The 56177-nt window shown below is 72.7% G+C and carries 50 protein-coding genes, 4 tRNA genes and 1 pseudogene (1 of these 55 running past the window's edge); 14 read left to right on the top strand and 41 right to left on the bottom strand.

Annotation, left to right across the window (positions count from 1 at the left end):
• The 11 genes from rpoB to ACFWA9_RS01900 form a co-directional block, all read right to left on the bottom strand.
• Positions 1-3152, bottom strand: partial view of a DNA-directed RNA polymerase subunit beta gene (gene rpoB, locus ACFWA9_RS01950; protein ID WP_329488165.1) — the 5' portion only. Its footprint begins 325 nt before the window's first position; 3152 of the gene's 3477 nt are visible here — the first part of the coding sequence; it begins with the start codon at positions 3150-3152; the stop codon falls past the left edge of the window.
• 815 nt (positions 3153-3967) lie between these two features.
• Positions 3968-4348, bottom strand: coding sequence for a 50S ribosomal protein L7/L12 (gene rplL, locus ACFWA9_RS01945; RefSeq protein ID WP_329488166.1), 381 nt, complete (start codon positions 4346-4348; stop codon positions 3968-3970).
• Between the two features lie 90 nt (positions 4349-4438).
• Positions 4439-5002 (bottom strand): 50S ribosomal protein L10, encoded by a 564-nt coding sequence (gene rplJ, locus ACFWA9_RS01940; protein ID WP_359803449.1) that lies wholly within the window; start codon positions 5000-5002, stop codon positions 4439-4441.
• Between the two features lie 339 nt (positions 5003-5341).
• On the bottom strand, positions 5342-6202 hold the full coding sequence (locus ACFWA9_RS01935; RefSeq protein ID WP_380382367.1) for a hypothetical protein: 861 nt from the start codon (positions 6200-6202) through the stop codon (positions 5342-5344).
• Positions 6203-6372: 170 nt separating this feature from the next.
• Entirely contained in the window at positions 6373-7197 is an 825-nt protein-coding gene (locus tag ACFWA9_RS01930) for a hypothetical protein (RefSeq protein WP_380382365.1), read from the bottom strand.
• Between the two features lie 92 nt (positions 7198-7289).
• On the bottom strand, positions 7290-8114 hold the full coding sequence (locus ACFWA9_RS01925; RefSeq protein WP_380382363.1) for a hypothetical protein: 825 nt from the start codon (positions 8112-8114) through the stop codon (positions 7290-7292).
• Between the two features lie 168 nt (positions 8115-8282).
• Positions 8283-9005 carry a 50S ribosomal protein L1 gene (rplA, locus tag ACFWA9_RS01920; RefSeq protein WP_329488172.1) on the bottom strand — a complete coding sequence of 241 codons (723 nt, stop codon included), beginning with the start codon at positions 9003-9005 and terminating at the stop codon, positions 8283-8285.
• A 76-nt stretch (positions 9006-9081) separates the two neighbouring features.
• The gene (gene rplK, locus ACFWA9_RS01915) at positions 9082-9516 is read right to left on the bottom strand and encodes a 50S ribosomal protein L11 (protein ID WP_148644356.1); all 435 of its coding nucleotides are present in this window, start codon (positions 9514-9516) and stop codon (positions 9082-9084) included.
• Between the two features lie 180 nt (positions 9517-9696).
• A complete protein-coding gene (nusG, locus tag ACFWA9_RS01910) occupies positions 9697-10629 on the bottom strand; it encodes a transcription termination/antitermination protein NusG (RefSeq protein WP_380382360.1) in 933 nt (310 codons plus the stop codon).
• A 210-nt stretch (positions 10630-10839) separates the two neighbouring features.
• Positions 10840-11196, bottom strand: a complete 357-nt coding sequence (gene secE / locus ACFWA9_RS01905; protein ID WP_329488174.1) for a preprotein translocase subunit SecE — start codon at positions 11194-11196, stop codon at positions 10840-10842.
• Between the two features lie 149 nt (positions 11197-11345).
• Positions 11346-11418: transfer RNA gene (locus ACFWA9_RS01900), tRNA-Trp, on the bottom strand.
• A 274-nt stretch (positions 11419-11692) separates the two neighbouring features.
• Between ACFWA9_RS01900 and ACFWA9_RS01895 the strand changes: the two genes are divergently transcribed.
• Both ACFWA9_RS01895 and ACFWA9_RS01890 read left to right on the top strand, forming a co-directional pair.
• Entirely contained in the window at positions 11693-12940 is a 1248-nt protein-coding gene (locus tag ACFWA9_RS01895; protein ID WP_352286320.1) for a pyridoxal phosphate-dependent aminotransferase, read from the top strand.
• Between the two features lie 106 nt (positions 12941-13046).
• Entirely contained in the window at positions 13047-14144 is a 1098-nt protein-coding gene (locus ACFWA9_RS01890) for an adenosine deaminase (RefSeq protein WP_352286318.1), read from the top strand.
• On the opposite strand, the gene ACFWA9_RS01885 is transcribed toward ACFWA9_RS01890, so the two are convergent.
• The 6 genes from ACFWA9_RS01885 to ACFWA9_RS01860 form a co-directional block, all read right to left on the bottom strand.
• Entirely contained in the window at positions 14141-15187 is a 1047-nt protein-coding gene (locus ACFWA9_RS01885) for a UDP-N-acetylmuramate dehydrogenase (RefSeq protein WP_380382430.1), read from the bottom strand. The genes ACFWA9_RS01890 and ACFWA9_RS01885 overlap by 4 nt on opposite strands.
• A gap of 81 nt (positions 15188-15268) precedes the next feature.
• Positions 15269-15691 (bottom strand): MaoC family dehydratase, encoded by a 423-nt coding sequence (locus ACFWA9_RS01880; protein ID WP_329488178.1) that lies wholly within the window; start codon positions 15689-15691, stop codon positions 15269-15271.
• Between the two features lie 4 nt (positions 15692-15695).
• Positions 15696-16154: a MaoC family dehydratase N-terminal domain-containing protein gene (locus tag ACFWA9_RS01875; protein WP_329488179.1), complete on the bottom strand. Its 459-nt coding sequence runs from the start codon at positions 16152-16154 to the stop codon at positions 15696-15698.
• A gap of 115 nt (positions 16155-16269) precedes the next feature.
• A complete protein-coding gene (rpmG, locus tag ACFWA9_RS01870) occupies positions 16270-16434 on the bottom strand; it encodes a 50S ribosomal protein L33 (protein WP_006604855.1) in 165 nt (54 codons plus the stop codon).
• 83 nt (positions 16435-16517) lie between these two features.
• Positions 16518-16590, bottom strand: a tRNA-Met gene (locus tag ACFWA9_RS01865).
• A gap of 43 nt (positions 16591-16633) precedes the next feature.
• Positions 16634-16706 (bottom strand) — tRNA-Thr (locus ACFWA9_RS01860).
• A gap of 254 nt (positions 16707-16960) precedes the next feature.
• Here ACFWA9_RS01860 and ACFWA9_RS01855 point away from each other — a divergent pair.
• The gene (locus ACFWA9_RS01855) at positions 16961-18232 is read left to right on the top strand and encodes a hydrolase (RefSeq protein WP_352286314.1); all 1272 of its coding nucleotides are present in this window, start codon (positions 16961-16963) and stop codon (positions 18230-18232) included.
• A 303-nt stretch (positions 18233-18535) separates the two neighbouring features.
• Here the strand turns inward: ACFWA9_RS01855 and ACFWA9_RS01850 are convergent, their stop codons facing one another.
• From ACFWA9_RS01850 to ACFWA9_RS01820, 7 genes are all read right to left on the bottom strand, one after another.
• Positions 18536-19210: a response regulator gene (locus ACFWA9_RS01850; protein ID WP_352286313.1), complete on the bottom strand. Its 675-nt coding sequence runs from the start codon at positions 19208-19210 to the stop codon at positions 18536-18538.
• Positions 19207-21756 carry an ATP-binding protein gene (locus ACFWA9_RS01845; RefSeq protein WP_380382357.1) on the bottom strand — a complete coding sequence of 850 codons (2550 nt, stop codon included), beginning with the start codon at positions 21754-21756 and terminating at the stop codon, positions 19207-19209. Before ACFWA9_RS01845 ends, ACFWA9_RS01850 begins: the two co-directional genes overlap by 4 nt.
• A 179-nt stretch (positions 21757-21935) precedes the next feature.
• Positions 21936-22565, bottom strand: coding sequence for a potassium-transporting ATPase subunit KdpC (kdpC, locus tag ACFWA9_RS01840; RefSeq protein WP_380382355.1), 630 nt, complete (start codon positions 22563-22565; stop codon positions 21936-21938).
• Between the two features lie 15 nt (positions 22566-22580).
• On the bottom strand, positions 22581-24698 hold the full coding sequence (kdpB, locus tag ACFWA9_RS01835; RefSeq protein WP_380382353.1) for a potassium-transporting ATPase subunit KdpB: 2118 nt from the start codon (positions 24696-24698) through the stop codon (positions 22581-22583).
• Positions 24698-26359 carry a potassium-transporting ATPase subunit KdpA gene (gene kdpA / locus ACFWA9_RS01830; RefSeq protein ID WP_352286306.1) on the bottom strand — a complete coding sequence of 554 codons (1662 nt, stop codon included), beginning with the start codon at positions 26357-26359 and terminating at the stop codon, positions 24698-24700. The genes kdpB and kdpA overlap by 1 nt, the downstream gene beginning before the upstream one ends.
• A 1-nt stretch (position 26360) precedes the next feature.
• Positions 26361-26450, bottom strand: a complete 90-nt coding sequence (kdpF, locus tag ACFWA9_RS01825) for a K(+)-transporting ATPase subunit F (protein ID WP_238863773.1) — start codon at positions 26448-26450, stop codon at positions 26361-26363.
• Between the two features lie 369 nt (positions 26451-26819).
• Positions 26820-28898: an APC family permease gene (locus tag ACFWA9_RS01820; protein WP_380382351.1), complete on the bottom strand. Its 2079-nt coding sequence runs from the start codon at positions 28896-28898 to the stop codon at positions 26820-26822.
• A gap of 526 nt (positions 28899-29424) precedes the next feature.
• Here ACFWA9_RS01820 and ACFWA9_RS01815 point away from each other — a divergent pair.
• Together ACFWA9_RS01815 and ACFWA9_RS01810 are read left to right on the top strand one after the other, a co-directional pair.
• Complete coding sequence (locus tag ACFWA9_RS01815; RefSeq protein ID WP_380382349.1) at positions 29425-30099, top strand: HAD family hydrolase; 675 nt, start codon at positions 29425-29427, stop codon at positions 30097-30099.
• A 49-nt stretch (positions 30100-30148) separates the two neighbouring features.
• Entirely contained in the window at positions 30149-30370 is a 222-nt protein-coding gene (locus ACFWA9_RS01810) for a hypothetical protein (protein ID WP_329488197.1), read from the top strand.
• 110 nt (positions 30371-30480) lie between these two features.
• Here ACFWA9_RS01810 and ACFWA9_RS01805 read toward each other — a convergent pair.
• Positions 30481-30561 (bottom strand) — tRNA-Tyr (locus tag ACFWA9_RS01805).
• 216 nt (positions 30562-30777) lie between these two features.
• Between ACFWA9_RS01805 and ACFWA9_RS01800 the strand changes: the two genes are divergently transcribed.
• Complete coding sequence (locus ACFWA9_RS01800) at positions 30778-31266, top strand: YajQ family cyclic di-GMP-binding protein (RefSeq protein ID WP_329488198.1); 489 nt, start codon at positions 30778-30780, stop codon at positions 31264-31266.
• Between the two features lie 76 nt (positions 31267-31342).
• Here the strand turns inward: ACFWA9_RS01800 and ACFWA9_RS01795 are convergent, their stop codons facing one another.
• Complete coding sequence (locus ACFWA9_RS01795) at positions 31343-32026, bottom strand: hypothetical protein (RefSeq protein ID WP_352286301.1); 684 nt, start codon at positions 32024-32026, stop codon at positions 31343-31345.
• A 96-nt stretch (positions 32027-32122) separates the two neighbouring features.
• The gene (locus tag ACFWA9_RS01790; protein WP_352286299.1) at positions 32123-32623 is read right to left on the bottom strand and encodes a hypothetical protein; all 501 of its coding nucleotides are present in this window, start codon (positions 32621-32623) and stop codon (positions 32123-32125) included.
• A gap of 453 nt (positions 32624-33076) precedes the next feature.
• Between ACFWA9_RS01790 and ACFWA9_RS01785 the strand changes: the two genes are divergently transcribed.
• The 6 genes from ACFWA9_RS01785 (at position 33077) to mug (ending at position 39622) form a co-directional block, all read left to right on the top strand.
• Positions 33077-34609: an APC family permease gene (locus ACFWA9_RS01785; protein ID WP_380382346.1), complete on the top strand. Its 1533-nt coding sequence runs from the start codon at positions 33077-33079 to the stop codon at positions 34607-34609.
• On the top strand, positions 34606-35043 hold the full coding sequence (locus ACFWA9_RS01780) for a hypothetical protein (RefSeq protein ID WP_352286297.1): 438 nt from the start codon (positions 34606-34608) through the stop codon (positions 35041-35043). The genes ACFWA9_RS01785 and ACFWA9_RS01780 overlap by 4 nt, the downstream gene beginning before the upstream one ends.
• A 43-nt stretch (positions 35044-35086) precedes the next feature.
• Positions 35087-36439, top strand: coding sequence for a dipeptidase (locus ACFWA9_RS01775; RefSeq protein WP_380382344.1), 1353 nt, complete (start codon positions 35087-35089; stop codon positions 36437-36439).
• A gap of 229 nt (positions 36440-36668) precedes the next feature.
• Positions 36669-37787, top strand: a complete 1119-nt coding sequence (locus ACFWA9_RS01770; protein ID WP_380382342.1) for an aminopeptidase P family protein — start codon at positions 36669-36671, stop codon at positions 37785-37787.
• Positions 37788-37988: 201 nt separating this feature from the next.
• Positions 37989-38993 carry a phosphatase PAP2 family protein gene (locus tag ACFWA9_RS01765; RefSeq protein ID WP_380382341.1) on the top strand — a complete coding sequence of 335 codons (1005 nt, stop codon included), beginning with the start codon at positions 37989-37991 and terminating at the stop codon, positions 38991-38993.
• 74 nt (positions 38994-39067) lie between these two features.
• Positions 39068-39622, top strand: coding sequence for a G/U mismatch-specific DNA glycosylase (gene mug / locus ACFWA9_RS01760; protein ID WP_329488205.1), 555 nt, complete (start codon positions 39068-39070; stop codon positions 39620-39622).
• Positions 39623-39670: 48 nt separating this feature from the next.
• Here the strand turns inward: mug and ACFWA9_RS01755 are convergent, their stop codons facing one another.
• The 4 genes from ACFWA9_RS01755 to ctaD form a co-directional block, all read right to left on the bottom strand.
• Entirely contained in the window at positions 39671-40072 is a 402-nt protein-coding gene (locus ACFWA9_RS01755) for a YccF domain-containing protein (RefSeq protein WP_329488206.1), read from the bottom strand.
• Between the two features lie 185 nt (positions 40073-40257).
• On the bottom strand, positions 40258-41268 hold the full coding sequence (locus ACFWA9_RS01750; RefSeq protein ID WP_352286290.1) for a M56 family metallopeptidase: 1011 nt from the start codon (positions 41266-41268) through the stop codon (positions 40258-40260).
• 3 nt (positions 41269-41271) lie between these two features.
• Positions 41272-41697 carry a BlaI/MecI/CopY family transcriptional regulator gene (locus ACFWA9_RS01745; protein WP_329488209.1) on the bottom strand — a complete coding sequence of 142 codons (426 nt, stop codon included), beginning with the start codon at positions 41695-41697 and terminating at the stop codon, positions 41272-41274.
• 96 nt (positions 41698-41793) lie between these two features.
• Complete coding sequence (ctaD, locus tag ACFWA9_RS01740; RefSeq protein WP_329492142.1) at positions 41794-43452, bottom strand: cytochrome c oxidase subunit I; 1659 nt, start codon at positions 43450-43452, stop codon at positions 41794-41796.
• Positions 43453-43779: 327 nt separating this feature from the next.
• Between ctaD and ACFWA9_RS01735 the strand changes: the two genes are divergently transcribed.
• Positions 43780-44250, top strand: coding sequence for a hypothetical protein (locus ACFWA9_RS01735; protein WP_352286288.1), 471 nt, complete (start codon positions 43780-43782; stop codon positions 44248-44250).
• Positions 44251-44309: 59 nt separating this feature from the next.
• Here the strand turns inward: ACFWA9_RS01735 and ACFWA9_RS01730 are convergent, their stop codons facing one another.
• Positions 44310-45236 (bottom strand): DMT family transporter, encoded by a 927-nt coding sequence (locus ACFWA9_RS01730; protein WP_380382337.1) that lies wholly within the window; start codon positions 45234-45236, stop codon positions 44310-44312.
• On the opposite strand from ACFWA9_RS01730, the gene ACFWA9_RS01725 reads away from it, so the two are divergent.
• Entirely contained in the window at positions 45235-46704 is a 1470-nt protein-coding gene (locus ACFWA9_RS01725; RefSeq protein WP_380382336.1) for a PLP-dependent aminotransferase family protein, read from the top strand. The two genes, ACFWA9_RS01730 and ACFWA9_RS01725, sit on opposite strands and share 2 nt — an antisense overlap.
• Positions 46705-46757: 53 nt before the next feature.
• Here the strand turns inward: ACFWA9_RS01725 and htpX are convergent, their stop codons facing one another.
• The 9 genes and pseudogenes from htpX to ACFWA9_RS01680 all read right to left on the bottom strand — a co-directional run.
• Positions 46758-47621: a zinc metalloprotease HtpX gene (gene htpX / locus ACFWA9_RS01720; RefSeq protein ID WP_329488213.1), complete on the bottom strand. Its 864-nt coding sequence runs from the start codon at positions 47619-47621 to the stop codon at positions 46758-46760.
• A gap of 140 nt (positions 47622-47761) precedes the next feature.
• A complete protein-coding gene (locus ACFWA9_RS01715) occupies positions 47762-49363 on the bottom strand; it encodes an NADH-quinone oxidoreductase subunit N (protein ID WP_380382334.1) in 1602 nt (533 codons plus the stop codon).
• Between the two features lies 1 nt (position 49364).
• The gene (locus ACFWA9_RS01710) at positions 49365-50921 is read right to left on the bottom strand and encodes an NADH-quinone oxidoreductase subunit M (protein WP_329488215.1); all 1557 of its coding nucleotides are present in this window, start codon (positions 50919-50921) and stop codon (positions 49365-49367) included.
• A gap of 66 nt (positions 50922-50987) precedes the next feature.
• On the bottom strand, positions 50988-53030 hold the full coding sequence (locus ACFWA9_RS01705; RefSeq protein ID WP_380382332.1) for an NADH-quinone oxidoreductase subunit L: 2043 nt from the start codon (positions 53028-53030) through the stop codon (positions 50988-50990).
• The gene (gene nuoK / locus ACFWA9_RS01700; RefSeq protein WP_352286278.1) at positions 53027-53395 is read right to left on the bottom strand and encodes an NADH-quinone oxidoreductase subunit NuoK; all 369 of its coding nucleotides are present in this window, start codon (positions 53393-53395) and stop codon (positions 53027-53029) included. The genes ACFWA9_RS01705 and nuoK overlap by 4 nt, the downstream gene beginning before the upstream one ends.
• Entirely contained in the window at positions 53395-54093 is a 699-nt protein-coding gene (locus ACFWA9_RS01695) for an NADH-quinone oxidoreductase subunit J (protein ID WP_329488218.1), read from the bottom strand. Before ACFWA9_RS01695 ends, nuoK begins: the two co-directional genes overlap by 1 nt.
• Entirely contained in the window at positions 54090-54644 is a 555-nt protein-coding gene (locus tag ACFWA9_RS01690) for an NADH-quinone oxidoreductase subunit I (protein WP_329488219.1), read from the bottom strand. Before ACFWA9_RS01690 ends, ACFWA9_RS01695 begins: the two co-directional genes overlap by 4 nt.
• A 73-nt stretch (positions 54645-54717) precedes the next feature.
• Entirely contained in the window at positions 54718-55671 is a 954-nt protein-coding gene (gene nuoH / locus ACFWA9_RS01685) for an NADH-quinone oxidoreductase subunit NuoH (protein ID WP_359803663.1), read from the bottom strand.
• A gap of 2 nt (positions 55672-55673) precedes the next feature.
• Positions 55674-56177 (bottom strand): annotated as a pseudogene (locus ACFWA9_RS01680) (NADH-quinone oxidoreductase subunit C); the annotation flags it as partial.

Below are 56177 nucleotides of genomic sequence, written 5' to 3'. Positions count from 1 at the left end.
CCGAAGCGCTGACCACCGAACTGCGCCTTACCACCCAGCGGCTGCTGGGTGATCATCGAGTACGGGCCGGTCGAACGGGCGTGCAGCTTGTCGTCGACCAGGTGGTGCAGCTTGAGGATGTACATGTAGCCGACCGAGACCGGCATCGGGAACGGCTCGCCGGAGCGGCCGTCGAACAGCCGGGCCTTACCGGTGGAGTTCACCAGGCGCTCACCGTCACGGGTGAGGGTGGTGTTGTCCAGCAGGCCGGTGATCTCGTCCTCGCGGGCGCCGTCGAAGACCGGGGTGGCGAGGTTGGTGCCGCCCTGGACGGTGTCGGCGCCGATCGCCTGGAGGCGCTGGGCCCACTCGTCGGCGAGGCCGGAGACGTCCCAGCCCTGCTTGGCGAGCCACCCGAGGTGGATCTCCAGGACCTGTCCCGGGTTCATTCGGGACGGGACACCCAGCGGGTTGAGGATGATGTCGACCGGGGTGCCGTCCTCCAGGAACGGCATGTCCTCGACCGGCAGGATCTTCGAGATGACGCCCTTGTTGCCGTGACGGCCGGCGAGCTTGTCACCGTTGGTGATCTTGCGCTTCTGGGCCACGTAGACGCGGACCAGCTGGTTGACGCCCGGGGGCAGCTCGTCGCCCTCTTCGCGGTCGAAGACGCGGACGCCGATGACCTTGCCGGACTCACCGTGCGGCACCTTCAGCGAGGTGTCGCGGACCTCGCGGGCCTTCTCACCGAAGATCGCGCGGAGCAGGCGCTCCTCCGGGGTCAGCTCGGTCTCGCCCTTGGGCGTGACCTTGCCGACCAGGATGTCACCGGTGACGACGTCGGCGCCGATCCGGATGATGCCGCGCTCGTCGAGGTCGGCGAGGACCTCCTCGGAGACGTTCGGGATGTCCCGGGTGATCTCCTCGGGGCCGAGCTTGGTGTCACGGGCGTCGACCTCGTGCTCCTCGATGTGGATCGAGGAGAGGACGTCGTCCTGCACGAGGCGCTGCGACAGGATGATCGCGTCCTCGTAGTTGTGACCCTCCCACGACATGAACGCCACGAGCAGGTTCTTGCCGAGGGCCATCTCGCCCTCGTCGGTGCACGGGCCGTCGGCCAGCACCTGGTTGACCTCGACCCGGGCGCCCTCGTCCACGAGCACCTTCTGGTTGAAGGCGGTGCCCTGGTTGGAGCGGGTGAACTTGGCGGCGCGGTACGTGGTGTACGTGCCGTCGTCGTTGGCCACGGTGACGTAGTCGGCCGAGACCTCCTGGACGACACCGGCCTTCTCGGCGGTGATGACGTCCGCGGCGTCGACGGCGCAGCGGTACTCCATGCCGGTGCCGACCAGCGGAGCCTCGCTCTTCAGCAGCGGCACCGCCTGGCGCATCATGTTCGAGCCCATGAGCGCGCGGTTGGCGTCGTCGTGCTCGAGGAACGGGATCATGGCGGTCGCGACCGACACCATCTGGCGCGGCGAGACGTCCATGTAGTCGATCTCGGTGCCCGGGATGTAGTCGATCTCGCCGCCACGGCGGCGGACCAGGACACGCGGCTCGGCGAAGGTCAGCTCCGCCGTCAGCGGGGCGTTGGCCTGCGCGATGACGTAGCGGTCCTCCTCGTCGGCCGTGAGGTAGTCGACCTGCTCGGTGACGACACCCTCGATGACCTTGCGGTACGGGGTCTCGATGAAGCCGAACGCGTTGACCCGGCCGTACGAGGCCAGCGACCCGATCAGACCGATGTTCGGGCCTTCCGGGGTCTCGATCGGACACATGCGCCCGTAGTGCGAGGGGTGCACGTCACGGACCTCGAAGCCGGCGCGCTCACGGGAGAGACCACCGGGGCCGAGGGCGGACAGACGGCGCTTGTGGGTCAGGCCCGACAGCGGGTTCGTCTGGTCCATGAACTGCGACAGCTGGCTGGTGCCGAAGAACTCCTTGATGGAGGCGACGACCGGCCGGATGTTGATCAGGGTCTGCGGCGTGATCGCCTCGACGTCCTGGGTGGTCATGCGCTCGCGCACGACGCGCTCCATACGGGCGAGACCCGTACGGACCTGGTTCTGGATGAGCTCGCCGACGTTGCGCAGACGACGGTTGCCGAAGTGGTCGATGTCGTCGACCTCGACCACGATGTCGCGGCCCTCGGTGTCACGCCACTCGGTCTCGCCCGCGTGCAGCTTCACCAGGTACTTGATCGCACCGATGATGTCGGGCTCGGTGAGCACGCCGGAGTCCAGCGACTCGGCGTTGCCCAGCTTGCGGTTGACCTTGTAACGGCCGACCTTGGCGAGGTCGTAGCGCTTCGGGTTGAAGTAGAGGTTCTCCAGAAGCGTCTGCGCGGCCTCGCGGGTGGGCGGCTCGCCCGGGCGCAGCTTGCGGTAGATGTCGAGCAGCGCGTCGTCCTGGCCCTGGGTGTGGTCCTTCTCCAGGGTGGCGCGCATCGACTCGTACTCGCCGAACTCCTCGAGAATCATCTCGTTGGTCCAGCCGAGGGCCTTGAGCAGCACGGTGACGGACTGCTTGCGCTTGCGGTCGATGCGGACGCCGACCATGTCGCGCTTGTCGATCTCCATCTCCAGCCAGGCACCACGCGAGGGGATGACCTTGCAGGAGTAGATGTCCTTGTCGGACACCTTGTCCAGGGTGGAGTCGAAGTACACACCCGGGGAGCGGACGAGCTGCGAGACGACGACACGCTCGGTGCCGTTGATCACGAACGTGCCCTTGTGGGTCATGAGCGGGAAGTCGCCCATGAAGACCGTCTGAGACTTGATCTCACCGGTCTCGTTGTTGGTGAACTCGGCCGTGACGAAGAGCGGGGCCGCGAACGTGAAGTCGCGGTCCTTGCACTCGTCAATGGAGTTCTTCGGCGGCTCGAAACGGTGGTCGCGGAAGGTCAGCGACATCGACCCACTGAAGTCCTCGATCGGCGAGATCTCTTCGAAGATCTCCTCCAGACCGGACTTGGTGGGGACGTCCTGACCACTCTCCAGGGCCGCCTCGACCCGGGCCTTCCAGGCCGCGTTGCCGAGCAGCCAGTCAAAGCTCTCGGTCTGCAGGGCCAGGAGGTTCGGGACCTCGAGGGGCTCCTTGATCTTCGCGAACGAGACGCGGAGCGGGGCGGTGGATGCGGCGGAATTGTTCGAGGCGTTGCGCGGCGCGGCCAAGAGGGGGGTCCTTCCGAGGGCTCGGAGCTCACTGCGCGCGTACCGGCCGGGCCTGGAAAGGCTTGGTCCCACCTCCCTCGCCACTGGCCTCTGCCGGGTCGTGAAACCCGAGGTCAGAGCCGTTTTGCGGAGGCGGTGCCAGACCCCTTCAGGGCAACGCAAACTCCGGGCGACGAGTCACGGAGCAGCTAACAGGCAGCGCAAAGGGACAGTGTAGCCAAACGGCACACTGCTGTCCAGCTCTGATTCGGAAACCGAATCGGAGACTCCTCCCGGTAGCCGGCGGACGCGAACGCCCACCGGGTACTGCACTGGCCCGGACACCGCCGGGCCGCCTCGACTCACGTGGAGTCACTTCCCTCCGGAGCCGCTGGTTATGCATCCACCAGCGAACCAACCGGGGCGGACTCGCGCCACGAGAATCGCGCGCCGCGCCCGGTTCGTCAAGGGCCCGCCTCCGGCACGGACCTCGACCCGTCCATCGCCCTGGACCCGCCCGGCGTTACAGAAGCCGTGGTGGGGGCCACTCTCGATGACAGCGATCACCATACCCGCCCGCACCGACGGTGCCGAGTGCGCTCTCGGCCACTCCGGTGCCGCCTGGTCGCGGGGGCCGCCGCGGGGCCGCCGCGACCCGCTCCGGACGCCTCTGCCCGGCCCCCCGGCGCCGGCGCCCGGTCCGGACCCTCCCGGGGCCCGGGAACGCGAAAAAGGCCGGGCCGACCACCCGCGAGGGTGATCGGCCCGGCCCGTGGCATCCTCCGCCCTCAGTGAGGGCGTGCGGCTGCCTCCCGGCCCTCAGGGCCGGGGAGGAGTCACTTGACGGTGACCTTGGCGCCAGCGGCCTCGAGGGCAGCCTTGGCCTTCTCGGCAACGTCCTTGGCAACCTTCTCCAGGACCTTGGCACCAGCGGTGTCAACGAGGTCCTTGGCCTCCTTCAGGCCGAGGGAGGTCAGGGTGCGCACCTCCTTGATGACCTGGATCTTCTTGTCGCCGGCACCGTCGAGGATGACGTCGAACTCGTCCTGCTCCTCAACAGCCTCGACCGGGGCAGCGCCACCGGCGGCGGCAACGGCGACCGGAGCGGCAGCGGTGACGTCGAACTTCTCCTCGAACGCCTTCACGAAGGCGGCGAGCTCGATGAGGGTGAGCTCCTCGAACTGCGCGAGCAGCTCGTCCTGGGTCAGCTTCGCCATGATTGGCGTCCTTCCACTAATTCGGCAGGTGGTGCCGTATGTACGGGTTGGCGGGCGTACGGGCCCGCAGCGAGGCGTGAGCCTGCGGAATTACTCCGCGGCCTCGTCCTCGGCGGCGGGAGCCGGCGTACCGGCACCGCCCTGCTCGACCTTGTCGCGCAGCGCGTCCACAGTGCGGACGAGCTTCGACGGCAGGGCCTGGAAGAGCGCGGCAGCCTGGGACTGCTTGCCCTTCAGCGCGCCGGCCAGCTTGGCGAGCAGCACCTCGCGGGACTCGAGGTCCGCGAGCTTCTTGATCTCATCGGCGGTCAGCGCCTTACCGTCAAGGACACCGCCCTTGATGATGAGAGCGGGGTTCTCCTTGGCGAAGTCACGCAGAGCCTTCGCCGACTCCACCGGGTCACCGGTGACGAAGGCGACAGCCGTCGGACCGGCGAACAGGTCGTCGAGCTCCGTGATCCCGGCCTCATTGGCCGCAATCTTGGTCAGCGTGTTCTTCACCACGGCGTACTGGGCGTTGTCACCCAGCGAGCGACGCAGGGTCTTAACCTGCTTCACCGTCAGACCGCGGTACTCGGTCAGCACGGCCGCGTTCGAGGCACGGAACTGCTCCGTGATCTCGGCGACGGCGGCAGCCTTGTCGGGCCTAGCCATAGGCTTACGCCTCCTTCCGTGATGTCGAAGTCAGGCCGACCGCGAAAGTCGACCATTCGAACCTCGGACCACCGGACGGAAGGAAAGCTCCTGCGGAAAAGCAGATGAGCCCCGGTGCGCAGGCGCACGGGGCTCAGTTCGACCTCGACGGTTCCACGTGCGAACACGCGGGTCCCGGAAGTCCAAGCTCCAAACAATCCTGCGCGGGCTGCCTGCGACGAATCGCAGATCCTTCGGTCCCCGCGCCCCTTGCGAGTGCACGGCGACAACCAGCGGTCTTTGGCTTCGGTAACACTAGCCGGACTCGGCCGTCCGGGGCAAATCGCCCACCCGGGGCCCTCAGCGGGCCAGCGGGGAGACGCTTCGGGTGCCCACGTCCACGGTGTCCGCCTCGGCCGGGGCCTGCACCGAGAGGGTGCCGGCGAAGTCGCTGTAGAGCACCGCGTCGTCCGCCCGGCCGCTCGCCCCGGTGCCCGTGCGCTGCAGCCGGACCAGCTGGTCCTTGTCGTTCAGCCACAGGTCCAGGGTCAGCGAGACCGAGCCGCCGGGGGCCAGCGCGGCCCGCAGGCCGTCCCGGCGGGCCTGGCCCAGCTGGACCTGGGCGGCCGCGTAGCGCTCGGCGTCGGTGGTGACCCGGAAGTGCTCGACCGCCGAGTCCTCGAACCTCTCCTCGCCGAGGTACTGCGCCTCGATCCCGTCGGCGGTCGCGGCGGCCAGCGCCTCGACCGGGTTCAGCAGGTCGATCAGCCCGGCGTAGGGGATCTCCCGGTGGCCGTCCGCGGTCGGCGCCACGGAGAACCGCTCCCAGTGCCGGCCGGCCTGCCGGGCCGCGGTGGCCGCGTCACCGCCCTGGTACGCCACGGTGTCCACGACGATCAGCTGCTCGGCCTCGGCCGACGTGGAACGTTTGACCTGGAGCGCGGTCTTCGGCTGCCAGAACAGCGGGCCGGAGCCGGCGTCCGCCCCCAGCCGGTAGCTGACCTTGGCCCGGCGGGCGGTCTGCATGGTGAGCTGGGCGGAGAGCAGGACGCCGTGCGGCGACCGGTCGGTGGGCTTGGCCGGCCCGGTCGCGGCGACGGTGCTCGGCGACGGGGTGCCGGACGGCACCGGCGAGGCGCCCCCGCCGCTGCCGCACGCGGTGAGACCGCTCGCCAGGAGCACCGCGGCCGTGATGGCCGCCAGTCGCTGCCGCACCGCCATGCCCCCTCTCCTTCCGTCCGGTCACCACTGCGGCGGTCCCGCTGCGGGCCGCCCCGTCCCCGGCCGCCGTGGACCGGCCGTGCTGTTCCAGCCACCTTGCCACCAGGGACCGGACCGACCCGCGGCGACCCCCTCGGCCCGCCGGGCGGTGTCGCCGGCGCCCGGTGGGGTCAGCTGCGGAAGAGCTTGGCGAAGTCGGCCCCCTTGCCGACGTCGCCCGCGGCCGGCGCCTCGATCTTGGGCGCGGCGCCGAGGCCCGAGTAGGTGACGGTGACGGCCGAGGACTCGCCGCCCTTGTCGCCGTACTCCCGGAGCTGGACGAGCTCCTGCTTGTCGTTGATCCAGAAGTCCACGGTCAGCGTGCTGCCGCCGGTGTCGAGCGTCTGGCGGACGGCCGCGCGCTGGTCGCCGCCGAGCGCGCTCAGGGTGTCGGCCAGCTTGGCGACCTCCTCGACGGCGCGGTAGTGGGTGGTCTGGACCCCGCCGACCGCCTCCGCGCCGACCTTGGTGAGCTTGCCGCCCTGGGCCGCCGCCGACAACTGGAGGACCGGGTTCGTCAGTTGCGCGACGGTCAGGAACATCACCGACATCGAGCCGACGACCGGGTCCTTCGGCTCGATCCTGGCCCAGTGCTTCCCGCCCAGCACGGCCGTGGTCTGCAGACCGCCGCCGAGGTAGACCTCGTCACCGATGATCCTCGCCCTGGTGCCCGACTCGGTCTTGGCCGCGACGTCGACGACGGTCCGCTGCTGCCATTCGGCGGTACCGGCCATCGGGCCGGCCTCCGCGGTCAGCGCGAGCGAGCCGTTGCCGGCCCGCTGCATCACCACGGCCGAGGCGGCCAGCGCCGCGCGCGGGTCGAGTCCCGCCGCGGCGCCGGCGACGGCGTCACCGGCCGCCTTGGTGCCGGTCGTACCGTCGCTGCCGCAGGCCGCCAGCCCGGCGGCCAGGACGGTCGCCGCGACCGTGACGCACGCATGGCGCAGAACGCGCATAAGGAGCCCCCCAAAGACCTGATCATCAGAAAATACCCAGCGGACTCTAATGGATCACCGGGCGCCTTCCCCACCGCGTGCGGTGGCGCCGCCTAGCCCGCGGGGGCCGGGCTCTCGGTGCCCGTCCCGAGCTCGGAGACGTCCGTCGTGGTGACCACGGTTCCGGCGCTGCCCACAGCGGTGGCGCGCAGCCGCAGCAGGCGGTCGCCGGGCGCGATCCAGGCGTCGTACCCGATGGCGGTCACGCCGTGCTCCCGGTAGTAGCCGAGGACCACCGCGAGCCGCTCGGGGGTGAGGCCCTGGTCCGCGGCGAAGTACTCGGCCACCGGCGCGCTCCCCTGGTAGTGCGCCACGGTGGTGCCGGCGAGCTCCTCCCCGCCGAGCGAGGTGAGCCGGCCGGCCAGTGCCATGGTGTGCGCCGAGTCGCCCGGGTTGGATATCAGCCCGGTCATCCAGCCGCCCGCGTAGCCGCCAACGCCCGGGGCGGCCCGCGGGTCGAGCGACTCGGCCTCGGCCCGCTCGGCCCGCAGCGGCGCCGCCCCCTCGTACCCGAGGTCGACCGTGCCGTCCTGGCTGCGCAGCCGGCCGGTGCCCCGCTCGTCGGTGACGGTCAGCTCGGCCGCGTCCCGGGGGCCCCAGACCACGGTGCCGGCGGCGGTGCGCCGCCCGGCCGGGCCCTCCTCGACCGTCCGCACCCGCGCGCCGCCGGTGTCGTCCAGCGTCTGGGTGGCCGAGAGCAGCACCTGCTTGGGCGGGCGGACCGTCGCGGGTGTGCCCAGCGGCGTGCGGTCCCCCGAGACCGCCAGCAGGCTGCACGCCGTCAGACCGCTGGCGAGCACCAGGAGGGCCGCCCCCCAGGCGGCGGGGCGAAGGGCGGGCGGCACGGCACACTCCGGCGGTCGGCTTCGGTCGGGCATCGATCAGATGATCGGACCGGCCGAGCGTACGACGAGCCGACCGGGAGTTCCCCACCGCCGGGATCTCGATCCGGACACGACGACGGGCCCGCACCCCCGAGGGGGTACGGGCCCGTCGTGCGGACTACTGCTGCGCCCAGGACGCGGCTACCGGTCGGAGCTCAGGGCTCAGACGGAGGCCGGGTCCTCCTCGACCAGGAGGTTGCGGGTGCGGTTCGGGTCCACCAGGATGCCGGGGCCGATCGTGGTGCTGATCGCGGTCTTCTTGATGTAGCGACCCTTGGCGGCGGACGGCTTGGCGCGGAGCACCTCGTCCAGCGCGGCGGCGTAGTTCTCGACCAGCTGCTCGTCGGTGAAGGAGGCCTTACCGATGATGAAGTGCAGGTTCGAGTGCTTGTCGACGCGGAACTCGATCTTGCCGCCCTTGATCTCGTTCACGGCCTTGGCCACGTCCGGGGTCACGGTGCCGGTCTTCGGGTTCGGCATCAGGCCACGGGGACCGAGCACGCGGCCCAGGCGGCCGACCTTGCCCATGAGGTCCGGGGTGGCGACGACTGCGTCGAAGTCGAGGCGGCCCTTGGCGACCTCGTCGATGAGCTCGTCGGAGCCGACGATGTCGGCGCCCGCAGCACGCGCGGCCTCGGCACGCTCGCCGGTCGCGAAGACCAGGACCCGAGCGGTCTTACCGGTGCCGTGCGGGAGGATCACGGTGCTGCGGACCATCTGGTCGGCCTTGCGCGGGTCGACGCCCAGACGCATGGCGACCTCGACGGTGCCGTCGAACTTGGTGGTGCTGGTCGCCTTGGCGAGGCGGATGGCCTCGAGGGGGGCGTAAAGGCGCTCGCGGTCGACCTGTGCGTCCGCGGCCTTCAGAGCCTTGCTGCGCTTCACTGCTGCTCCTGAATGGGGAATGGAGTCGTGGTATGGACGGGCCGCGCAGGCCCTACCACAAGGACGAGAAGGGTGATCAGCCCTCGACCGTGATGCCCATCGACCGGGCGGTGCCGGCGATGATCTTGGACGCGGCGTCCAGGTCGTTGGCGTTCAGGTCGGGGAGCTTGACCGTGGCGATCTCGCGGACCTGGGCGGCCGTGAGCTTGGCGACCTTGGTCTTGTGCGGCTCGGCCGAACCCTTGTCCACGCCCGCGGCCTTCAGGATGAGGCGCGCGGCCGGCGGCGTCTTCGTGATGAAGGTGAAGGAACGGTCGTCGTAGACCGTGATCTCCACCGGCACGATCATGCCGCGCTGCGACTCGGTCGCGGCGTTGTAGGCCTTGCAGAACTCCATGATGTTGACGCCGTGCTGACCCAGCGCGGGGCCGACCGGCGGCGCCGGGTTGGCCGCACCGGCGTTGATCTGGAGCTTGATAAGCCCCGTGACCTTCTTCTTCTTGGGAGGCATTTCTCTCCGGGTCCTTCCGAGAGGTGATTGCTGGTGCGTGCGGAACCGGGGCGACACCCAGCCGCCAGCACACACATCGGACCAGGCTAACGCGGATGCGCCGCTGGACCAAAACGACTTCGGGGCGGGGCCGAAGCCCCGCCCCGACGCCGAGGACTCGTCCGAGTCCCCGCGGCCGTACTAGTTCTTCTGGATCTGGTCGAAGGAGAGCTCGACCGGGGTCTCCCGGCCGAAGATCTCGACCAGGCCCTTGACCTTCTTCGAGTCCGGGTTGATCTCGTTGATCGTCGCCTGGAGGGTGGCGAAGGGGCCGTCGGTGACGGTGACCGAGTCGCCGACCTCGAAGTCCAGGACCTGGATCTCGCTGGGCTTGACCGGCGACGGCTTGCCGGCGTCCTTGGCCGCCTGGCGCTCGACGTCGGGGGCGAGCATCTTGACGACCTCGTCCAGCGTCAGCGGGTACGGGTCGTAGGCGTTGCCGACGAAGCCGGTGACACCGGGGGTGTTGCGCACGACGCCCCAGGACTCCGGGGTGAGGTCCATGCGCACCAGCACGTAGCCGGGGAGCTTGTTCTGGCGGATGGTCTTGCGGTCGCCGTTCTTGATCTGGACGACCTCCTCCTGCGGCACCTCGGCCTGGAAGATGTACTCCTCGACGTTGAGGGAGACCGCGCGCTGCTCCAGGTTCTGCTTCACCCGGTTCTCGTAGCCGGCGTAGGTGTGGATCACGTACCACTCGCCGGGCATGAAGCGCAGGTCCTCGCGGAACTTGGCGACCGGGTCGACCTCGACGGCCTCCTCGGCGGCTTCCTCCTCGGCCTCCGCCTCGGCGCCGGCCTCGTCCGCCGCCTCGTCCTCGTCCTGGTCCTCGGCGGCCTCGGTGTCCTCGGCGTCGAGCTCCTCGGCGGACTCCGCGTGCAGCGCGGCCTCCTCGGCGGGCTCGCCGGCCTCGGCCTCGTCGTCCGCCGCGACCTCGTCCTCGTCGCTGTCCGCGGCGTCCACGATCTGCTCGGCGGCCTCGGCTTCGTCAGCCAGCTCGGCCGCGTCCAGCTCGGCGGCGACATCCGCCTCGCGGACGGTCTCGTCGGCGTCGTACAGGGGGGACTCAGACACGGTGGCTGCTTCTTTCCTGGAGATGGTGAAGGTGGCGCGCTCCGGGACCTTTCCGGCGCCGCTGCTTCACGCGGGCGCCAGGAGATGACTCGGAGACTTCAACAGTACCGAGTCAACGGTAGCGGCCTCGTACGTCCGGCGCCGACAGCTCGACCCGGGCCGAAGAATCGGCCCGGGTCGGGAAGCTGTTTCGAAGGTGGGACCGCTCGGTCAGCCGAAGACCCAGAGGCTGAGCTTCGAGAAGCCGTAGTCGAGGCCGGCGACGAACGCCATCACGACCACGACGAACACGACCACCACGGTGGTGTAGTTGACCAGCTCGTTGCGGGAGGGCCAGACGACCTTGCGCAGCTCCGCGATGATCTGGCGGTAGAACAGCGCGAGCCGGGCGAAGGCGCCCTTCTTGGCACGCTTGCCGGACTTCTTGTCCGCGCGGCCCGCCCGCTTGCGGTCGCGGCGCGACTGCCCCTCGTCCCCGCCCTCGGCAGGCGTGGTCTCGTCAGCGCCGTCGGCACCCTCGGGGTTGCCGCTCTCAGGCGTTGCGGTGGAGCCCGTGGTCTCCGTCACTCGTCCTCACCTGAATCCGGGTCCTGCCGAGCATCACCTGCGTGCCCGAGAGGGCACGAGCGGCCGGCTAAAGCGGTGCTGTTCGGAGCCCTCTCCGCATCAAGCCCGCTCGCTCTGTGGAGCGAACGGGCTGAATACGGATCAAGCAGCAGGGCAAGAGGGACTTGAACCCCCAACCGCCGGTTTTGGAGACCGGTGCTCTACCAATTGAGCTATTGCCCTACGGTGCCTCTCGGCCCCTGTAGCGACCACCAACCTACCGCATCTCCCGCCGCTGCATGCACAGGCGGTGGAAGCGTGGCTTCTCGGTGGCCGTCGAGGAGTGAGTGTACGTGGTCGAGAGGCGTTTGGTCGAACCTCTTCTTTCACGTCCGACCACCGAACCGGCCACCTGACGACCACGGACCGGCCCCGCTCCGGGCCACCATCCGGACGAGCCCGTACATATGGTGAAACCCCCATGCCCGGTCCGTCCCGGTTCTGCGACCATGCAGGCATGAGCGCTTCCACCCCGCAGCCCGACAGTTCCGTCCGCCCCGCCGACCGCCGGGTCTCCGCCCGGATCGGCGCGATCGCCGAGTCCGCGACCCTCGCCGTGGACGCCAAGGCCAAGGCCCTCAAGGCGGCCGGCCGGCCGGTCATCGGCTTCGGCGCCGGCGAGCCGGACTTCCCCACCCCGGACTACATCGTCGAAGCCGCCGTCGAGGCCTGCCGCGACCCGAAGAACCACCGCTACACCCCGGCCGGCGGCCTGCCGGAGCTGAAGGCCGCGATCGCCGCCAAGACGCTGCGCGACTCCGGCTACCAGGTGGACGCCTCCCAGGTGCTGGTGACCAACGGCGGCAAGCAGGCGATCTACGAGGCCTTCGCCGCGATCCTCGACCCGGGCGACGAGGTCATCGTCCCGGCCCCGTACTGGACCACCTACCCGGAGTCGGTGCAGCTGGCCGGCGGTGTGCCGGTGGAGGTCGTGGCCGACGAGACCACCGGCTACAAGGTCTCGGTCGAGCAGCTGGAGGCCGCCCGCACCGAGAACACCAAGGTGGTGCTCTTCGTCTCGCCGTCCAACCCGACCGGCGCGGTCTACACCGAGGCCGAGGCCCGGGCCATCGGCGAGTGGGCCCTGGAGCACGGCCTCTGGGTGCTGACCGACGAGATCTACGAGCACCTGGTCTACGGCGACGCGAAGTTCACCTCGCTGCCGGCCCTGCTGCCCGAGCTCGCGGACAAGACCATCGTGGTCAACGGCGTGGCCAAGACCTACGCCATGACCGGCTGGCGGGTGGGCTGGCTGATCGCCCCCAAGGACGTCGTCAAGGCCGCGACCAACCTGCAGTCGCACGCCACCTCGAACGTCTCCAACGTCGCGCAGCGCGCCGCGCTCGCCGCCGTCAGCGGTGACCTCGCCGCCGTGCACGAGATGCGCACCGCCTTCGACCGGCGCCGCAGGACCATCGTGAAGATGCTGAACGAGATCGAGGGCGTCCTCTGCCCCGAGCCCGAGGGCGCGTTCTACGTCTACCCGTCGGTCAAGGGCCTGCTGGGCAAGGAGATCCGCGGCACCCGTCCGCAGAGCTCCGCCGAGCTGGCCGCGCTGATCCTGGACGAGGTCGAGGTCGCGGTCGTCCCCGGCGAGGCCTTCGGCACCCCGGGCTACCTGCGGCTCTCCTACGCGCTCGGCGACGCCGACCTGGTCGAGGGCGTCGGCCGGATGCAGAAGCTGCTCGCCGAGGCCACCGCCTGACGGTCCCGACCGTCCCGCTCCACCGCGGACCGCCCCCTTTTCACCCCTTCGGGGGACGGGAAGGGGGCGGTTCCCGTATCGGGGCCCGATACGGCAGTATCGGCGAATGGAACGCCTGCTGAATCCGCGAGACGTCAGGGACCTCCCCAAGGCCCACCTGCACCTGCACTTCACCGGCTCGATGCGCCCCGCCACCCTGCTGGAGCTGGCCGACAAGCACGGCGTCCGGCTGCCGGAGGCGCTCAGCTCCGCCGAGCCGCCCAGGCTGCGGGCCACCGACGAACGCGGCTGGTTCCGCTTCCAGCGCCTCTACGACACCGCCCGCTCGGTGCTGCGCGACGAGTCCGACATCCGCCGCCTGGTGCTGGAGACCGCCGAGGACGAGCGGCGGGACGGCTCGCGCTGGCTGGAGATCCAGGTCGACCCGACCTCGTACGCGCCCCGGCTGGGCGGTCTGATCCCCGCCCTCGAACTGATCCTGGACGCGGTGGAGCAGGCCGCCGGGGCGACCGGCGTCGGGATCCGGGTGCTGGTCGCGGCCAACCGGATGAAGTCCCCGATGGACGCCCGGACGCTGGCCCGGCTGGCCGTCCGCTACACCGACCGGGGCGTGGTCGGCTTCGGCCTCTCCAACGACGAACGGCGCGGCCTCGCCCGGGACTTCGACCGGGCCTTCGACATCGCCCGCAAGGGCGGGCTGCTGGCCGCCCCGCACGGCGGCGAACTGGCCGGGCCCGAGTCGGTCCGGGACTGCCTGGACGACCTGGGCGCCGGCCGGATCGGCCACGGCGTCCGGGCCGCCGAGGACCCCCGGCTGATGCAGCGGCTGGCCGACCGGCAGGTCACCTGCGAGGTCTGCCCGTCCTCCAACGTCTCGCTGGGCGTCTACGAGCGGGCCGAGGACGTCCCGCTGCGGCGGCTGTTCGACGCGGGCGTCCCGCTGGCGCTGGGCGCCGACGACCCACTGCTGTTCGGCACCCGGCTGGCCGCCCAGTACGAGCTGGCCCGCGACGTGCTCGGCTTCTCCGACGCCGAACTCGCCGAGCTGGCCCGCCAGTCGGTGCGCGGCTCACGCGCGCCGGACAGCGTCCGCAAGGAGCTGCTGGCGGACATCGACGGCTGGCTCGGGGACGGCACCACCCCGGGGGTGGCGGCCGCCCGGGGCTTCCCGGCCGACCGGCACCCGGGCCGCGCCGCCGGCTAGAGCTCGACGCCCACCATCACCGGCTCGTTGACCAGCTCCACGCCGAACGCCGACCGGACGCCGTCGCGGATCTCGCGGGCCAGCGCCAGCAGGTCCTCGGCGGTGGCCGCGCCGCGGTTGGTCAGGGCCAGGGTGTGCTTGGTGGAGAGGGTGGCCGGGCCGCTGCCGTACCCCTTGCCGAAGCCGGCCTTGTCGATCAGCCAGGCCGCCGAGGTCTTGGTCCGGCCGTCCGGCGCCGGGTAGGCGGGGGCGGTGAGCTCGCGCGCGGCCGCCAGCGCCAGGAAGGCGGCGTACTGCTCGGCGGTCAGCACCGGGTTGGTGAAGAAGGAGCCCGCCGACCAGGTGTCGTGGTCGGCCGCGTCGAGCACCATGCCCTTGCCCGCGCGCAGCGTCAGCACGGCGTTCCAGGCGGTGGTGAGGTCGACCCGCTCGCCCGGCAGCACGCCCAGGTGCCGGGCCGTCTCGGCGTAGGCGACCGGGGTGGAGAGCCCGCCGGCGTCCTCCAGGCCGAAGCGGACCCGGAGCACGACGTAGCGGTCCGGGTCGGCCTTGAAGCGGCTGTGCCGGTAGGAGAAGCCGCACTCGGCGTTGGTGAGGGTGACCACCCGGTCGGTCCGGCGGTCGTAGGCGACCACCTCGGTGATCGACTGGGCGACCTCCTGGCCGTACGCGCCCACGTTCTGGACCGGGGTGGCACCGGCCGAGCCGGGGATCCCGGCCAGGAACTCGATCCCGGCCAGGCCGTGCTCCAGCACGGTCCTGGTCACCGCGTCGGCCCACACCTCGCCGGCCGCGAGCTCCAGGGCGGTGCCGTCCAGCACGAAGCCGGTGGTGGCGATCCGCAGCACCGTCCCGGCGAAGCCGGCGTCGCCGATCACCAGGTTGGAGCCGCCGCCGAGGACCAGCAGCGGCTCGCCGGCCGCGTCGGCCTTCCGGACGGTGGCGATCACGTCCTCGTCGGTCTGCGCGGTCACCAGCCGGCGGGCGGGACCGCCGAGCCGCAGGGTGGTCAGCGGGGCGAGGGGGGCGTCGAGTTCTACCAGCACGCCCCCAGCGTACGGGGAGGGGCCGGTCCGCCCCTCCCCGCCGGGCGCTCGGGCTCCGGATGCGCGGGCTCCGGGCGCTCAGGCCAGCCGGACGACGGCGCGGGACATGCCCAGCACCTTCAGGCCGCCGAAGGTCGCCAGCAGGTCGACCTGCACCTTCCGGTCGTCCAGCAGCTTGGCGACCTTGCCGGTCACCTCGATCACGGAGCCGACGCCGTCGTTGGGCACCGTCACCGGCCGGGTGAAGCGCACGCCGTACTCGACCACCGCGCCCGGGTCGCCGACCCAGTCGGTGACCACCCGGACCGCCTCGGCCATGGTGAACATGCCGTGCGCGATGACGTCGGGCAGGCCGACCTCCAGCGCGAACTTCTCGTTCCAGTGGATCGGGTTGAAGTCCCCGGAGGCGCCCGCGTACTGCACCAGCGTGGCGCGCGTCACGGGGAAGGACCGCGCCGGCAGCTCGGTGCCGACCGCGACCTCGTCGTAGCTGATCGCCATGGTGTTACTCCCCCGCCTCGTCGGCGGCCCGGGCCACCAGGGTCATGACCGACGTCACCACGTGCTCGCCGGTCGCGTCCGTCACCTCGCCGCGCACCGTGAGCACGTCGTTGCCCGCGAGCGACTTGATGTTGTCGATGGTCACCGCGACGGAGAGCCGGTCACCGGCCCGCACCGGGCGGGTGTAGACGAACTTCTGGTCACCGTGCACCACGCGGCTGTAGTCCAGGCCCAGCTGCGGGTCCTCCACCACCTGGCCGGCGGCCCGGTAGGTGAGCACGAACGGGAAGGTCGGCGGGGCGATGACGTCCGGGTGGCCGAACGCCTTGGCCGCCTCCGGGTCGGTGTACGCCGGGTTGGCGTCGCCCACGGCGACGGCGAACTCGCGGATCTTCTCCCGGCCGACCTCGTACGGCTCGGTGGGCGGGTACGTCCGCCCGATGAAGGAGGGGTCGAGTGCCATGGCAGCTCCTCAAGAGCGCGGTGAATGACGAAAAGACTCCGGGCCGCACCCTGTGAGGGGTACGGCCCGGAGTCGTAGACCTGTGATCACACAGGCCCGCGGACACGCGACAGGGTCAGCGGGTCTCGCGGTGCGCGGTGTGCGAGTTGCAGCGGGGGCAGTGCTTCTTCATCTCAAGACGGTCCGGGTCGTTACGCCGGTTCTTCTTGGTGATGTAGTTCCGCTCCTTGCACTCCACGCAGGCCAGCGTGATCTTCGGGCGGACATCGGTGGCAGCCACGGGAGTGCCTTCCTTGGACATTGAATAAGAACACAACAAGAGTAGCCGACCGGGAGTGCGATCTCCCGACCGACTACGCGGGGTAGCGGTGACCGGACTTGAACCGGTGACACAGCGATTATGAGCCGCTTGCTCTACCAACTGAGCTACACCGCCACAGTGATCCGGAGCACAGCCGAAGCTGACTCCCTCTCACCAGAGCCCCCATGCGGAATCGAACCGCAGACCTTCTCCTTACCATGGAGACGCTCTACCGACTGAGCTATAGGGGCGAACGAGGAAGAGATTACACGTTCCGCGCCCAGAGGTGAAATCCGTATCCCGGCGCGAAGACCGCAGGTGGGCGAGGTGCACGGGCGAGCGATCGAAGGCAGGGCGTTCGATCGGCCCCGGTGGGGCGCGGCCCGACCCGATACGACTATTGCCCGCGTCCCCGCACCCCGCGCCCCCGCGCCATAGGCTCGTCGCTCATTGATCGGGACGGGCCGGGGATCCGCACCGGCCGGCGCGAGGGAGGAACCGGGCGATGGACAGCGCACCCTCCGACGGGCCCCACCCCGGGTCCGGGCCGGCCGCCAACCCGCTGGGGCACGGCCCCGTCCTGCTGCTCACCGACGCCCGGCTCGCCGACGGCCGGGTGGTGGACGTACGGATCAGCGGCGACCGGATCCAGGCCGTCGGCACCACCGGCAGCCTCGGCCCGCTGCCGGCCCTGCCCGGTGCCCCCACCACGACCACCGGGGCCCGGATCGACCTCAAGGGCTATCTGCTGCTGCCGGCCCCCGCCGAGGCGCACGCCCACTACGACGTCGCCTTCTCGGCCGCGCTGCCCGCACCGCCGCCGGAGACCTCCGGCGACCTGACCCGCCGGGTCACCGAGGCCGCGCTCACCTCGCTGGGCTACGGCGCCACCGCGCAGCGCACCCACGTCCGGATCGGCGACGTGCACGGGCTGCGCCGGCTGGAGGCGGTGCTCACCGCCCGGCAGGCGCTGCGCGGCCTGGCGGAGCTGCAGGCGGTCGCGATGCCCCGGCTGCTCACCGGTCTGGCCGGCGCGGACGGCCGGGCCCAGCTGCGCGACGCGCTCAAGCTCGGCGCCACCGCGGCCGGCGGCTGTCCGGAGCTGGACCCTGACCCGGCCGGGTACGTCCAGGTGCTGCTGGAGGCCGCCCGGGAGGCGGACTGCCCGGTGGACCTGCACACCACCGGGGCCGACGCGGCGCAGCTGGCCCGGCTGGCGAGCGCGCTCGCCCCGCTGCGGCCCCGGGTGGTGCTCGGCCCGTGCGGCGCGCTGGCGCCGGGCGGGCCGGCGGTGCTGGCCAGCAGCGGCGTCCGGGTGGTCTGCCTGCCGCAGAACGGCGGCTGCAGCGGTCTGGAGGGCCGGGCGGCCGGGATGCGGCCGGGGCTGCCGCGGGAGCTGGCGCAGGCCCGGGTACCGCTCTCGGCCGGCAGCGGCTCGCTGCGGGACCCGGCCAACCCGGTGGGCCGGGCCGATCCGCTGGAGGCCGCCTACCTGCTGGCGGCGAGCGGGGTGCTGGACGTGGAGGAGGCGTACGACGCGGTGGCCAACCAGGCCCGGGCGGCGCTCGGGCTGCCGCCGGTCCGGGTGGACGCCGGGTTCCCGGCGGAGCTGCTGGCGGTGCGCGGGGACAGCCTGGCGGGGGCGCTCGCGGGCGGGCACAGCCGGCTGGTGGTGCACAGCGGGCGGATCGTCAGCCGGACCAGTGCCGTGCGGGAGTTCGCCGACACGGTGGCGCTGGCGCTGCCGCGGCAGTCGGGGAGCGCGGGCGGGGGCTGAGCGGCGGGCCGGCGGCGGCCCGACCAGGGCAGCTGAGCAGGCCCGACCGGGGCAGCTGAGCAGGGCCGAGCGGGTGACAGGGGCGCGCGTCGTTGGGCGCGCGCCCCTCCCCCACCGGTCGGCCGCCGAGACGGCGGAGCGGTCCCGGCATCCCCCACATGGAGCAGGGCCGCTCGCTCACCGACGACGCTACGCCCGCCGACCGCCCCGGCCGGCCGTCCTGACGCCCTCCTGTCGCCCGGCGGCCCACCCTTGACGCTCCGTTGACGCGCGGCCGTCGGGGGGGCCGCCGCCGTCCCGGCGTCAGGGCTCGTACCGGTAGCCGAGACCGGGCTCGGTGATCAGGTGGCGCGGCCGGGCCGGATCGCGTTCCAGCTTGCGGCGCAGCCCCGCCAGGTAGACCCGCAGGTAGTTGCCGCGCCCCTCCTGCGCCGGGCCCCAGACCTCGCGCAGGATCCGCCGGCCGGGCACCAGGCGGCCGGGGTCGGCGAGCAGCAGCGCCAGGATCCGCCACTCGGTGGGGGTGAGCCGGACCGGGCCGTCCGGGCCGGTCACGGTGGTGGCGGCGAGGTCCACGGTGTGGGCGCCGATCACCCGCGCGGCCGGGGCCGGGCCGCCCGGTGGACGGCGCAGGACGGCGCGCAGCCGGGCCAGCAGTTCCTCCATCAGGAACGGCTTGGTGAGGTAGTCGTCGGCGCCGGCGTCCAGGGCGCCCACCTTGTCGGCCGCGCCGGTGCGGCCGGAGAGCACGATGATCGGTACGGCGCTGCGGCTGCGCAGGCCCCGGATGACATCCAGGCCGTCCAGGTCGGGCAGGCCCAGGTCGAGCAGGACGGCGTCGGGCGAGGTCCGGGCGGCGCGGTCCAGGGCCTCGCCACCGCTGGCGGCCGTCCGGACGGCGTACCGGCGGGCGCTCAGGTTGATCCGCAGGGTGCGCAGCAGCGCCGGTTCGTCGTCGACGATCAGGATCTCGCTCATGCGGGCGCTCCTCCCGGGTGGGCGGCGGGCAGGGTGAGCAGCATGGTGGTGCCGCCCCCGGGGGTGTCCTCGACCTCCAGGCCGCCGCCCATGGCCTCGGCGAGGCCGCGGGAGAGGGCGAGGCCGAGGCCGACGCCGGTGGTGTTGTCGGTGTCGCCGAGGCGCTGGAAGGGCAGGAAGACGCGGTCGCGGTCCTCGGCGGCGATGCCGGGGCCGCGGTCGATCACCCTGACCTCGACCCGGTCGCCGAGGTGGCTGGCGGCGACCAGGACCGGGGTGCCGGGGGCGGTGTGGCGCAGGGCGTTGGCGATGACGTTGGCCAGGACGCGCTCCAGCAGCGGCGGGTCGACCAGGACGGCCGGGACGCCCTCCTCGATGTCGAACGTGAGGTCGAGCGGCCGTACCGGCGCGTACGGGTCGGGGAGGGTGTCCAGGGCCCGGGGCAGGATCTCGTCCAGGTGGGTCTCGGCGAGGTGGAGGGTGAGGGCCCCGGCCTGGAGGCGGCTCATGTCGAGCAGGTTGTCCACCAGCCGGGTGAGCTTGACCAGGGACTCGTCGGCGGTGGCCAGGAGTTCGGCCCGGTCCTCGGCGGAGAACTCGACGTCGGGGCTGCGCAGCGAGCCGACCGAGGCCAGCGCGGCGGCCAGCGGGGTGCGCAGGTCGTGGCTGACGGCGGCGAGCAGGGCGGTGCGCATCCGGTCGGCGGCCCTGATCGGTTCGACCTCGGCGGCCACCACGGCGAGCCGGTCGCGTTCCAGCGCGGCGGCCACGTGGGCGGCGAACGCGGTGAGGACGCGCTGGTCGGCGGCGGGCAGCCGGCGGCCGGTGAGCGCCAGCAGGGCGTCGGCGCCGACCGGGACCTCGGTGGTCTCGCCGGGCCCGGCGGGCCCGCCCTCGCCGTCGCAGCGGGCCAGCACCGCGCCGCCGGTGCGTTCCAGCAGGGCGACGGAGTCCATCCCGAAGGCCGTCCGGGACTTCTCCAGCAGGGCGGGCAGGGCGTCGGCGCCGCGCAGCACGCTGCCGGCCAGGGTGGAGAGGGTCTCGGCCTCGGCGGTGGCCCGGGCGGCCCGGGTGGTGAGCCGGCCCGCGTGGTCGACCACGGTGGAGACGGTGAGCGCGACGGCGGCGAACACCAGCAGGGCGACGAGGTTGTTGGTCTCGCCGATGGTCAGGGTGTGCAGGGGCGGGATGAAGAAGTAGTTCAGCAGCAGCGAGGCGACGAGGGAGGCCAGCAGGGCCGAGGTGGCGCCGCCGAGCAGGGCGACGACGACCACGCCCAGCTGGAAGATCAGCGCGTCGGTGGTCAGGTTGACGGTGCCGTGGGACTGCGAGAGGCCGGCCGTCAGCAGCCAGGGCAGCACGAGTCCGGCGGCGTAGCCGGCGACGGTGCGGCGCCTGGAGTGGCGGCGGCCGAGCGGGGGCAGCCGGCCGCGGCCGGTGAACGCGTGGGTGACCATGTGGACGTCGATGTCCTCGGAGGCGTCCACGGTGGTCTCGCCGATGCCGGGGCCGGTGAGGAGCCGGGCGATCCGGCCGCGCCGGCTGGTGCCGAGGACGAGCTGGGTGGCGTCGTGGGCGCGGGCGAAGGCCAGCAGCGCGGTGGGGATGTCGTCGCCGACCACCACGTGGTAGCCGCCGCCCAGCGCCTCCACCAGCTGCCGCTGCTGGGCGAGCGCCCCCGAGGACGCCCCGGCCAGGCCGTCGCTGCGGGTGACGTGCACGGCGAGCAGGTCGCCGCCCGCCGTGCGGTCGGCGATCCGGGCGGCGCGGCGGATCAGCGTCTCGCCCTCGGGGCCGCCGGTGAGGGCGACCACCACCCGCTCGCGGGCCTCCCAGACGCGGTCGATGCGGTGGCTGGCCCGGTAGTCGCGCAGCCCCTCGTCGACCCGCCCGGCCACCCAGAGCAGGGCGAGCTCGCGCAGGGCGGTGAGGTTGCCGACCCGGAAGTAGTTCGAGAGCGCGGCGTCCACTTTCTCCGCCCGGTAGACGTTGCCGTGAGCCATCCGGCGGCGCAGCGCCTGGGGAGCCATGTCGACGAGTTCGATCTGGTCGGCCCGGCGGACCACCTCGTCCGGGACGGTCTCGCGCTGGGGGATGCCGGTGATCTTCTGGACGACGTCGTTCAGCGATTCCAGGTGCTGGACGTTGACGGTGGTGATGACGTCGATCCCGGCGGCCAGCAGCTCCTCGACGTCCTGCCAGCGCTTGGCGTGCCGGCCGCCGGGGACGTTGGTGTGCGCGAGCTCGTCCACCAGCACCAGGGAGGGGCGGCGGGCGAGCAGCGCGTCGAGGTCCATCTCCTCGAACTCGGCGTCCCGGTAGGACCGTCGGGCCCGGGGAGCGACGTCCAGGCCGTCGAGCATGGCCTCGGTGTGGCGGCGGCCGTGGCACTCGATGTAGCCGACCACCACCTCCGCGCCGCGGTCCTGTCTGCGCCTGGCCTCGTCCAGCATCCGGTAGGTCTTGCCGACACCGGGGGCGGAACCGAGGTACACCCTCAGCCGGCCGCGGCGGGGGCCGGTGCCGGGGGCGAGGTCGCGGGCCATGGGCGCTGCTCTTTCGTCTTCGTACGGGGGTCGGGAATTGCGTCTTTCGTCTTCGTACGGGGGTCGGGGCGTGGTGCTTTCGTCTTCGTACGGGGGTCGGGACGTACGGCGGCCGACCCGGGCGCGGGGTGGTGCCCCGGCCCGGGTCGGCCTGTCTCACGGTGCTGCCTGCCTGTCCGTCACTTCTGGTGCGCCAGAGCCGTGTTGAGGAGGACGACGTTGACTCCCGGCTGGCCGAGGAAGCCCAGCGAGCGGCCCTCGGTGTACCTGTCGATCAGCTTCTCCACCGTCTCCACCGGCAGGTTCCGGGCCCCGGCGACCCGGGCGGCCTGCTCCTCGGCGTAGGCGACCGAGATGTGCGGGTCGAGGCCCGAGCCGGAGGCGGTGACCGCGTCCACCGGCACCTTCGCCGGGTCGACGCCGTCGAACGCGGCGACCGCGGCGCGGCGGTCCTCGATCGCCTTGGCGAGGTCCTCGCTGTTCGGGCCCAGGTTGGAGGCGCCGGAGCTCTTCGGGTCGTACCCGCCGGCGGAGGGCCGGGGCTGGAACCACTTCGGGTCCGGCCGGGCCGCCTCGTTCTCGTCGCCGGGGTTCCGCTTGGGCAGGTCGAAGGTCTGGCCCAGCAGGCTGGAGCCGACCTCCTTGCCGTCGGCCCTCACGATCGAGCCGTCGGCCTTGTCGGCGAAGGCGACCTGGCCGATGCCGGTGACCAGCAGCGGGTAGGCGAGGCCGAGGATCACCGTCATCACCAGCAGCATCCGCAGTGCGGTGAGGTGCGTGCGCACGGTGGTGGGCAGGGGCTTGGACATCTGGGTTCTCCTCTCTCAGCTCAGGCCGGGGACGAACTGGACGACGAGGTCGATCAGCTTGATCCCGACGAAGGGGACGACCAGACCGCCGAAGCCGTAGACCCCGAGGTTGCGGCGCAGTAGGGAACTCGCGTCCGACGGGCGGTACTTGACCCCGCGCAGGGCGAGCGGGATCAGGCCGACGATGACCAGGGCGTTGAAGACGATCGCCGAGGTGATCGCGGACTGCGGGCTGTGCAGGCCCATGATGTTGAGCCTGTCCAGGCCCGGGTAGACCGCCGCGAACATCGCCGGGATGATCGCGAAGTACTTCGCGACGTCGTTGGCGATCGAGAAGGTGGTGAGCGCGCCGCGGGTGATCAGGAGCTGCTTGCCGATCTCGACGATCTCGATCAGCTTGGTGGGGTTGGAGTCCAGGTCGACCATGTTGCCGGCCTCCTTGGCCGCCATGGTCCCGGTGTTCATCGCGACGCCGACATCGGCCTGGGCGAGGGCGGGGGCGTCGTTGGTGCCGTCGCCGGTCATCGCGACCAGCTTGCCGCCCGCCTGCTCCTTCTTGATCAGGGCCATCTTGTCCTCGGGGGTGGCCTCGGCGAGGAAGTCGTCCACGCCCGCCTCCTCCGCGATCGCCCTGGCGGTCAGCGGGTTGTCGCCGGTGATCATGATGGTCTTGATGCCCATCCGGCGCAGCTCGTCGAACCGCTCCCGCATGCCCTCCTTGACCACGTCCTTGAGGTGGATGACGCCCAGCACCCGGGCCGGGGCCGAGGCCGTGCGCGTCGCCACCACCAGCGGTGTGCCGCCGGCCGCGGCGATGCCGTCGACCAGGGCGGAGACCTCGTCGGTGACCGTGCCGCCGTGGCCGGTGACCCAGTGGGTGACCGCGGCGGCCGCGCCCTTGCGGATCTGGTGGACCCCGTCGGCCTCGTCCAGGTCGACGCCGGACATCCGGGTCTGCGCGGTGAACGGCACCCAGGTGGCGTGCGTCAACTCGCCCTGGGCGCGGGCCCGCAGGCCGTAGCCGGTCTTGGCGAGAACGACGATCGAGCGGCCCTCCGGAGTCTCGTCCGCGAGGGACGACAGCTGGGCGGCGTCCGCGAGCCGCTCGGTGGAGACGCCCGTGGCGGAGAGGAACTCGGCGGCCTGGCGGTTGCCGAGGGTGATGGTGCCGGTCTTGTCGAGCAGCAGGGTGTTCACGTCGCCGGCGGCCTCGACGGCCCGGCCGGACATCGCCAGCACGTTGCGCTGGACCAGCCGGTCCATGCCCGCGATGCCGATCGCCGAGAGCAGCGCGCCGATGGTGGTCGGGATGAGCGCCACGATCAGCGCCACCAGCACGATCATCGACTGCGGCGCACCCGCGTAGGTGGCCATCGGCTGGAGCGTGACGACCGCGACCAGGAAGACGATCGTCAGCGAGGCCAGCAGGATGTTGAGCGCGATCTCGTTCGGCGTCTTCTGCCGGGCCGCGCCCTCGACCAGGGCGATCATCCGGTCGATGAACGACTTGCCGGGCTCGGAGGCGATCTTCACCACGATCCGGTCGGACAGCACCTTGGTGCCGCCGGTGACCGCGCTGCGGTCACCGCCCGACTCGCGGATCACCGGCGCGGACTCGCCCGTGATCGCCGACTCGTCCACCGAGGCGACCCCCTCGACGACGTCGCCGTCGCCGGGGATGATCTGCCCGGCCTCGACCACCACGTGGTCGCCCAGGCACAGCGCCGTCCCCGGCACCTCCTCCTCGGCCCGGCTCGCCGGCCAGTCGGTGAGCCGGCGGGCCATGGTGTCCGTCTTGGTCTTGCGCAGGGTGTCCGCCTGCGCCTTCCCGCGGCCCTCGGCCACCGCCTCGGCCAGGTTGGCGAAGACGGTGGTCAGCCAGAGCCAGACGGTGATCGACCAGGCGAAGACGGACGGGTCGGCGATCGCGGCGATCGTGGTCACGACCGAGCCGACCTCGACCACGAACATCACCGGGTTCCTGACCATCACCCGGGGGTCGAGCTTCTTCACCGCGTCGGGCAGCGACGAGACGATCAGCTTCGGGTCCAGCAGTCCGCCGGAGACCCTGTGCGGCGCCGCCGCGGGCGCCTGCGGCTGCGCGGCCGGCTTGTCGGTAAGGGTGGAGGACATCAGGAGAGACCTTCCGCGATCGGCCCGAGAGCCAGGGCCGGGAAGTAGGTGAGACCGACGACGATCAGGACGACGCCCGACAGCAGGCCCACGAACAGCGGCTTGTGGGTGGGCAGGGTGCCCGGGGTGGCGGGGACGGGCTGCTGGCTCGCGAGCGAGCCGGCCAGCGCCAGGACGAAGACCATCGGCAGGAACCGGCCGAACACCATCGCCAGTCCGATCGCGGTGTCGTACCAGTCGGTGTTCACCGTGATCCCGGCGAACGCCGAACCGTTGTTGTTCGCGCCGGAGGTGAACGCGTACAGCACCTCGGAGAAGCCGTGCGCACCGGAGTTGAGCATCCCGGCCCGCTCACCGGGCAGCGCCATCGCCACCCCGGTGCCGACCAGCACCAGCGTCGGCGTGGTCAGGATGTAGAGCGAGGCGAACTTCATCTCCCGCCCGCCCAGCTTCTTGCCCAGGTACTCCGGGGTGCGGCCGACCATCAGCCCGGCCACGAAGACCGCGACGACCGCCAGCACCAGCATCCCGTACAGGCCCGAGCCGGTGCCGCCGGGCGCGATCTCGCCCAGCATCATGTTGAACATCGTCAGCCCGCCGCCGAACGGCGAGTACGAGTCGTGGAAGGAGTTCACCGCGCCGGTCGAGGTGAGCGTCGTCGAGGCCGCGAACAGGCTGGACGCCGCGATGCCGAACCGCTGCTCCTTGCCCTCCATCGCGCCGCCGGCCGCCTGCATCGCGGTACCGGAGTGCCGGGCCTCGGAGAGGGTGATCAGCGCGACCGAGGCCACCCAGAACAGGCCCATCACCGCGACGATCGCGTAGCCCTGCCGGTGGTCGCCCACCATCTTCCCGAAGGCGCGCGGCAGCGCGAACGGGATCAGCAGGATCAGGAAGACCTGCAGCAGGTTGGTGAACCCGGTGGGGTTCTCGAACGGGTGCGCCGAGTTGGCGTTGTAGAAGCCGCCGCCGTTGGTGCCCAGCAGCTTGATGACCTCCTGCGAGGCCACCGCCCCGCCCGGGACCGCCTGCGGGTCGCCCGCCAGGGTGGTCACCTCGTGGAACCCGTGGAAGTTCTGCACCACCCCGTTCGCCACCAGGACCAGCGCGAAGACGATCGAGACCGGCAGCAGCAGCCGCAGCGTGATCCGGGTCAGGTCGACCCAGAAGTTGCCCACCCGGTCCGTCCGGTTGCGGGTGAAGCCCCGGATCAGCGCGGCCACCACGGCGATGCCGACGGCGGCGGAGACGAAGTTCTGCACCGCCAGGCCCGCCATCTGCGCCAGGTGCCCCATCGCGGACTCGCCGCTGTAGGACTGCCAGTTGGTGTTGGCGGTGAAGGAGATCGCGGTGTTCCACGCCTGGTGCCCCGACATCTGCGGGACCCCGAGGCTCAGCAGCAGGTGTCCCTGGAGCCGGATCAGGCCGTAGAGGAAGAGCACCGAGACGGCCGAGAAGGCTAGCACCGAGCGCAGGTAGACCGGCCAGCGCTGGTCGGCGTCGCCGTCCACCCCGACGACCTTGTACAGGCCGCGCTCCGCTCTGAGGTGCTTGGACGTGGTCAGGATCCGGGCGACGTAGTCGCCCAGGGGCCGGTAGCACAGGGCCAGCGCGCCCACCAGGGCGACGACCTGCGACCAGCCCGCGAGAACGGAACCCATGTCAGAACTTCTCCGGGTAGATCAGCGCGACGACGAGGTAGCCGACGAGGGCGACGGCCACGATGAGACCTGCGACGTTCTCGGCGCTCACAGCTTCTCCACCCCCCGCGCGATCAGGGCGATGACGGCGAACACGGCGACCGTGACACCGACGTGGATGAGATCGGACATGGGCTCCACCACAGTGGTTCGGAGGTGGCCGCGGCCCGGCCCCTGCGGGCGGTCGACGCGGCACCGGCGGTGGGCCGGCCTCGCCAGCCAACCGCGCCTACGGACCGCTACCGCCGTTCTTGACGTCCTCCATACGGCGCCCGTCCGATTGTTGACGGGCTCCATACGGTGACTCCCCGCGCTGCCCTTCACGCCTCGCCCGTCGCACTGCCGGGCGTCCCTCGGGACGGCCGCGCGGATACGCCGAGAGCCCCGGACCGCGTGGTCCGGGGCTCTCGGCGGCGGCGCCTCAGGCGTTCTCGGGCGCCGGCAGCCGCTCGTACTCCGACCGCGTCGCCGGCTCGCCGCGGCGGACCGCGCCGGGGGCCCGGCGGGACGGGTGGTGCGCCTTGCTGGAGGAGGTCAGCTGCCACGGCACGCTGATCACCATCACGCCCGGGGTGAAGAGCAGCCTGCTCTTCAGCCAGAGCGCCGACTGGTTGTGCAGTAGGTGCTCCCACCAGCGCCCGACCACGTACTCGGGGATGAAGACGGCCACCGCGTCCCGGGGGCTGGTCCGGCGGTACTCGCGCACGTACGCCACCACCGGCTTGGTGATCTCCCGGTACGGCGAGTCCAGCACCTTCAGCGGCACCCGGACGTCCAGTTCGCCCCACTGCCGCTCCAGTTCGCCGGTGGCCTCCCGCTCCACCGCCACGGTCAGCGCCTCCAGCGAGTCCGGCCGGAACGCCTCGGCGTAGCCGAGCGCCCGCAGGGTGGGCTTGTGCAGCTTGGAGACCAGCACGATCCCGTGCACCTGGGAGGGGCGCACCGAGTCGGCCTCGGGGTCGTCCACCGCCAGTTCCTCGGCGACGCGGTCGTAGTGCCGGCGGATGCCCCGCATCATCACCCAGAGCACCACCGCCGCGACCACGGCCAGCCAGGCGCCCTGGGTGAACTTGGTGAGCAGCACGATGACCAGCACCAGCGCGGTGGTGACCGCGCCGAAGGCGTTGATCACCCGGGCGCGCTGGGCCGGGCCGCGCACGCCCGGCTCGGTCTCGGTGCGCAGCACCCGGTTCCAGTGCTTCACCATGCCGATCTGGGAGAGCGTGAACGAGGTGAAGACGCCCAGGATGTAGAGGTGGATCAGGCTGGTGACGTCCGCCTCGTACAGCCAGAGCAGCCCGCCGGCCACCACCGCGAGGGCGATGATGCCGTTGGAGAAGGCGAGGCGGTCGCCGCGAGTGTGCATCTGCCGGGGCAGGTAGCGGTGTTCGGCCAGGATCGAGGCCAGCAGCGGGAAGCCGTTGAAGGCGGTGTTGGCCGCCAGGATCAGCACCAGCGCGGTGACGGCCTGGATGAAGTAGAAGAGGAAGCTCCGGTCGCCACCGAAGATCGCGGCCGCCAGCTGGGCGATCACGGTCTGCTGCGGCGCGGTGTGGCAGTCCCCCGCGAAGCCGGTCAACGTGCAGGCGTCGTCGGCGATGTGGACCTTGGACATCAGCGCCAGCGCGGTGATGCCGACGAACATGACCACGGCCGTGGTGCCCATCACGGCCATCGTGGCGGCGGCGTTCCTCGACTTGGGCGCCCGGAAGGCCGGTACGCCGTTGGAGATCGCCTCCACGCCCGTCAGTGCCGTGCAGCCGGAGGCGAACGCCCGCAGGCCCAGCATCAGCAGACCGAGGCCGGCCAGGGTGTCCTTGCCGTCCACGGGCAGGATCCCGTACGAGGCGCTGGCCGCCACCGGGGTGTCCCCGAAGATCGCCTTGACCAGTCCGGTGACCACCATCAGCAGCATGCCGCCGATGAACAGGTACGTCGGCGCGGCGAAGGCCTTGCCGGACTCCCGGACCCCGCGCAGGTTCATCGCCGCGAGCAGCACGACGAAGGCGACCGCCAGTTCGACCCGGTGGTCGGCCAGCGAGGGCAGCGCCGAGATGATGTTGTCGACGCCCGAGGCCACCGACACCGCGACCGTCATCACGTAGTCGACCAGCAGCGAAGCCGCCACCACCAGGCCCGAGTTGGCACCGAGGTTGCGGGACACCACCTCGTACGAGCCGCCGCCGCTCGGGTAGGCGTGGACGACCTGGCGGTAGGACATCACCACGACCGCCATCAGCGCGACCACACCGGCCGCGACCCACGGGGTCAGGTACAGGAAGGCGGTGCCACCGACGGTGAGCACCAGCAGGATCTCCTGGGTCGCGTAGGCGACCGAGGAGAGCGGGTCGGAAGCGAAGATCGGCAGCGCCAGCCGCTTGGGGAGCAGCGTCTCGCCCAGCTCCTCGCTGCGCATGGCTCGGCCGATCACTAGGCGCTTGAGCGCCTGGGGCAGGTTGAACACATGGGCGAGCGTAAGGGCGGAAAACGGACCGTCCATGGGCCCGAGCGGAGTACCGCGAGCGCCGGACGCGCCCTTTGGGCGGGGTGTTCCCGCAGGTGGAAGCCGCTATGGGGAGCGTGCTCCGAGCGGTACGGAGGCGTTTCGGGAGCGTTAAGGGGGGCCGTTAAGACATCGTCAAGATATGACGATCGGATAGGACATTTACGACATAGGCTCTCAATTCCCGCCTTCGCGAGCCACCCCCGGAGCATCACCCCGGCCGCTGCATCCACCGCCACAGCCGGCAGGCCGCCGCGTCGGCGTGCTGGAGCCGCGCCGCTCGCCGACGCCTCGTAGGGGGTCTCTGTGCGGGGTGGGCGGGCCGATGTCCCGGCGGGCGCCGGTTGGGAAGACGATCAGCTCGGACGGAGGACTCCCGGCGCACCTGGGCACGTCCGGAACTTCTCGGCGGGGAGGCTGAACGGCCCGGCCCCACCCCTCGGAGAACACTCTGCTGCCCCCAGGAAGCAATTGCAAGTAATGCGCAATAATGCGGATCCCTCCGACGGGCTACGCTCCGCGCATGGATCACCACTCTCCGCAGGCGAGCCCGCTCCTCCTCATCGACCTCGACCACACCCTGGTCGAACGCGACGGCGGCACCGACGCCTGGGCCACCGCGTTCTGCACCGCCCACGGCCTCCCCGTGGACACCGCACCCACCATCGTCACGCTGGTGCGCGCCGACCGCTCCCCGGCCGGCTTCGCCGGGATCGCCGCCCGCTACGGCCTCCGGCAGTCCGGCGAGGCCCTCTGGGAGGAACACGTCGCCCACGAGGCCGCCCGCACCCACCCGATCCCGGGCGTCCCCGCCGCCCTCACCGCCCTGCGCGAAGCCGGCTGGACCATCGGCGTCGTCACCAACGGCTACACCGACGTCCAGCGCGCCAAACTCGCCCGGACCGGCCTGCTCCCCGCCGTCGACGCCGTCTGCGTCTCCCAGGAGGCCGGCGCCCGCAAGCCCGACCCCGAGATCTTCCACCTGGCCGCCGCCCGCCTCGGCCGCACCCTCACCCCGGACACCTGGATGGTCGGCAACAACCCCGCCACCGACCTGCTGGGCGCCCACGCCTGCGGCATCCGCTCCATCTGGATCACCCCCACCCCGCCTCCGCCGCTCCCCCCGGCCCACCCCGCCCCCACCCACACCGCCCCCGACACCCCCGCGGCGGCCGCCCTCCTCCTGGCCGCCCCCTGAGCCGCACCGGCCGCCCGCCGATGTCGGCCCCCTCGGGCAGGCTTCACCCATGCGCGCACCACGAGTCCAGTGCCCCGCCTGCGGCCGACCGGTCGCCCTGATGCCCACCCGCCGGGCCGGCTACGGCGTCATCCACGACCACAAGAGGGACCGCCGCTCCCTCCTCCTCTGCGAGGCGAGCATGCGACCCCTCCCGCTCTCCCGGGCCACCGCCTGGCAGGACGCCCTCCCCGGCGTCACCCCCGACCCTCCGGCCCCCACGCTCTTCTGACCCCCCGGCACCGCCGAACCGGAACGCCCGCGCCCGAGACCCGCCCCCGGGTACGACAAAACCGGCCCTGAACAACGTTTCCGCTGTTCAGGGCCGGTCTGGTAATCCAGTGGCTGGTGCAGGGTTCGAACCTGCGTAGCTTACGCGGCAGATTTACAGTCTGCTCCCTTTGGCCGCTCGGGCAACCAGCCAGGATTTGGTGTCTCGCGGGGCTTGCCCCGTTCGACTCCGTAAACGATACCTGATGCCGGGGGGTGGTTCGCCACCTGGTTGGTCACGTGATGATCAACGGATGTGGCGTGGCTGTCGGGGGCGGGGGCGGGGTGGTGCTGGATAGGCTGGGGCTGCGGGCGTCCGGTGGGGCGGGCCGTGTCAGTGAAGCCAGAGCATCAAGGAGACCAACACCCATGGCCGACTCCAGTTTCGACATCGTCTCGAAGGTCGAGTGGCAGGAGGTCGACAACGCGATCAACCAGACCTCGCGTGAGATCGCCACCCGCTTCGACTTCAAGAACGTCGGCGCCGAGATCAGCCGCTCCGGCGAAACGATCGAGATGAAGGCCAGCGGCGAGGAGCGGGTGAAGGCCATTCTGGACGTGCTGCAGAGCAAGTTCATCAAGCGTGGCCTGTCGCTGAAGGCGCTGGACGCCAAGGAGCCGCAGCTGTCCGGCAAGGAGTACAAGATCTTCGCGGACGTGAAGGAGGGCATCTCCCAGGACGATGCCAAGAAGGTCGCGAAGATCATCCGTGACGAGGGCCCGAAGGGCGTCAAGGCCCAGGTCCAGGGCGACGAGCTCCGCGTGACCTCGAAGAGCCGCGACGACCTGCAGACCGTCCAGGCCCTGCTCAAGGGCAAGGACCTCGACTTCGCGCTCCAGTACGTGAACTACCGCTAGGTCCCGTCGGGACGGGGAGTGGCGACGGCCCCCGGACACCGTGTGGTGTCCGGGGGCCGTCGTGGCGGGCGGTGGGTCAGGGGCCGGTGAGGCGGGTGACCGTGCCGGTGGTGGTCGCGACGGTGTCGGGGGCCAGAGCCGTGACGGCCTGCTGGACGGCGGCCGGGTCCGGCTTGGCGGCCGTGGCGGCGTCGACCAGGGCCTTGGCCTTGGTCCCGAGCGAGGCGAGCCGGTCCTCCAGGGCCAGCGGCGGGAGCGCGGGGGTGGTGGTGCGCGGGGGCTCCGCCGCCGGCTGCTGGTCCAGCGGGGCCGGGACGGGCACGGGGGCCGCCACCGGGGCCGCGGGCAGCTGGGCGAGCAGGCCCTTCGTCGCCGTGTCGAGCGTGGCGAGCAGCTGCTGGAGGACGCCGAGGTCGGGGCTGCCGGTCGGCGGGGTGGCGGCCGAGAGCAGGCCGCTGACCAGCTTGAGGACGTCGCCGAGGCCGCCCAGCGCCCCGAGCGCGGCGGCCGGGTCGGGCACGGCGGCCGGCGCCGCGGCGAGGTCGGGTGCGGCGGGGAGCGCCGGAGCCGGGGCGGAGACCGGCGGGGCCGCGACCGGCGGCACGCCGACCGGCAGCGGGACGTCCGCGAGGATCGCGGGGGGCGAGCTGGCGGGGGTGAAGGCCGCGGCTTCGTTGCCGGCGGCGGTGGCGGACGCCGTGGCGACCGGGGTCAGCGCGATGGCTGCGGTCAGCGCGGCGGCCATCCAAGTGGCACGCATGGGTGATGCTTCCTCTCGATGCGAATCAGGCGAAATGCCTGATTCACACGTTGGGGCAAGCCAGTTGACCCAGCCACCGCGGGTACGCCGAACGGTTCACGCCCCGTCGGGAGCGGCCCAGCCGTCGGTGCGGCGGTGGGCGGTCAGGCCGACCGCCTCGAACTCGTCGTGGTGCTGGGCGTCCACGACGCGGGCGCCGATGCGCCGCAGGGCGCGGGAGATCGGGGTGCCCTCGGGCGGGCTGGGTTCGAACTCGCCGCTGACGAGCGGGCCCAGGTCGAGTCGGCCGTCGGCCCAGACGGCGGCGCGCTGGGTGCCGCTGCCACCGAAGTAGTCGGCCTCCACGCAGGCGATTGGACCGGCCTTGGACCACGCGGCGAGCCGGCGTTCGAGGCCGTCCGGGAACCAGTCGAAACCGGACTCACCGCCGAACCCGGGCTCACCGCGGCCGAACTGGAGCGCGGACAGGAAGGCGGGGGTGGCCGGTATCAGGGCCAACCCCTGGGCCAGCGGACTGAGACGGGCGGCCGGGACCTCCGCGGCGGCCACCGCGAGCAGCTCCGCCGAACCGATCAGCGCCTGAAGTTCGTACGACATTCAGTCATCCTGAACCAAGGCACTGACACTCCGCCCGGCATTTACCATTCCGTACCCGGACGGGTAGGGCCCGGACGGCACGGCTCCGGGTTCGGCCGCCCGGGGCAGGGCCCCGGACAGGGCTTCGGGCAGGGCTTCGGGCAGGGCCCCGGGCGCATCGGACCGCCGGAGACCGCGGTGCGGCGTGCGGACGGCCCACGCGGACGGACCAGGCGGTCCTGACCGCCGGAGGCACCGGGACGGCCGACCGGGCACCGGGGCCCCCGCGGGCCAAACCTCCGCCGCGCGTCCCTGACAGTCGCTCACCCGAGCGGGCGCACGCCGCATGCGACACCCCCGGCAACCGGGTGAACTGGCCGGGTACGGCCCGCCCCCGGGGCTCTCCCGGGGCGAACCCCACCGCCGGAGCGGACCCCCGGTGGACGTACCCCGGGCCGCACCCGAGGAGGACGCATGAGTTCGATGGAGGCACCCTCGCCCGGCCGGGGCAGCCCCGGCCCGAGCGCCGCCCGCAGGAGCGGCGGCGCGGTCGCCACCCGGATGGCCGGCGCACCACGGATGTCCTGGCTGACGCTGGCGCTGATGACGACCAGCTCCGTGGCCAGCCTCCGGGCCGCGCCGACCATGGCGGTCTACGGCCTGGCCTGCGTCTTCCTCTACCTCGTCCCCGCGATCGTCTTCCTGCTGCCGACCGCGCTGGTCTCCGCCGAGCTGGCCTCCGGCTGGGAGGGCGGCGTCTACCGGTGGGTGTCGGAGGGCCTGTCGAAGCCGCTGGGCTTCCTCGCCGTCTGGTGCCAGTTCGCGATGACGATCTTCTACTACCCGTCGCTGCTCGCGTACGTGGCCTCGACGATCGCGTACGTGGTCAACCCGGCGCTGGCCAGCAACGGGCCCTACACCGCCGTCGTGATCATGGTGCTGTACTGGACCGGCGTCTGGGTCTCCTCGCGCGGGACGAAGGCCGTGGCCGGCCTCTCCTCCTGGGGCCTGGTGATCGGCACCCTGATCCCCGGCACGCTGCTCGTGGTGCTCGGCCTCGTCTTCCTCGGCCAGGGCAACACCTCGGCCGCCCCGATGAACGCCGCGCACCTCTTCCCGCAGTGGACCGGCCTGGCCAGCCTGGTGCTGATCGTCAACAACTTCCTCAGCTACTCCGGCATGGAGATGAACGCGGTGCACGTCTCCTCGCTCCGCGATCCGGCCCGGGAGTTCCCGCGGTCGATGTTCACCGCCTCCGGGATGGTCCTGCTGATCTTCATCCTGCCCGCGCTGGCGATCAGCTGGGTCGTGCCGTCCAGCCAGCTGAGCCTGACGGCCGGCGTGATGCAGGCCTTCGACTCCTTCTTCCAGTACTTCCACATCGGCTGGCTCACCCCGGTGATCGCGGTGGCGCTGATCGCCGCCTCCCTCGGCGGCATGCTCACCTGGCTCGCCGGACCGTCCAAGGGCCTGCTGATGATCTCCCGCCAGGAGGGCTACCTGCCGCCGTTCCTGCAGCGGCTGAACAAGGAGGGGATCCAGCAGAACCTGCTGGTCACCCAGGGTGTGGTCACCACGGTCATCGCCCTCGCCTACGCCCTGATCCCGAACGTCTCCAGCGCCTACTGGATCTTCTCGGTGATCACCACGCAGGTCTACCTGATCGTCTACCTGCTGATGTTCGCCGCCGCGATCCGGCTGCGCCGCACCCAACCGGACCACCCCCGCGGCTACCGCGCCCCGGCGCTGGTCCCGGTCTGCGTGACCGGCCTGATCGCCTCGGCGGCCGCGATGGCGATCGGGTTCGTCCCGTCCTCGCAGTTCGGCAGCGGCAGTGTCTGGTCGTATGTCGCGATCGTCGGCGGCGGCCTGGTGCTGCTCGGCCTGGTGATCCCCTACCTGTTCCTGAGGCTGCGCAAGCCCTCCTGGCGCAACGCCGACGCCCAGGCCGAACTGGCCGAGCAGGAGGCCGAGGAGCGGCGCGGCACCACCGGAGGTGCGGCATGACCGGCACCATGATGGCCTCCCGCCACCGCTGGATCTACCTGGGCGCGATCGTCCTGCTGGTCGGCATGCTGATCACCGGCCTGCTGACGTACTCCCAGCTGCACAGCACCAACGAGGCCAACGACAAGGCCAAGCAGCTCTCGTCCGCGCTGACGGCGGCCGGCTACCCGGTCCCCAGCCAGAGCCAGATCGTGCACACCCTGGGCGAGGACGGCGGCGCGGTCTGCGAGAACCCGGCCGACGCGCTGAACCAGGCGCAGTGGAAGTACGGGATGTCCAACGGCGCGGGCGGTCCCGGGCAGCGGCCGGTGCTCTCCGACCGCGAGGTGGTGTTCGCGGAGTCGATCGTGCTCTCGGTGTACTGCCCGGACAAGCTCGCCGACATCCGGCAGAAGATCGACGACCTCAAGCTCCGTGACACCGTGCGCAGTTGACGATGAGCCCACCGAACCGACCGATCGCCCAGGAGCCGTACCCATGACCGACGAACTCGCCCGCCGGATCGCCGCCCTGATGCCCCGGGCCAAGGACGACCTGGCCGAGCTGGTCGCCATCCCCTCCGTCGCCGACCCCCGCCAGTACCCGCCGGAGAAGTGCCGCGAGGCCGCCGAGTGGGTCGCCGCCGCCTTCACCCGGGCCGGGCTGCGCGACGTCCACCTGGAGGAGACGCCGGACGGCAGCCACGCCGTGATCGGCCACCGCCCGCCGCCGCCCGGCGGCCCGACCGTCCTGCTCTACTGCCACTACGACGTCCAGCCGCCGCTCGACGACGCCGCCTGGACCTCCCCGCCGTTCGAGCTCACCGAGCGCGACGGCCGCTGGTACGGACGCGGCACCGCCGACTGCAAGGGCAACATCGTCATGCACCTCACCGCCCTGCGGGCCCTCGGCGACGACCTCCCGGTCGGCATCAAGTTCGTCGCCGAGGGCTCCGAGGAGCAGGGCACCGGCGGGCTGGAGGCGTACGTGCCGCCGCACGCGGGCGAGTTGCACGCCGACGCCCTGCTGGTCTGCGACACCGGGAACGCGGCGGTCGGCGTGCCGACCGCCACCACCTCGCTGCGCGGGGTCACCAACGTGGTGGTCGGCGTCTCGACCCTCGCCGGCGACGTGCACTCCGGCATGTTCGGCGGACCCGCCCCGGACGCCCTGGCCGCGCTGATCCGCGCCCTCGACTCGCTGCGCGACGCCGAAGGCGGCACCCGGATCGACGGCCTGGACTCCACCGGCACCTGGCGCGGCGTCGGCTACGACGAGCAGCAGTTCCGCACCGACGCCGGGGTCCGGGAGGGCGTCCGGCTGACCGGTTCCGGCACCGTCGCCGACCGGCTCTGGGCCAGGCCCGCCGTCACCGTGCTCGGCATCGACTGCCCCCCGGTGGTCGGCTCGGCGGCCGCCGTCCCGGCCACCGCCCGCGCCCGGGTCAGCCTGCGGGTGCCGCCCGGCACCGACGCGCGGGCCGCCCAGGACGCGCTGACCGCGCACCTGAAGGCCGCCGTGCCATGGGGTGCGCAGGTCACGGTCGAGCCGGAGAGCGTCGGTTCGCCGTTCCAGGCCTCCACCGGCGGGCCGGCGTACCAGGCGCTCGACCGGGCCATGCGGGAGGTCTACGGCAAGCCGATCTCCTTCCTCGGCCAGGGCGGCTCGATCCCGCTCTGCAACGTGTTCGCCCGCACCTACCCGGACGCGGAGATCATCCTGATGGGCGTCGAGGAGCCGCGCTGCCTGATCCACGCGCCCAACGAGAGCGTGGATCCCGGCGAGATCGAACACATGGCCCACGTCGAGGCGTTGTTCCTCCGGCACTACGCCGAGTCCGCCCGGACGTGAGGGAGTTCGGTACCCGCGACAGCCCGCGCCCGGCGGCCGGCCCGACCCGGACGGCCACCGGTCCGGGACCGGTTACAGAACGGGAAGGACGGCGGGGAAGACAGCGGGGAAGACAGCGGGAAGGACAGCGGGAAGGACAGCGGGGAAGACCCCACGGGACAGAAGCCGAATTCCGGTACGGGGCAGACGCAGCACTTCCGGTACGGGACAGACGCAGAGAGGAACCCTCATGCCACGACCGTTCACCACCGAGGACTACACCGCCCGGATGGCCCGGGCCACCGCCGACGCGGCCGCCGCCGGACTCAGCGGCCTGGTCGTCGCCCCCGGCCCCGACCTGGTCTACCTCTGCGGCTACCAGCCGACCGCGATCACCGAACGGCTGACCGCGCTGCTCCTCACCGACGGCCGCGAACCCGCCCTGATCGTTCCCACGTTGGAGCGGCCCGATGCCGAACGGGCCACCGGCACCCCCGGCCTGCGGCTGCTCGACTGGACGGACGGCGAGAGCCCCTACGACACCGCCGTCCCGCTGCTCGACCCCGCCGGCCGCTACGGCGTCTCGGACAACGCCTGGGCGATGCACCTGCTCGGCCTCCAGGCCGCCCTGCCGGGCGCCGGCTGGACCTCGCTCACCGAGGCGCTGCCGATGCTCCGGGCGGTCAAGGACACCGACGAGCTGGAGCGGCTGGCCGCGGCCGGCGGCGCCGCGGACGCCGCCTACCGCGGCATCCTGGAGGTGCGGTTCGCCGGCCGGCGGGAGACCGACGTGGCCGCCGACCTCAGCGCCCTGCTCATCCAGTACGGGCACAGCCAGGTCGACTTCACCGTGGTCGGCTCCGGCCCCAACGGCGCCAACCCGCACCACGAGGCGGGTGACCGGGTCATCGAGGCCGGGGACACCGTCGTCCTGGACTTCGGCGGCCTCAAGGACGGCTACGGCTCCGACACCACCCGGACGGTGCACGTCGGCACGGACGTCCCGGCCGAGGTGCGGACGGTGCACGACGTCGTCCGGCAGGCGCAGCAGACCGCGTTCGAGGCGGTCCGGCCCGGCGTGACCTGCCAGGAGATCGACCGGATCGCCCGCCGGGTGATCACCGAGGCCGGGTACGGCGAGTACTTCATCCACCGCACCGGGCACGGCATCGGCATCACCACGCACGAGCCGCCCTACCTGGTCGAGGGCGAGGAGCAGCCGCTCGTCCCGGGGATGTGCTTCTCGATCGAGCCCGGTGTCTACCTGCCCGGCCGCTTCGGGGTGCGGATCGAGGACATCGTGACGGTGACCGACCAGGGCGGCCGGCGGTTCAACAACACGCCCCACGAGCTGGGCACCGTCTCCTGACCACCGTCTCCTGACCACCGTCTCCTGACCACTGCCGACCGGCCCCGCGACCTGCGGCGGAGTCCGCCCGCACGGCGCCGCACGGGGCCGTGCGGCGCGAGCCAGGCCGTTCCGCTGTCCGGCGTCTTTCTGAGTCTTTGCTGGACGACAGGCCGTTCGCGTGAAGAGTTCTCAAAGAATGCCTTGCTAGCTTCGGCTGGCATGACCAAACTGCTCCGCCCGGCGCCGCCCCCACCCGCGAGCGCCGGGCGGCTGCGTCCGGTGACCCGGCCGCTGCCCGGTGCGCGCGCCAGCGCACTGACGCGGCTGCGGCTCCTGGCGTGGCCGCTCTACCTCGTCGCCCTGCTCTGGTACGTCCGCGCGTACGGCCTGCCGTACTCCAACGACGTGGTCTTCTGCTGGCTGATCGGCGCGCTGCTGGCCGCCGCCGTGCACAGCGGCCACGGGACGCGCGGCTTCCTGCTGGTGCTGCGCGACTGGGTGCCGGTGATGGCCGTCGTCTGGGCGTACTCGCTGCTGCGCGGGTACGGCGCGCACACCCCGTGGGCCCCGCACTGGCGGCCGCAGCTGCGGGCGGACGAGCTGCTCGGCTTCGGTGAGACCTGGACGGTCCGGCTGCAGCACGGGCTCTACACCGCCGGTTCGCCGCACTGGTACGACTACGCGGCGGTCCTGGTCTACATGTCGCACTTCTTCATGATCTTCGTGGTGCTGGCCGTGCTCTGGCGGCGCCGCCACGACCGGTTCCGGCACCTGCTCACCTGCTACCTCGCGCTGACCTTCGCCGGTTTCGCGACGTACATCCTGTTCCCGGCCGACCCGCCGTGGCTCACCGCGCAGGAGGGCCACATGCCGGCGCTCACCCGGGTGGTGTCGGACGTGCTGACGCAGAGCGGGCTGCCCCGGGCCGGGTCGGTCTTCGAGAACGGCAGCCGGTTCGCCAACGACGTCGCCGCGATGCCCTCGCTGCACTCCGCGTACCCGGCGATGCTGCTGTTCTTCTTCTGGCCGACGGCCGCGCGGTGGGTCCGCGTGCTGCTGGTCGCGTACCCGCTCGCGATGGCGTTCACCCTGGTCTACGGGGCGGAGCACTTCATCGTCGACATCCTCGCCGGCTGGGCGTACGCGGCGGCGGTGGTCTACGGCGTGCGGTGGCTGCGCGCACGGCGCCGGGCCCGGCTGCTGGCGGTGGCCGTACCGGGGTAGCCGCGCCGCCCGGCCGGGTGCGGACCGCACCACCCCCGTACCCGGCCGGCGGCCGCCACCGGCAGACTGGGCGGGTGACCGAGACGCCCAGGAAGCCCACGCAGGACCAGCTGCTCGCCGCTCGCGACAGCACCATCGCGGACATCGCCGGCCCCGGGCTCCGGGTGCTGTTCTGCGGGATCAACCCCGGCCTCTGGTCGGGCGCCACCGGTCACCACTTCGCCCGGCCGGGCAACCGGTTCTGGCCCGCGCTGCACCGCTCCGGCTTCACCCCGCGCCAGTTCCGCCCGGACGAGCAGCGCGAGCTGCTCGACCTCGGCCTCGGCATCACCAACGTCGCCCCCCGCGCCACCGCCAAGGCGGACGAGCTCACCGCCGACGAACTGCGCGAGGGCGGCGCCGCGCTCGCCGCCCGCGTCCTGGCGCTGCGCCCGCGGGCGCTGGCCGTGCTCGGCATCGGCGCGTACCGGACGGCCTTCGGCCGGCGGACGGCGGCGGTCGGCCGGCAGCCGGAGGGCCTCGGGGAGACCGAGGTCTGGGTGCTGCCCAACCCGAGCGGACTCAACGCGCACTACACCCTGGACGCGCTGGCGCGGGAGTTCCGACGGCTGCGCGAGGCCGTGGAGTGACCGGGGCCGGGACCGCCGGAGGGCCGGCAACCGGCCCGCAGGGGCGGTTCAGCGCGCGCCGAACCGCTCGTCGGTGGGTACCACCTCGCGCCCCAGCGGCATCAGCGAGATCGGGATCATCTTGAGGTTGGCCCAGCCGAACGGGATCCCGATGATCGACACGAACAGCGGGATGCTCGTCGCGATGTGCGCCAGCGCCAGCCACCAGCCCGCGAACACCAGCCAGATCACATTGCCCACGCAGGACGCCGCCCCGGCCTCCGGCCTCTCCACCGTCGTCCGGCCGAACGGCCAGATCACGAAACCGGCGATCCGGAACGAGGCGATGCCGAACGGGATCGTGACGATGAGGACGCAGCAGATGATGCCGGCGATGACGTAGCCGAGCGCCATCCAGATCCCGCAGAAGATCAACCAGATGGCGTTCAGGACGAACTCGATCACCTTCATGGTGGGCACCCTCTCACGACGGACGGCCGACCCCTATGACGTGCCATGCCCGCTGTCCGCCGTGTCTACGCCGCCGCCCGCCGCCCCGCCCGCCGGACCGACCGCAGAACCGACGACCGAACCGACCGCCGAACCGGCCCGCCACGCGCGGTCCGCCGGTGCCGGGCCCCTACAGCGCCGGGCCCCTACAGCGGGGTGACGGCCTTCAGCACCAGCAGCAGCGCCACCGCCGCGTTGACCGCGCAGAGCGCCGACGCGGCCGTGCCGATCGCCGCCACCATGGCCGCGAGGCCCGCCCGGGTGTGGGCCGGCGGCCAGTTCCGCGAGGACGGCACCGGGCCGAGCAGCGCGGCCACCCGGCGCGGCACCGGGCCGGGCACGGCCCCCGGCGCGGCGAAGGCGGCGAAGCCGGGAGCGGGCGCCCGGTGCGAGACCAGCGCCGCCCGAGCCACCGCCCGGGCCGTGATCCGCCGGTCGCCGACCGCCTGGGCCGACTCCTCGTCCGCCCACCGCTCCGCGCTGTACGCCACCGCCTGCTGCAGGGGCCGCAGGAACGGGTTGACGCAGCCCGCGAGTTGGGTGATCAGCAGATAGCGGTGGTGCCGGTGCTCCAGGTGCGCCCGCTCGTGCGCGAGCAGCGCCTCGCGCTCGTCGGCCGCCAACCCGGCCAGCATCCCGGTGGAGACCACCACCCGCCCCGGGGAGCCGGGCAGCGCGTAGGCGTAGGGCCGGTCGTCCGGCAGCACCGCGAGGTCGTCCGGGAGCCCGCCGGGCGTGCCGCCGAGTCCGTACCCGGCGGTCCCGGCGAGTCCGTACCCGGTCGTGCCGCCGAGGTCGCGGCCGAGCGCCCGGCGGGCCCGGGCCCGGATCCTCAGGTGTCGCACCACCGTGCGCAGACAGGCCGCGGCCACCACGGCCAGGACGCAGATCGCCGCCGTGCCGACCGTCTCGTGGTACGGCAGCGCCGCCCGCACCTCCGGGTCGGACCAGCTGTCCGGCAGCGGGTTGCCCGGGATCTGGGCGGTGCCCACCACCCCGGTCAGGCCGAGGCAGACGGCGCTGCACAGCGCCATCACCGCACTGATCACGGTCAGCAGCCGGGACGCCCCGCGCGGATGCAGGTGCTGTTCGGTGAGCCGGGCGATCGGGACGGCGGTCAGCGGCAGGATGAGCGGGAGGAAGACGAAGACGCCCACGGGTCAGCTCTCGTGGTCGGCCACTGCCGGATCGGCACCGGCGCTGTCCAGCAGCGTCCGCAGCAGCTCCTCGTCGTGCGGCAGCAGGGCCGTGACGAAGCTGGCCAGGACGGCGTCCCGGTCCGGCTCGCCGTCCAGCATCCGGCGCATCCGCAGTGCGGCCAGCCCGGCCGCGTCGGAGGACGCCTGCCAGAGGTAGGAGCGGCCCGAACGGGTCCGCGAGACGGCCTTCTTGGCGTGCAGCCGGGACAGGATGGTCATCACGGTGGTGTACGCCAGGCCGCCGTCCAGGCGCTCCTGAACCCAGACCGCGGTGGCCGGGCCGGGCGCCCGCTGGAGCACCGCCAGCACCTGGGCCTCCAGCTCGCCCTGGCCTCGCCGGCGGGCCCGTGGATCCCCGGCCGCCGGGGCGTGCCTCTCCTCTGCCATGACGGCCACTCCCTCCGGATGCCGCGCCCCGCAGCCGGCGGGACGCGCTCTCATCCTAACGAGCGGCCGCCGGCCCCCGGCCGCCCACCGGCCCGCTCAGACCAGCGGCTCACGGGCGTTCTGCCGCCGGTCCAGCTCGGCGATCCCGGGGTGGTGCAGGTCGAAGGCCGGGGACTCCGAGCGGATCCGGGGCAGGGTGACGAAGTTGTGCCGCGGCGGCGGGCAGGAGGTGGCCCACTCCAGCGACCGCCCGTACCCCCACGGGTCGTCCTCGGTGACCCTGCGGCCGTACCGCGCGGTGTGCCAGACGTTGTAGAGGAACGGCAGGGTGGAGATGCCGAGCAGGAAGGAGCCGATGCTGGAGACGGTGTTCAGCGTGGTGAAGCCGTCCGAGGCCAGGTAGTCGGCGTAGCGGCGGGGCATGCCCTCGGCGCCCAGCCAGTGCTGCACCAGGAAGGTGGCGTGGAAGCCGACGAAGAGCGTCCAGAAGTGGATCCGCCCGAGCCGCTCGTCCAGCATCCGTCCGGTGAACTTGGGCCACCAGAAGTGGAAGCCGGCGAACATCGCGAAGACCACGGTGCCGAAGACCACGTAGTGGAAGTGGGCGACGACGAAGTACGAGTCCGAGACGTGGAAGTCGATCGGCGGCGCCGCGAGCAGGACCCCGGTCAGCCCGCCGAACAGGAAGGTGACCAGGAAGCCGACCGTCCAGAGCATCGGGGCCTCGAAGCTCAGCGAGCCCTTCCACATGGTGCCGATCCAGTTGAAGAACTTCACCCCGGTCGGCACCGCGATCAGCATCGTCATGATCGAGAAGAACGGCAGCAGCACCTGGCCGGTGACGAACATGTGGTGCGCCCAGACCGTGATCGACAGGCCGGTGATGGCGATGGTGGCGGCGATCAGCCCGGAGTAGCCGAAGACCGGCTTGCGGCTGAAGACCGGGATGATCTCGGTGACGATGCCGAAGAACGGCAGCGCGATGATGTACACCTCCGGGTGCCCGAAGAACCAGAACAGGTGCTGCCAGAGCAGCGCCCCGCCGTTCGCCGCGTCGAAGACGTGCGAGCCGAACTTGCGGTCCGACTCCAGGCAGAGCAGCGCGGCCGCCAGCACCGGGAAGGCGAAGAGCACCAGGACGGCGGTGAGCAGGATGTTCCAGACGAAGATCGGCATCCGGAACATCGTCATCCCGGGGGCCCGGAGGCAGACGATCGTGGTGATGAAGTTGACCGAGCCGAGGATGGTCCCGAAGCCGGAGAAGGCCAGGCCCATGATCCACAGGTCCGCGCCGAGGCCCGGGCTGTGCTCGGCGCTGTTCAGCGGCGCGTAGGCGAACCAGCCGAAGTCGGCCGCGCCGTCCGGGGTGACGAAGCCGTAGAGGGCGATCAGCGAGCCGAACAGGTAGAGCCAGTAGGCGAGCGCGTTCAGCCGGGGGAAGGCCACGTCGGGCGCGCCGATCTGCAACGGCATGATCCAGTTGGCGAAGCCGGCGAACAGCGGGGTCGCGAACATCAGCAGCATGATCGTGCCGTGCATGGTGAAGAGCTGGTTGAACTCCTCGTTGGAGAGCAGTTGCAGCCCCGGCCGGGCCAGCTCGATCCGCATCAGCATCGCCATCAGCCCGCCGACCAGGAAGAACAGGAACGCGGTGGTGATGTAGAGGGTGCCGATCCGCTTGTGGTCGGTGGTGGTGAGCCAGCCCACCAGGGCCCGGCCGCGCCGTCGGCGCGCGGCCGCCCGCCGGCGGTCCAGTCGCGGCGTGCGCGACGGGCGCGGAGCCCGCTCCACGGCGTCCTTCGGCAGGAGAGTCACGCGGCGCACCTTCCGTACTCGGGGCCGGGCCCCGGTCGAGCCCGCCGGCCCGGGCCCGGACAGCAGTCGGACAACGACTACCAGCCGCCGCCCGGCCCCGCCGGGGGCGCGCGGGGCCGGTCACCCGAACAGGCGCGGTCCGGTTGCCCGGCGCCCGGCCGCGGCGGACGGTCGAGGTCCGTACCCCTTTCCGTGCGCCTGTTGGCCGTCGGTCCGGCTCCGGCCGGGTACCGCCGACGACGCCGGCCCGCGGCCCAGGAGGAGTCCATGAGCACCTCGTCGCCCACCCCCGACCAGCCCCCGCCCTGGCGCTCCGGCACCGGGGCGCCGCCCCCGCCGCCATCGGCCGACCGGTTCCGTGACTGGGCCCCCGGCCTGGTGATGTTCGCGGGTGTGCTGATGCTCATCAACGGCTTCATGGAGGCGGTGCGGGGCATCATGGCGGTCGCCGACGACGACATCTTCGTCTCGACCCCGCGCTACGTCTTCCGCTTCGACCTCACCGGGTGGGGGTGGGTGCACATCGTCATCGGCGCCCTGGTCGCGGTGGTCGGTGCCTTCGTCCTCAAGGGCGCCGCCTGGGCCCGCTGGGCCGGTGTGTTCCTCACCGCGCTGAGCGCCCTGGACAACTTCCTGGCCCTGCCGTACTACCCGCTCTGGTCGATCGTGGTGATCGCCCTGGACGTCTTCATCATCTGGGCGCTCTGCGTCTACCGGCCGGAGGACGACGTGTACTGACCGGCCGCACCGACCCGCCCCGCGCCCGTACCGCACCGCCGGTACGGGCGCGGGCCGTCTCAGCTGCGGGCGCGCTGGGTGACCGCGATGCAGACCAGCACCACCACCGCGGTGACCGGCGCCGCCACCGGCAGCTCCTCGCCCAGCAGCAGCACCGCCCAGACCAGCGTCAGCAGCGGCTGGGCGAGCTGGAGCTGACTGGCCCTCGGCACCCCGATCGCCGCCATCCCCCGGTACCAGAGCACGAACCCGCCGAGCTGCGACACTGCCGCCGTGTACGCCAGCCCGGCCAGCGCCTTCACCCCCGGGTGCGCCGGCTCGCCCGGCAGCGCCAGCGCCGTGGTCACCACGGTGACCGGCAGCGCCGCGACCACCGCCCAGGCGATCACCTGCCACCCTGGCAGCTCCCGCGAGATCCGCCCGCCCTCCGCGTACCCGGCCGCGCAGACCACCAGCGCGGCGAACAGGTAGAGGTCGGCGGTGGTCGGCCGCCCGTGGCTCTGCAGCAGGGTGAAGGCGAGCACGGCCGCCGCACCGGCCAGCGCCGCGCACCAGAAGGCCCGGGACGGGCGCCGGCCGGTGCGCAGCGCCGAGAACGCGGCGGTGGCGAGCGGCAGCACACCGATGACCACAGCCGAGTGGGCGGTCGAGGAGGCCCGCAGCGCCAGCGTGGTGAGCAGCGGGAAGCCCAGCACGCAGCCGGCCGAGACCACCAGCAGCCCGGGCCAGTGCCGGCGGGCGGGGAGGGGGACGCGGGCGGCCGCCAGGCAGAGCGCGGCGAGCAGCCCGGCCACGGCGCCGCGCAGGCCGGTCGCCGTCCACGGACCGAAACCGGACAGGGCCCAGGCGGTCGCGGGGAAGCTGAAGGAGAAGGAGAGGACGCCGAGGGCCGCCAGGGCCGTACCGGAACTGCCGGAGCTGCCGGAGCCGATCGGTGCCTGCGGTGCTATCGCGATCGGGCGGGTAGCGCTATCTTGTGCCGTCATGAACGAGCGTAGCAGCGTGACCGATCTGGCCGACAGCCTGCGCCGGGAGGTCGAGCGCTACCCGGAGGGACGCAAGCTGCCGTCGAGCCGGGCCCTGATGGAGCGCCACCAGGTCAGCCCGGTGACGGTCTCCCGGGCGATCGCCGTGCTGGCGGCCGAGGGCCTGGTGGTCTCCCGGCCGGGCGCCGGGGTCTTCCGGGCCGCCGCCTTCGCGGGCGGCGGCACCACCGGCGGCGGTTCGCCGCTCGCCGCGCCGACCGCCCGGCCCGGCGACCTCTCCTGGCAGGAGCTCGCGCTGAGCGCCGACGCGGGCCCGCGCGACCGGGGCGCGGGCGCGCTGTTCGCCACCCTGAACGTCCCGCCGCCCGACGTGGTCGACCTGAACGGCGGCTACCCGCACGCCTCGCTCCAGCCGGAGCGGCTGCTGGCCGCCGCCCTGGCCCGGGCCGGCCGGCGGCCCGGCGCCTGGGAGCGCCCGCCGGTCGACGGGCTGACCGAACTGCGCTCCTGGTTCGCCCGGGACATCGGCGGCAACGGCGGGCCGCTGGGCGCGGGCGACGTCCTGGTCACGGCGGGCGGGCAGAGCGCGCTGACCGTCGCGATCCGCTCGCTGGCCGCCCCGGGCGCACCCGTGCTGGTGGAGTCGCCGACCTACCCCGGGACGCTCGCGGTCGCCCGCGCGGCGGGCGTGCGGCCGGTCCCCGTCCCGGTGGACGAGGACGGCGTGCGCACCGACCTGCTGGCGGCGGCCTTCGACGCCACCCGGGCCCGGGTCTTCGTCTGCCAGCCGCTGTTCCAGAACCCGACCGGCGCGGTGCTCTCCCCCGAGCGGCGCGCCGAGGTGCTGCGGATCGCCCGGACGGCCGGCGCGTTCGTCGTCGAGGACGACTTCGCCCGCCGGCTGGTCCACGCCGACTCCCCCGCGCTGCCGCGCCCGCTCGCCGCCGACGACCCGGACGGCGTGGTGGTCCACCTGCGCTCGCTGACCAAGGCCACCTCGCCCAATCTGCGGGTCGGCGCGCTGACCGCCCGCGGCCCGGCCCTGCGGCGGCTGCGGGCGACCCAGGTGGTGGACAGCTTCTTCGTGCCCCGGCCGCTCCAGGAGGCGGCACTGGAACTGGTCGCCGACCCGGGCTGGGCGCGCCACCTGCGCACCCTCGGCGCCGAGCTGCGCGACCGCCGGACGCTCACGGTGGCCGCGCTGCGCCGCGAACTCCCCGGTCTGCTCGGCCCGCACCGGCCCGGGGGCTACCACCTCTGGCTGCGGCTGCCGGAGGGCACCGACGAGGCCGCGCTGGCCACCGCCGCGCTGCACGCCGGGGTGCTGGTCGCCCCCGGAAGCCCCTACTACGCCGCCGAGCCGCCGGCGCCCCACCTGCGGCTGAGCTATGCCGCCGTCGACAGCCCGGCCCGGATCGCCGAGGGCGTCCACCGGCTGCGCCGGGCCTACGAGGGTCTCACCGGCTGAACGCGGCCGGCCGCCGAGCGGGCGGGCGGGGGCGCGGGGCAGGCGGGCCCTCGTCAGCCCCGGTAGCCCGCCATCCGCTCCAGTCGGGCGATCCGCTCCGCCATCGGCGGGTGGGTCGAGAAGAGCTTCGTCCCGGCCTCGCCCGGGCGGAACGGGCTGGCGATCATCATGTGGCTGGCCGTCTGGAGCTGCGGCTCCGGCGGCAGCGGCAGCTGCCGGGTGCCGACGTCCAGCTTGCGCAGGGCGCTCGCCAGGGCGAGCGGGTCGCCGGTGATCCGGGCGCCGTCGGCGTCGGCCTGGTACTCCCGGGAGCGGCTGACGGCCAGCTGGATCAGCGAGGCGGCGAGCGGCCCCAGGATCATGATCGCGAGCATCCCGAAGAGCCCGGGGCCGTCGTCGTCGTCGCTGCGGCCGAACGGCACCAGCCAGGCGAAGTTCACCAGGAACATCACCACCGAGGCGAGCGCGCCGGCGACCGAGGAGATCAGGATGTCCCGGTTGTAGACGTGGCTCAGCTCGTGGCCGAGCACCCCGCGCAGCTCCCGCTCGTCCAGCAGCTGGAGGATGCCGTCGGTGCAGCAGACCGCCGCGTTGCGCGGGTTGCGGCCGGTGGCGAAGGCGTTCGGGGCCGGGGTCGGGGAGATGTACAGCCGCGGCATCGGCTGGCGGGCCGAGGTGGAGAGCTCACGGACGATCCGGTACAGCCGCGGCGCCTCGATCTCGCTCACCGGGCGGGCCCGCATGGCGCGCAGGGCGAGCTTGTCGCTGTTCCAGTACGCGTAGGCGTTGGTCCCGAGCGCGACCAGCAGGGCGATCACGAAGCCGGTGCGGCCGAAGAAGCTGCCGATCACCAGGATCAGCGCCGAGAGGCCGCCGAGCAGTGCGGCGGTCCTCAGTCCGTTGTGCCGGCGGTGCACGGCAGGCCCTCCAATGGTGCGGTGGGGAAGCCCTCGCTGCCTCGTCCCTCTGCCCGCTCAACGGGCGAGCCCGGCGGCCTTGTTCCCTTGTGACCACCGCTACACCCGGACCGCCCAGGCGCCCGCCCCGGCCGGCGGCCTCAGAACAGCGTGCCGCCGACCACCTGGAGGACCAGCTGCGGGGCCACCGAGAGCACCACGGCCACCGAGGCGGTGAGCCCCAGGGTGGCCGTCAGCGAGGCCGGCAGCCGGCGCTCGGCGACGGCGGTGACCGCGTCCTGCGACGGCGCCGGGGCGAAGAGCCGCGCCGTCCACAGCAGGTAGTAGTACAGCGCGATGACCACATTGACGGCCATCACCACGGCCAGCCAGCCCAGCCCGGCGTCGACGGCGGCGCGGAACACCACCACCTTGCCGAACAGGCCGATCACCCCGGGCGGGAGCCCGGCCAGGCAGAGCAGGAAGAAGGCCAGCGCCAGGGCCGTCCAGCGGCGCCGGGCGAACAGGCCGCGGAACTCGTCCACGCTCGTCCCGGCCCGGCGGCCGACGGCGGCGACCACCGCGAAGGCGCCCAGGTTCACCACGCCGTAGATCAGCGCGTACGCGGCGGTGGCGCCCAGGCTGTCCGCCCCGGTCCGTGCGTAGCCGGCGGCGGCGAGCGGCACCAGCAGGTACCCGGCCTGGCCCACCGAGGACCAGGCGAGCAGCCGCACCGCGCTGTACCGGGTGTCGAACCGCTGGCGCAGCGCGCCCACGTTGCCGACCGTCATGGTGACGGCGGCCAGCACCGCGAGCACCAGGCCCCAGGTGTGCGCGTACGGCCGGAAGGCGATCGTGGTGACCAGCGCCAGGCCGGAGAGGCCGGCCGCCTTTCCGACCACCGAGAGGTAGCCGGCCACCGGCAGCGGGGCGCCGACGTAGGTGTCGGGCACCCAGAAATGGAACGGGACGGCGGCGACCTTGAAGGCGAAGCCGACCAGGGTGAGCACCGCGCCGGCCTCGGCCAGCGGCTTGAGCTGGGCGGGCGCGTGGGCCAGGCCCTCGGCGACGGCGCCCAGGTGCAGGCTGCCGCTCGCGGCGTAGACGAAGCCGATGCCGAGCAGCGTCACCGCGGTCGCGGTGACGGAGGAGAGGAAGAACTTCAGCGCGGCCTCCGCGCCCCGGCCGTCCCGGCGCAGCGCGACCAGGGCGAAGGCCGGCAGCGAGGCCACCTCCAGGGCGACCACCAGGGTGGCGAGGTCCCGGGAGGCGGGCAGCAGGGCGGCGCCGGTGGCGCTGGAGAGCAGCAGGAACCAGTACTCGCCGCCGGGCAGCCCCCCGGCGGAGCGGTCGTCCGATGCCGGGCCGTCCACGGTGTGCGTCGAGAGCAGCGCGGCGATCAGCGCGCCGCCGAGCGCGAGCAGCTGGAAGACCAGCGCGAAGTGGTCCGCGACGTAGGAGCAGCCGGCGTCCCGCACGCAGAAGGTGCTCCGGGGCGAGCCGCCGGTGAGCGGGAGCAGGGCGAGCAGCGCGAGGGCGAGGCCGCCCACGGCCAGGGCGCCGAGCAGCTTGCGGTGGCGCGCGGGCAGGAAGAGGTCGGTGACCAGCACCGCGAGGGCGGCCAGCGCGGCGATCAGCGGGGGCGCGATCGCCACCCAGTCCACGGACTGGATCAGGCTGCCCGGGTCGGCTACGGCGAGGGAGGTCACAGTGGGCTGCCCCGTGGAGTGAGGTCCGAGTGCGGCGAGCTGGGGTCCGAGCATGTCAGCCACCCCCGAGGAGGTGCTTGACGGCCGGGTCGGAGAGACCGAGCAGGAGTGCGGGCCAGAGGCCGGCGAGCAGGGTGAGGGCGGCCAGCGGGGTCCAGCTGACGGCCTCGTACGGGCGCAGGTCGGCGAGCTCGGCCACCGGGGCCGGCTGCTTCGGGTCGCCCATGCAGACGCGCTTGACCACCATCAGCAGGTACCCGGCGGTGAGGAGGGTGCCCAGGCCGGCCAGCACCATGTAGGTGACGAACGCGGGGCGCGAGAGGCCCTCGGCCGGGTCGAACGCGCCGAACATCGCGAGCAGCTCGCCCCAGAAGCCGGCCAGCCCCGGCAGGCCGAGGCTGGCGACGGCGGCGAAGGCCAGCAGGGCGCCGATCCGCGGGGCCCGTCCGTAGAGGGCGGCCCCGGTGGAGCCGGCCAGGGTGTCGAGGTCCGCCGTGCCGTAGCGGTCCTTCAGGGCCCCGACCACGAAGAACAGCAGGCCGGTGATCAGCCCGTGGGCGATGTTGGCGAACAGCGCGCCGTTGACGCCCACCGGGGTGAGGGAGGCGATGCCCAGCAGCACGAAGCCCATGTGGCCGACGGAGGAGTAGGCGATCAGGCGCTTGAGGTCGCCCTTGGCCCCGGGCCGGACCAGCGCGAGGCAGGCCAGCGAGCCGTAGACGATGCCGACGGCGGCGAACGCGCCCAGGTAGGGGGCGAGCGTCGCGGTACCGTCCGGGACGACCGGGAGGAGGACCCGAACCAGGCCGTACGTCCCCATCTTCAGCAGCACGCCGGCGAGCAGCACCGAGCCGACCGTGGGGGCCGCCGTGTGCGCGTCCGGGAGCCAGCTGTGCAGCGGCCAGGCGGGGGCCTTGACCACCAGCCCGACCATGATCGCCAGGGCGGCGACCACCTGGGTGGTGTGGCTCAGGCCGCTGCCGTGCGCGGCGGCCAGCGCCTGCATGTCGAAGGTGCCCGCCTTGCTGCCGACCAGCAGGAAGCCGAGCAGCATCACCGCCGAGCCGAGCAGCGTGTACAGGATGAACCGGTTGGCGGCCGGCACCTTCGCCCCGGTCCCCCAGCGGGCGATCAGGAAGTACATCGGGATCAGCACGATCTCGAAGGCCAGGAAGAAGAGCAGCAGGTCCAGCACCGCGAAGGTGGCGAGCATGCCGACTTCGAGCAGGAGGAAAAGCCCGGTGAAGGCCCGGGCCGAGGGGACGCCCTCCCCGGTCGGCAGCCGCTTCTCCGAGTACAGCGCGCAGAGGAAGGTGAGCAGCGCGGTCAGCACGATCAGCGGGAGCGAGACGCCGTCTACGCCGAGGTGGAGGCGCACGCCGATGGCCGGGATCCAGGACACGTCGGTGGTCGCCTGCATCCGGCCGGGCCCGTCGTGGTCGAAGCCCGCCGCGAGGACGATGCCGAGCACCAGGACGGCGCCGGTGACCACGGTGTTCAGCCGCAGCGCGCGCCGGTCGGCGGCGGCCGGGTCGGCGCCGAACGCCGGTACCAGGGTCAGCGCGGCCCCGGCCAGCGGCAGCACCAGGAGGGCGATGAGGACTGCGTTCATCGGGGGCTCCTACGGGCTGCGGTCGGCGGGGCTGGGCGGCGGGGCTGCCTGTTCTGGTCCATCCGGCTACACCGCCACCAGGACGGCCAGCAGGACGACGCCGGCGAGCAGCGCGCTGAGGTAGGTCTGCGCGTTCCCGGTCTGGGCGAGCCGGACGGCCCGGCCGAGCAGGCCGGCCGCCGTTCCGCTGCCGCGCACGTACGTCTCGACGACCTCGCGGTCGAGGAAGCGGACCAGCCGGGCGGCGGCGGTCACCGGCCGGACGAACAGCGCGCTGTAGAGCCGGTCGACGCCGAAGCCGTGCCGGGCCGGGCCGAACAGCGGGCCGAGCAGGGTGCGGCCGGGGTCGGCGACGATCACCTCGGCGGCCGGGGCGCCGGCCTGCTCGGGCACCCGGCCCAGCGGTGCGGCGGGCGGCAGGCCGGCGCCGAGCCGGGCGGTGGCGGAGCGCCAGGCCCCGTAGGCCAGCAGCGCGCCGACCACGGCGAGGCCGGTGCCGGTCACGGCGGTGACGGCCGAGGGCCGCAGCGAGCCGCCGTCCAGCAGCGCGGGCAGCCAGTCCGAGCGCAGGCTCGTCACGCCGAAGGCCATGGTCGGGACGGCCAGCACCCAGAGCGGCCAGCGCATCGCGGGCGGCTCGGCGATGGCCGGGTCGGCCTCGTCCACCTCGGGCGAGTAGGGCGCGTCGGCCTCGTGGTCCGCCGGCGAGGCGGGCGCGGCGGGGGCGGCGGCGCCGGCGGCGGCCGGGCTGTGGAAGGCCACCAGGAACAGCCGCGCCGCGTACGCCGCGGTCAGCAGGGCGGTGAGCGCGGCCGAGATCAGCACGATCCAGCCGGCCGCCTGCGGTACCGCGGACACCGGGCCGAGGCCGTTGGTCAGCGCCTCGCCGTTGGCCGCGTGCTCGGCGGCGGTCAGCACCGCCTCCTTGCTGAAGAAGCCGGAGAACGGCGGCAGCCCGATCAGGGCGACGAGCGCGATGCCCATCGTCCAGTAGGCGTCCGGCACCCGCTTGCGCAGCCCCGGCATCCGGGACATCGCGGAGATCGAGTTGGTGTGCGCGGCGTGGATCACCACACCGGCCGCGAGGAACAGCAGTGCCTTGAACACCCCGTGGCTGACCAGGTGGAAGACGGAGGCCTCGCGGTCGCCGGCGGCCAGGGCGCCGGCCATGTAGCCGAGCTGCCCGACCGTCGAGTAGGCGAGCACCCGCTTCAGGTCGTCCTGGGCGAGCGCGCAGAGCGCCGAGCCGATCATCGTCACGGCGGCCATCACCGCGAGCACCACCAGCGCCGCGCCGGAGAGCAGGAAGACCGGCAGCAGCCGGGCGACCAGGTAGATGCCGGCCGCGACCATGGTGGCGGCGTGGATCAGCGCGGAGACCGGCGTCGGACCGGCCATCGCGTCCGGGAGCCAGGTGTGCAGCGGGAACTGCGCGCTCTTGCCGGCCACGCCGGCGAGCAGCAGCAGCGCGGTCAGCGTCGGGTGGCCGAGCCGCCCCTCGGCGGCGGCCGCCAGGACGTCAGAGATCCGGAAGCTGCCGGCGTCGGCGCCGAGCAGGAAGATGCCGAACAGGAACGGCACGTCGCCGAGCTTGGTGACCAGGAAGGCCTTCAGCGAGGCCGACCGGGCGTCCGCGGTCTCCCAGTGGTGGCCGATCAGGAAGTACGAGCAGATGCCCATGACCTCCCAGCCGACCAGCAGCACGATCAGGTCGCCCGAGTAGACGACCAGGAACATCGCCGCCGTGAACAGCGAGACCAGCGCCGCGTACGACGGGTAGCGCGGGTCGTCCTTGAGGTAGGCGGTCGAGTACACCTGCACGCAGGTGGCGACCAGGCCGACCAGCACGGAGATCAGCGAGCTGTAGCCGTCCAGGTAGAGGCCGAGCGTGAGGTCCGGCCCGCCGGTCGGGGTGAGCCGGGTGCCGGCCTCCAGCACCTGGCCGGTGCCCAGCTGGAGGGCGACCACCAGGGCGAGCACGGCCGAGACGGCGACCGGCACGATCGCCAGCGGCCGGGCCAGACCGGGCGCGCGCCTGCCGACGGCCAGGGTGGCGGCCGATCCGAGCGCGGGCAGGACGGGGACGAGGACGGGCAGGGCGAGGTTCATGCGGCGGCCTGGCCCTTCAGTGCCCCGGCGCCGGCCGGCGCCTCCTCGGCGGACTCGGCGGGATCACCGAGCGCGGTGGCCCGGTCGATGTCCGCGGTGCCCCGGGCCCGGAAGAGCAGCAGGACGATGGCGAGCCCGAGGCCGATCTCGGCGGCGGCGATGGTGATGGTGAACAGGGTGAGCGCCTGGCCGGCGTGCAGGGAGTCCCGCAGCCAGGCGTCGAAGGCGACGAGGTTGAGGTTGACGGCGTTGAGCATCAGCTCCACGGACATCAGCACCAGGACGACGTTGCGCCGGGCGAGCACGCCGTACACGCCGACGCTGAACAGCAGCGCGGCGAGCACGACGGGGTAGGCGAGATGCATCAGCTCTCCTCCGCCGAGGTCGTCGAAGCGGGAGCCGCGGGCTCGGCCGGGGCCTTCGGCGCGGTGGCGGCGACCGTCCCGTTGGAGCCCACCGGCCGGCCCGCGCGCAGCTTGGCGGCCCGGGGCGGCGGCACCCGCCGGCCGGCCCCGCGCGACAGCACGATCGCGCCGACCAGCGCGGCCAGCAGCAGCACCGAGAGCGCCTCGAAGGGCAGCACCCAGGTCCGGAACAGGCTGGTACCCGTCGCCTGCGCCGAACCGCCGCCCCCGCCGAGGTCGATCCACGACGTCCGGAAGGCGTCGACGAGCAGCGTCACCAGCGTCCCGGCCGTGGCCAGCGCCACCACCAGGGCGACCCAGCGGTTGCCCGAGTCGGCGTCCGGCGAGCGCCCGATCGGCGCCCGGGTGAGCATCAGCCCGAACAGCACCAGGACGACCACCGAGCCGAGGTAGATCAGCACCTGCACCCAGGCGATGAACTCGGCGGTGAGCAGCAGGAACTCCACCGCCAGGCCGCCGAGCGCGACCACCAGCCAGAGCGCGGCGTGCACCAGCTGCCTGGTGGTCACGGCCATCACGGCCGAGCCCAGCACGGCGACGCCGACCAGCAGGAAGACGATCTCGACCCCGGTCGGGGAGAGGAACGAGCGGGCGGCCGGGTCCAGCGACCCGGCCGCGGTCAGCAGGGCGGCACTCATCGCGGGTCACCCTCCTCCGGCGCCGCCGAGGCGGCGGCGGCCAGCTTGTCCGCGGCCTTGCGCGCGGTGGCGATCTCCTTGGGCTCCTCGGCCGCCGGGTCCAGCGCCGGCGGCGCCGGCACCGTCCACATCCACTCGCGGAGCTTGTCCCGCTCGTGGGTCAGCTCCAGGATGTCGGTCTCCGCGTACTCGAACTCCGGGGACCAGAACAGCGCGTCGAACGGGCACACCTCGATGCAGATCCCGCAGTACATGCAGAGCGAGAAGTCGATGGCGAAGCGGTCCAGCACGTTGCGGGTCCGGGCGCGGGCGTTCGGGTCGGCGGCCGGCAGCGTCTCCTTGTGGGAGTCGATGTAGATGCACCAGTCCGGGCACTCGCGGGCGCACAGCATGCAGACCGTGCAGTTCTCCTCCAGCAGCGCGATCACGCCGCGCGAGCGCGGCGGCAGCGCGGGCTGCACGTCGGGGTACTGCGCGGTGACGGTCTTCTTCGTCATCGTCCGCAGGGTGACGGCCAGGCCCTTGGCCAGTCCGGAGCCGGGGAAGCTCATGCGCCCACGCCGCTCCGCCGGGCCGGGGCGTCGGCCCCCGCGTGCCTGTCGGCCACGAGCTCGCTGCGCTCGGTCATGAGATCGCCACCTTGATGATACCGGTGAGGGCGAGCTGGACGAGGGCCAGCGGGATCAGCACGAGCCACGCGAAGCGCATCAGCTGGTCCTCCCGCAGTCGCGGGTAGGTGACCCGCAGCCAGATGACCACGAAGGCCAGCGCGAAGGTCTTCAGGATCGTCCAGAGCCAGCCGAGCTCGTCCGGCAGCGGACCGTGCCAGCCCCCCAGGAAGAGCACCGCGGTCAGCCCGGAGACCACCAGGATCCCGACGTACTCGGAGAGCAGGAAGAGCGCGAAGCGCAGCCCGGTGTACTCGGTGTACGCGCCGAAGATGATCTCCGAATCGGCCACCGGCATGTCGAACGGCGGGCGCTGGAGCTCGGCCAGACCGGCCGTGAAGAAGACGAAGGCGCCGATGAGCTGCCACGGGATCCAGTACCACTGCCAGGCGTCCAGGATCCCCGGGAGCGAGAGCGTGCCGGCCGCCATCGCCACCGAGGCGGCCGCGAGCACCATCGGCAGCTCGTAGGACATCAGCTGCGCGGCCGTCCGCAGACCGCCGAGCAGCGAGAACTTGTTCGCCGAGGCCCAGCCGGCCATCAGCTTGCCGATCACGCCGACGCCCATCACGGCCAGCACGAAGAAGAGGCCGGCGTCGATCGCCTGGCCGACGAAGCCGTCCGGCCCGACGGGGATGGCGAGCAGCACGAACAGGTAGGGCAGCAGGGAGACGGCGGGCGCCAGCTGGAAGATCCTGCGGTCCGCCCCGGCCGGGACGATGTCCTCCTTCTGCGCGAACTTCACGCCGTCGGCGACGAGCTGCGCCCAGCCGTGGAAGCCGCCGGCGTACATCGGACCGAGCCGGCCCTGCATGTGCGCCATCACCTTGTGCTCGGTCTGGCCGATGACCAGGGGGAAGGTGAGGAAGACGACGAGGGTGGCGACGCAGCGCAGCAGCGTGTCGAGCAGGTTCACGTGCTGTCTCCGTCCTGGTCGGCCGGGTCGGCCGGCGTCTCCTTCGTCCCGTCCTCCGCGCGCTTCCCGTGCTCGCCGGGCGCCTCGGGCGCGGCGGCGGCCTCGGTCTCTGGTGCGGTCTCGGGCGCGGCAGTGCCCTCGGCCTCGGAGCCGTGCGCGGGCACCGGGGCGTGCCAGGGCGCGTCCGCGGACTGGGTCCGGGCCGGCGCCGGCCGCCCGGGCTTCGGCTCGGCGCTCTCCACGACGGGCTCCCCGGCGGGGGCCTGGCTCGCCGAGCCGTCCGTGACGGACCTGGTCCGGCGCGGCCGGTCGGCCCGCACCGGTGGCGCCGCCTCGGCGGCGGCTCCCTCGGCGACGGCTCCCTCAACGGTGGTTCCCTCGGCGACGGTCTCGGCGGCCTGGCTCACCGAGCCCGCGTCGACCGACCTGGTCCGGCGCGGCCGGTCGGCCCGGACGGCGGGCCCGCCCTCGGCCGGAGCGGCGGCCGCACCGGCCCGGGG

This window comes from Kitasatospora sp. NPDC059973, from assembly GCF_042737525.1.
Lineage (GTDB): Bacteria > Actinomycetota > Actinomycetes > Streptomycetales > Streptomycetaceae > Kitasatospora.
The sequence above is the reverse complement of the archived record's forward strand: the minus strand, read 5'-3'. Positions and strand labels throughout refer to the sequence as shown.

Bases quoted from the DNA above. Each gene is read 5' to 3' on its own strand.
- ACFWA9_RS01880 (WP_329488178.1), bottom strand. From the start codon at position 15,691: ATGGCGATCAGCTACGACGAGGTCGCGGTCGGCACCGAGCTGCCGGCG.
- kdpA (WP_352286306.1), bottom strand. From the start codon at position 26,359: ATGGGTTCCGTTCTCGCGGGCTGGTCGCAGGTCGTCGCCCTGGTGGGC.
- kdpC (WP_380382355.1), bottom strand. From the start codon at position 22,565: ATGTCCAAGCCCCTGCCCACCACCGTGCGCACGCACCTCACCGCACTG.
- ACFWA9_RS01815 (WP_380382349.1), top strand. From the start codon at position 29,425: ATGGATCACCACTCTCCGCAGGCGAGCCCGCTCCTCCTCATCGACCTC.
- ACFWA9_RS01845 (WP_380382357.1), bottom strand. From the start codon at position 21,756: ATGGCCCGCGACCTCGCCCCCGGCACCGGCCCCCGCCGCGGCCGGCTG.
- ACFWA9_RS01780 (WP_352286297.1), top strand. From the start codon at position 34,606: ATGACCGGCACCATGATGGCCTCCCGCCACCGCTGGATCTACCTGGGC.
- ACFWA9_RS01930 (WP_380382365.1), bottom strand. From the start codon at position 7,197: ATGCGCGTTCTGCGCCATGCGTGCGTCACGGTCGCGGCGACCGTCCTG.
- kdpB (WP_380382353.1), bottom strand. From the start codon at position 24,698: ATGTCCTCCACCCTTACCGACAAGCCGGCCGCGCAGCCGCAGGCGCCC.
- ACFWA9_RS01755 (WP_329488206.1), bottom strand. From the start codon at position 40,072: ATGAAGGTGATCGAGTTCGTCCTGAACGCCATCTGGTTGATCTTCTGC.
- ACFWA9_RS01695 (WP_329488218.1), bottom strand. From the start codon at position 54,093: ATGAGTGCCGCCCTGCTGACCGCGGCCGGGTCGCTGGACCCGGCCGCC.
- ACFWA9_RS01935 (WP_380382367.1), bottom strand. From the start codon at position 6,202: ATGGCGGTGCGGCAGCGACTGGCGGCCATCACGGCCGCGGTGCTCCTG.
- ACFWA9_RS01855 (WP_352286314.1), top strand. From the start codon at position 16,961: ATGGACAGCGCACCCTCCGACGGGCCCCACCCCGGGTCCGGGCCGGCC.
- ACFWA9_RS01725 (WP_380382336.1), top strand. From the start codon at position 45,235: ATGAACGAGCGTAGCAGCGTGACCGATCTGGCCGACAGCCTGCGCCGG.
- ACFWA9_RS01710 (WP_329488215.1), bottom strand. From the start codon at position 50,921: ATGAACGCAGTCCTCATCGCCCTCCTGGTGCTGCCGCTGGCCGGGGCC.
- nuoK (WP_352286278.1), bottom strand. From the start codon at position 53,395: ATGCATCTCGCCTACCCCGTCGTGCTCGCCGCGCTGCTGTTCAGCGTC.
- ACFWA9_RS01735 (WP_352286288.1), top strand. From the start codon at position 43,780: ATGAGCACCTCGTCGCCCACCCCCGACCAGCCCCCGCCCTGGCGCTCC.
- ACFWA9_RS01895 (WP_352286320.1), top strand. From the start codon at position 11,693: ATGAGCGCTTCCACCCCGCAGCCCGACAGTTCCGTCCGCCCCGCCGAC.
- ACFWA9_RS01775 (WP_380382344.1), top strand. From the start codon at position 35,087: ATGACCGACGAACTCGCCCGCCGGATCGCCGCCCTGATGCCCCGGGCC.
- ACFWA9_RS01785 (WP_380382346.1), top strand. From the start codon at position 33,077: ATGAGTTCGATGGAGGCACCCTCGCCCGGCCGGGGCAGCCCCGGCCCG.
- ACFWA9_RS01715 (WP_380382334.1), bottom strand. From the start codon at position 49,363: ATGCTCGGACCCCAGCTCGCCGCACTCGGACCTCACTCCACGGGGCAG.
- ACFWA9_RS01745 (WP_329488209.1), bottom strand. From the start codon at position 41,697: ATGGCAGAGGAGAGGCACGCCCCGGCGGCCGGGGATCCACGGGCCCGC.
- ACFWA9_RS01820 (WP_380382351.1), bottom strand. From the start codon at position 28,898: ATGGACGGTCCGTTTTCCGCCCTTACGCTCGCCCATGTGTTCAACCTG.
- ACFWA9_RS01810 (WP_329488197.1), top strand. From the start codon at position 30,149: ATGCGCGCACCACGAGTCCAGTGCCCCGCCTGCGGCCGACCGGTCGCC.
- ACFWA9_RS01765 (WP_380382341.1), top strand. From the start codon at position 37,989: ATGACCAAACTGCTCCGCCCGGCGCCGCCCCCACCCGCGAGCGCCGGG.
- ACFWA9_RS01925 (WP_380382363.1), bottom strand. From the start codon at position 8,114: ATGCCCGACCGAAGCCGACCGCCGGAGTGTGCCGTGCCGCCCGCCCTT.
- ACFWA9_RS01730 (WP_380382337.1), bottom strand. From the start codon at position 45,236: ATGACGGCACAAGATAGCGCTACCCGCCCGATCGCGATAGCACCGCAG.
- ACFWA9_RS01705 (WP_380382332.1), bottom strand. From the start codon at position 53,030: ATGAACCTCGCCCTGCCCGTCCTCGTCCCCGTCCTGCCCGCGCTCGGA.
- ACFWA9_RS01800 (WP_329488198.1), top strand. From the start codon at position 30,778: ATGGCCGACTCCAGTTTCGACATCGTCTCGAAGGTCGAGTGGCAGGAG.
- ACFWA9_RS01790 (WP_352286299.1), bottom strand. From the start codon at position 32,623: ATGTCGTACGAACTTCAGGCGCTGATCGGTTCGGCGGAGCTGCTCGCG.
- ACFWA9_RS01690 (WP_329488219.1), bottom strand. From the start codon at position 54,644: ATGAGCTTCCCCGGCTCCGGACTGGCCAAGGGCCTGGCCGTCACCCTG.
- ACFWA9_RS01850 (WP_352286313.1), bottom strand. From the start codon at position 19,210: ATGAGCGAGATCCTGATCGTCGACGACGAACCGGCGCTGCTGCGCACC.
- ACFWA9_RS01770 (WP_380382342.1), top strand. From the start codon at position 36,669: ATGCCACGACCGTTCACCACCGAGGACTACACCGCCCGGATGGCCCGG.
- rplL (WP_329488166.1), bottom strand. From the start codon at position 4,348: ATGGCGAAGCTGACCCAGGACGAGCTGCTCGCGCAGTTCGAGGAGCTC.
- ACFWA9_RS01795 (WP_352286301.1), bottom strand. From the start codon at position 32,026: ATGCGTGCCACTTGGATGGCCGCCGCGCTGACCGCAGCCATCGCGCTG.
- rplJ (WP_359803449.1), bottom strand. From the start codon at position 5,002: ATGGCTAGGCCCGACAAGGCTGCCGCCGTCGCCGAGATCACGGAGCAG.
- ACFWA9_RS01890 (WP_352286318.1), top strand. From the start codon at position 13,047: ATGGAACGCCTGCTGAATCCGCGAGACGTCAGGGACCTCCCCAAGGCC.
- rplK (WP_148644356.1), bottom strand. From the start codon at position 9,516: ATGCCTCCCAAGAAGAAGAAGGTCACGGGGCTTATCAAGCTCCAGATC.
- ACFWA9_RS01875 (WP_329488179.1), bottom strand. From the start codon at position 16,154: ATGGCACTCGACCCCTCCTTCATCGGGCGGACGTACCCGCCCACCGAG.